Annotated in this window: 44 protein-coding genes, 1 tRNA gene, 1 pseudogene and 2 riboswitches (2 of these 48 running past the window's edge); of the genes and pseudogenes, 27 read left to right on the forward strand and 19 right to left on the reverse strand. The window is 59.9% G+C overall.

Going from position 1 to position 57,671, the window contains the following annotated elements; translation table 11 throughout:
• A protein-coding gene (gene metH, locus AB7M26_RS18825; protein ID WP_123495031.1) for a methionine synthase crosses the window boundary here: on the reverse strand, positions 1 to 1,913 show its 5' portion. It extends 1,798 nt beyond the left edge of the window; 1,913 of the gene's 3,711 nt are visible here — the first part of the coding sequence; it begins with the start codon at positions 1,911 to 1,913; the stop codon falls past the left edge of the window.
• 155 nt (positions 1,914 to 2,068) lie between these two features.
• Between metH and AB7M26_RS18830 the strand changes: the two genes are divergently transcribed.
• Entirely contained in the window at positions 2,069 to 4,354 is a 2,286-nt protein-coding gene (locus AB7M26_RS18830) for a fatty acid cis/trans isomerase (protein ID WP_454238988.1), read from the forward strand.
• 117 nt (positions 4,355 to 4,471) lie between these two features.
• On the forward strand, positions 4,472 to 5,056 hold the full coding sequence (nfuA, locus tag AB7M26_RS18835; RefSeq protein WP_007941757.1) for a Fe-S biogenesis protein NfuA: 585 nt from the start codon (positions 4,472 to 4,474) through the stop codon (positions 5,054 to 5,056).
• Positions 5,057 to 5,224: 168 nt separating this feature from the next.
• On the opposite strand, the gene cobM is transcribed toward nfuA, so the two are convergent.
• The 4 genes from cobM to AB7M26_RS18855 all read right to left on the reverse strand — a co-directional run bounded on the left by cobM (position 5,225) and on the right by AB7M26_RS18855 (position 7,389).
• The gene (gene cobM, locus AB7M26_RS18840; RefSeq protein ID WP_063340164.1) at positions 5,225 to 5,971 is read right to left on the reverse strand and encodes a precorrin-4 C(11)-methyltransferase; all 747 of its coding nucleotides are present in this window, start codon (positions 5,969 to 5,971) and stop codon (positions 5,225 to 5,227) included.
• An 82-nt stretch (positions 5,972 to 6,053) separates the two neighbouring features.
• Positions 6,054 to 6,467: a cobalamin biosynthesis protein gene (locus AB7M26_RS18845; RefSeq protein ID WP_007898224.1), complete on the reverse strand. Its 414-nt coding sequence runs from the start codon at positions 6,465 to 6,467 to the stop codon at positions 6,054 to 6,056.
• Complete coding sequence (locus AB7M26_RS18850) at positions 6,464 to 7,171, reverse strand: CbtA family protein (RefSeq protein ID WP_123495028.1); 708 nt, start codon at positions 7,169 to 7,171, stop codon at positions 6,464 to 6,466. The genes AB7M26_RS18845 and AB7M26_RS18850 overlap by 4 nt, the downstream gene beginning before the upstream one ends.
• An 11-nt stretch (positions 7,172 to 7,182) precedes the next feature.
• A complete protein-coding gene (locus AB7M26_RS18855) occupies positions 7,183 to 7,389 on the reverse strand; it encodes a CbtB domain-containing protein (RefSeq protein WP_063340162.1) in 207 nt (68 codons plus the stop codon).
• 121 nt (positions 7,390 to 7,510) lie between these two features.
• Positions 7,511 to 7,738: riboswitch (cobalamin riboswitch) on the reverse strand.
• Between the two features lie 252 nt (positions 7,739 to 7,990).
• Positions 7,991 to 8,206, forward strand: a riboswitch (cobalamin riboswitch).
• A 101-nt stretch (positions 8,207 to 8,307) separates the two neighbouring features.
• On the opposite strand from AB7M26_RS18855, the gene cobW reads away from it, so the two are divergent.
• The 5 genes from cobW to AB7M26_RS18880 all read left to right on the forward strand — a co-directional run bounded on the left by cobW (position 8,308) and on the right by AB7M26_RS18880 (position 16,885).
• Entirely contained in the window at positions 8,308 to 9,375 is a 1,068-nt protein-coding gene (cobW, locus tag AB7M26_RS18860) for a cobalamin biosynthesis protein CobW (RefSeq protein ID WP_429385738.1), read from the forward strand.
• A 3-nt stretch (positions 9,376 to 9,378) separates the two neighbouring features.
• Positions 9,379 to 13,302 carry a cobaltochelatase subunit CobN gene (cobN, locus tag AB7M26_RS18865; RefSeq protein WP_123495024.1) on the forward strand — a complete coding sequence of 1,308 codons (3,924 nt, stop codon included), beginning with the start codon at positions 9,379 to 9,381 and terminating at the stop codon, positions 13,300 to 13,302.
• Between the two features lie 154 nt (positions 13,303 to 13,456).
• Entirely contained in the window at positions 13,457 to 14,464 is a 1,008-nt protein-coding gene (locus AB7M26_RS18870; protein WP_123495023.1) for an ATP-binding protein, read from the forward strand.
• A 119-nt stretch (positions 14,465 to 14,583) separates the two neighbouring features.
• The gene (locus AB7M26_RS18875; RefSeq protein ID WP_123495022.1) at positions 14,584 to 15,129 is read left to right on the forward strand and encodes a vWA domain-containing protein; all 546 of its coding nucleotides are present in this window, start codon (positions 14,584 to 14,586) and stop codon (positions 15,127 to 15,129) included.
• Between the two features lie 109 nt (positions 15,130 to 15,238).
• A complete protein-coding gene (locus AB7M26_RS18880) occupies positions 15,239 to 16,885 on the forward strand; it encodes a phospholipase D-like domain-containing protein (RefSeq protein WP_429385741.1) in 1,647 nt (548 codons plus the stop codon).
• A 60-nt stretch (positions 16,886 to 16,945) separates the two neighbouring features.
• Here the strand turns inward: AB7M26_RS18880 and AB7M26_RS18885 are convergent, their stop codons facing one another.
• Positions 16,946 to 17,395: a thioredoxin family protein gene (locus AB7M26_RS18885; RefSeq protein WP_123495020.1), complete on the reverse strand. Its 450-nt coding sequence runs from the start codon at positions 17,393 to 17,395 to the stop codon at positions 16,946 to 16,948.
• A 342-nt stretch (positions 17,396 to 17,737) separates the two neighbouring features.
• Here AB7M26_RS18885 and AB7M26_RS18890 point away from each other — a divergent pair, with 342 nt between their 5' ends.
• The 8 genes from AB7M26_RS18890 (at position 17,738) to AB7M26_RS18925 (ending at position 24,473) form a co-directional block, all read left to right on the forward strand.
• On the forward strand, positions 17,738 to 18,586 hold the full coding sequence (locus AB7M26_RS18890) for a transporter substrate-binding domain-containing protein (RefSeq protein ID WP_123495018.1): 849 nt from the start codon (positions 17,738 to 17,740) through the stop codon (positions 18,584 to 18,586).
• Positions 18,587 to 18,638: 52 nt separating this feature from the next.
• Positions 18,639 to 19,301, forward strand: a complete 663-nt coding sequence (locus AB7M26_RS18895; RefSeq protein ID WP_123495017.1) for an amino acid ABC transporter permease — start codon at positions 18,639 to 18,641, stop codon at positions 19,299 to 19,301.
• A gap of 8 nt (positions 19,302 to 19,309) precedes the next feature.
• Positions 19,310 to 19,972 carry an amino acid ABC transporter permease gene (locus tag AB7M26_RS18900; RefSeq protein ID WP_123495016.1) on the forward strand — a complete coding sequence of 221 codons (663 nt, stop codon included), beginning with the start codon at positions 19,310 to 19,312 and terminating at the stop codon, positions 19,970 to 19,972.
• A complete protein-coding gene (locus AB7M26_RS18905) occupies positions 19,969 to 20,760 on the forward strand; it encodes an amino acid ABC transporter ATP-binding protein (protein WP_063340152.1) in 792 nt (263 codons plus the stop codon). Before AB7M26_RS18900 ends, AB7M26_RS18905 begins: the two co-directional genes overlap by 4 nt.
• 24 nt (positions 20,761 to 20,784) lie before the next feature.
• Entirely contained in the window at positions 20,785 to 21,174 is a 390-nt protein-coding gene (locus AB7M26_RS18910; RefSeq protein ID WP_007898265.1) for a RidA family protein, read from the forward strand.
• A 173-nt stretch (positions 21,175 to 21,347) separates the two neighbouring features.
• Positions 21,348 to 22,112: an IclR family transcriptional regulator gene (locus AB7M26_RS18915; protein ID WP_032830034.1), complete on the forward strand. Its 765-nt coding sequence runs from the start codon at positions 21,348 to 21,350 to the stop codon at positions 22,110 to 22,112.
• A gap of 39 nt (positions 22,113 to 22,151) precedes the next feature.
• On the forward strand, positions 22,152 to 23,369 hold the full coding sequence (locus tag AB7M26_RS18920; RefSeq protein WP_123495015.1) for an amino acid deaminase: 1,218 nt from the start codon (positions 22,152 to 22,154) through the stop codon (positions 23,367 to 23,369).
• A gap of 171 nt (positions 23,370 to 23,540) precedes the next feature.
• Positions 23,541 to 24,473, forward strand: coding sequence for a sugar kinase (locus tag AB7M26_RS18925; RefSeq protein ID WP_123495014.1), 933 nt, complete (start codon positions 23,541 to 23,543; stop codon positions 24,471 to 24,473).
• 141 nt (positions 24,474 to 24,614) lie between these two features.
• Here AB7M26_RS18925 and AB7M26_RS18930 read toward each other — a convergent pair whose 3' ends face one another.
• Positions 24,615 to 24,890, reverse strand: coding sequence for a peptidylprolyl isomerase (locus AB7M26_RS18930; RefSeq protein WP_007898282.1), 276 nt, complete (start codon positions 24,888 to 24,890; stop codon positions 24,615 to 24,617).
• Positions 24,891 to 24,956: 66 nt separating this feature from the next.
• Positions 24,957 to 27,494, reverse strand: a complete 2,538-nt coding sequence (locus tag AB7M26_RS18935) for a PAS domain-containing hybrid sensor histidine kinase/response regulator (RefSeq protein WP_123495013.1) — start codon at positions 27,492 to 27,494, stop codon at positions 24,957 to 24,959.
• Between the two features lie 119 nt (positions 27,495 to 27,613).
• Between AB7M26_RS18935 and AB7M26_RS18940 the strand changes: the two genes are divergently transcribed.
• A complete protein-coding gene (locus AB7M26_RS18940) occupies positions 27,614 to 28,723 on the forward strand; it encodes a PilT/PilU family type 4a pilus ATPase (RefSeq protein WP_123495409.1) in 1,110 nt (369 codons plus the stop codon).
• A gap of 124 nt (positions 28,724 to 28,847) precedes the next feature.
• On the opposite strand, the gene AB7M26_RS18945 is transcribed toward AB7M26_RS18940, so the two are convergent.
• The 10 genes from AB7M26_RS18945 to AB7M26_RS18990 all read right to left on the reverse strand — a co-directional run bounded on the left by AB7M26_RS18945 (position 28,848) and on the right by AB7M26_RS18990 (position 41,940).
• Positions 28,848 to 30,803 carry an acetoacetate--CoA ligase gene (locus AB7M26_RS18945; RefSeq protein WP_123495012.1) on the reverse strand — a complete coding sequence of 652 codons (1,956 nt, stop codon included), beginning with the start codon at positions 30,801 to 30,803 and terminating at the stop codon, positions 28,848 to 28,850.
• A gap of 152 nt (positions 30,804 to 30,955) precedes the next feature.
• The gene (locus AB7M26_RS18950) at positions 30,956 to 31,741 is read right to left on the reverse strand and encodes a 3-hydroxybutyrate dehydrogenase (RefSeq protein ID WP_123495011.1); all 786 of its coding nucleotides are present in this window, start codon (positions 31,739 to 31,741) and stop codon (positions 30,956 to 30,958) included.
• Between the two features lie 7 nt (positions 31,742 to 31,748).
• Positions 31,749 to 33,140 (reverse strand): GntP family permease, encoded by a 1,392-nt coding sequence (locus AB7M26_RS18955; RefSeq protein ID WP_123495009.1) that lies wholly within the window; start codon positions 33,138 to 33,140, stop codon positions 31,749 to 31,751.
• Between the two features lie 279 nt (positions 33,141 to 33,419).
• Entirely contained in the window at positions 33,420 to 34,835 is a 1,416-nt protein-coding gene (locus AB7M26_RS18960) for a sigma-54 interaction domain-containing protein (protein WP_123495008.1), read from the reverse strand.
• Between the two features lie 162 nt (positions 34,836 to 34,997).
• Entirely contained in the window at positions 34,998 to 36,578 is a 1,581-nt protein-coding gene (locus AB7M26_RS18965) for an ABC transporter ATP-binding protein (protein ID WP_429385748.1), read from the reverse strand.
• Positions 36,579 to 36,592: 14 nt separating this feature from the next.
• Positions 36,593 to 37,615: an ABC transporter permease gene (locus AB7M26_RS18970; protein WP_123495006.1), complete on the reverse strand. Its 1,023-nt coding sequence runs from the start codon at positions 37,613 to 37,615 to the stop codon at positions 36,593 to 36,595.
• Positions 37,615 to 38,676: a microcin C ABC transporter permease YejB gene (locus AB7M26_RS18975; protein ID WP_123495005.1), complete on the reverse strand. Its 1,062-nt coding sequence runs from the start codon at positions 38,674 to 38,676 to the stop codon at positions 37,615 to 37,617. Before AB7M26_RS18975 ends, AB7M26_RS18970 begins: the two co-directional genes overlap by 1 nt.
• Entirely contained in the window at positions 38,676 to 40,544 is a 1,869-nt protein-coding gene (locus AB7M26_RS18980) for an extracellular solute-binding protein (RefSeq protein WP_123495004.1), read from the reverse strand. Before AB7M26_RS18980 ends, AB7M26_RS18975 begins: the two co-directional genes overlap by 1 nt.
• A 136-nt stretch (positions 40,545 to 40,680) precedes the next feature.
• Positions 40,681 to 40,962 carry a peptidylprolyl isomerase gene (locus AB7M26_RS18985; protein ID WP_007898306.1) on the reverse strand — a complete coding sequence of 94 codons (282 nt, stop codon included), beginning with the start codon at positions 40,960 to 40,962 and terminating at the stop codon, positions 40,681 to 40,683.
• Positions 40,963 to 41,058: 96 nt separating this feature from the next.
• Positions 41,059 to 41,940, reverse strand: a complete 882-nt coding sequence (locus tag AB7M26_RS18990; protein WP_123495003.1) for an esterase/lipase family protein — start codon at positions 41,938 to 41,940, stop codon at positions 41,059 to 41,061.
• 340 nt (positions 41,941 to 42,280) lie between these two features.
• Here AB7M26_RS18990 and AB7M26_RS18995 point away from each other — a divergent pair, with 340 nt between their 5' ends.
• Positions 42,281 to 43,333 (forward strand): hypothetical protein, encoded by a 1,053-nt coding sequence (locus AB7M26_RS18995; protein WP_123495002.1) that lies wholly within the window; start codon positions 42,281 to 42,283, stop codon positions 43,331 to 43,333.
• A 58-nt stretch (positions 43,334 to 43,391) separates the two neighbouring features.
• Here the strand turns inward: AB7M26_RS18995 and AB7M26_RS19000 are convergent, their stop codons facing one another.
• Entirely contained in the window at positions 43,392 to 44,480 is a 1,089-nt protein-coding gene (locus tag AB7M26_RS19000) for a 3-deoxy-7-phosphoheptulonate synthase (RefSeq protein WP_123495000.1), read from the reverse strand.
• 629 nt (positions 44,481 to 45,109) lie between these two features.
• Between AB7M26_RS19000 and AB7M26_RS19005 the strand changes: the two genes are divergently transcribed.
• From AB7M26_RS19005 to AB7M26_RS19050, 10 genes and pseudogenes are all read left to right on the forward strand, one after another.
• Positions 45,110 to 45,868, forward strand: coding sequence for a carbon-nitrogen hydrolase family protein (locus AB7M26_RS19005; RefSeq protein ID WP_123494999.1), 759 nt, complete (start codon positions 45,110 to 45,112; stop codon positions 45,866 to 45,868).
• On the forward strand, positions 45,869 to 46,312 hold the full coding sequence (locus tag AB7M26_RS19010) for a GNAT family N-acetyltransferase (RefSeq protein ID WP_123494998.1): 444 nt from the start codon (positions 45,869 to 45,871) through the stop codon (positions 46,310 to 46,312).
• A 127-nt stretch (positions 46,313 to 46,439) separates the two neighbouring features.
• On the forward strand, positions 46,440 to 47,081 hold the full coding sequence (gene gacA / locus AB7M26_RS19015) for a response regulator transcription factor GacA (protein WP_454238989.1): 642 nt from the start codon (positions 46,440 to 46,442) through the stop codon (positions 47,079 to 47,081).
• Between the two features lie 2 nt (positions 47,082 to 47,083).
• Positions 47,084 to 48,907 carry an excinuclease ABC subunit UvrC gene (gene uvrC, locus AB7M26_RS19020; RefSeq protein ID WP_123494997.1) on the forward strand — a complete coding sequence of 608 codons (1,824 nt, stop codon included), beginning with the start codon at positions 47,084 to 47,086 and terminating at the stop codon, positions 48,905 to 48,907.
• A gap of 33 nt (positions 48,908 to 48,940) precedes the next feature.
• On the forward strand, positions 48,941 to 49,501 hold the full coding sequence (gene pgsA, locus AB7M26_RS19025; protein ID WP_008066866.1) for a CDP-diacylglycerol--glycerol-3-phosphate 3-phosphatidyltransferase: 561 nt from the start codon (positions 48,941 to 48,943) through the stop codon (positions 49,499 to 49,501).
• A gap of 63 nt (positions 49,502 to 49,564) precedes the next feature.
• Positions 49,565 to 49,640 (forward strand) — tRNA-Gly (locus AB7M26_RS19030).
• A gap of 116 nt (positions 49,641 to 49,756) precedes the next feature.
• Positions 49,757 to 50,023, forward strand: a pseudogene (locus AB7M26_RS19035) (Arm DNA-binding domain-containing protein); the annotation flags it as partial.
• A 351-nt stretch (positions 50,024 to 50,374) separates the two neighbouring features.
• The gene (locus tag AB7M26_RS19040; protein WP_429385754.1) at positions 50,375 to 53,650 is read left to right on the forward strand and encodes a non-ribosomal peptide synthetase; all 3,276 of its coding nucleotides are present in this window, start codon (positions 50,375 to 50,377) and stop codon (positions 53,648 to 53,650) included.
• A gap of 45 nt (positions 53,651 to 53,695) precedes the next feature.
• The gene (locus AB7M26_RS19045; RefSeq protein ID WP_123494995.1) at positions 53,696 to 55,360 is read left to right on the forward strand and encodes a cyclic peptide export ABC transporter; all 1,665 of its coding nucleotides are present in this window, start codon (positions 53,696 to 53,698) and stop codon (positions 55,358 to 55,360) included.
• A gap of 101 nt (positions 55,361 to 55,461) precedes the next feature.
• A protein-coding gene (locus AB7M26_RS19050) for a TonB-dependent siderophore receptor (protein ID WP_123494994.1) crosses the window boundary here: on the forward strand, positions 55,462 to 57,671 show its 5' portion. The gene runs 19 nt beyond the window's last position; the window shows 2,210 of its 2,229 coding nt (coding positions 1-2,210); the start codon lies at positions 55,462 to 55,464; its stop codon lies off the right edge, out of view.

Here is a 57,671-nt window from a genome sequence, read left to right on the forward strand (position 1 = left end):
GCGATGGCGAGGAGGGCGTCGGTGCCTTCCGGGGTGCGGTTGAGGATCACGTCTTCGACGGCATCGCGCAGCTCGGCTGGGATCTGGTCGTAGATCTCCAGTTGGCCGGCGTTGACGATACCCATGGTCAGGCCATTACGGATCGCATACAGCAGGAACACCGAGTGAATTGCCTCGCGCACCGGGTTGTTGCCACGGAACGAGAACGACACGTTCGACACGCCGCCGGAAGTCAGGGCGTACGGCAGTTCGTCGCGGATGTAGGCGCAGGCGTTGATGAAGTCCACAGCGTAGTTGTTGTGTTCTTCGATACCGGTGGCCACGGCGAAGATGTTCGGGTCGAAGATGATGTCTTCCGGCGGGAAGCCGACGTCGTTGACCAGAATGTCGTAGGAGCGTTTGCAGATTTCTTTCTTGCGCGCTTCGGTGTCGGCCTGGCCAGCTTCGTCGAAGGCCATCACCACCACCGCGGCGCCGTAGCGTTTGCACAGTTTGGCGTGATGAATGAACTGCTCGACGCCTTCTTTCATGCTGATCGAGTTGACGATGCCCTTGCCCTGGATGCACTTGAGGCCGGCTTCGATCACTTCCCATTTGGAGGAGTCGATCATGATCGGGACGCGGGAGATGTCCGGTTCACCGGCAATCAGATTGAGGAAGGTCACCATGGCCTTCTTCGAATCGAGCATCCCTTCGTCCATGTTGATGTCGATCACCTGGGCGCCGGCTTCGACCTGTTGCAGGGCGACTTCCAGGGCTTCGGTGTAGTTGTCTTCACGGATCAGACGGGCGAACTTGGCGGAACCGGTGATGTTGGTCCGCTCGCCGACGTTGACGAACAACGAGCTGCGATCAATGGTGAACGGTTCCAGGCCCGACAGGCGGCAAGCCTTGGGAATGTCCGGAATCTCGCGCGGCGCATAGCCGGCCACCGCTTTGGCGATGGCTTCAATGTGCCCCGGCGTGGTGCCGCAGCAGCCGCCGACGATGTTCAGGAAGCCGCTTTGGGCGAACTCTTCGATGACTTTGGCGGTTTCTGCCGGCAGTTCGTCGTACTCGCCGAATTCGTTCGGCAGACCGGCGTTCGGGTGCGCGGAAACGTGGGTGTTGGCCTTGTTCGACAGTTCTTCCAGGTACGGGCGCAACTCGCTGGCCCCGAGGGCGCAGTTCAGGCCGACCGAAATCGGTTTGGCGTGGGCCACGGAGTTCCAGAACGCTTCGGTGGTCTGGCCGGACAGTGTGCGGCCGGAGGCATCGGTGATGGTGCCGGAGATCATGATCGGCAACTCGACGCCCAGTTCTTCGAACACGCCTTGCACGGCGAAGATCGCCGCTTTGGCGTTGAGGGTATCGAAGATGGTTTCGATCAGGATCAGGTCGGCGCCGCCTTCGATCAGGCCTTTGGTGGCTTCGGTGTAGTTCTCCACCAGCTCATCGAAGGTCACGTTGCGGTAGCCAGGGTTGTTCACGTCGGGCGACAGCGAGCAGGTGCGGCTGGTCGGGCCGAGCACGCCAGCGACGAAACGCGGCTTGTCCGGGTTCTCGAGAGTTTTCGCATCGGCAATCTTGCGGGCCAGGCGAGCGCCTTCTACGTTCAATTCGTAGGCGAGTTCTTCCATGCCGTAATCGGCCATGGAAATCCGGGTGGCGTTGAAGGTGTTGGTTTCCAGAATGTCGGCGCCGGCGTCCAGATAGGCCTTCTCGATGCCGCCAATCACGTCAGGACGTGTCAGCACCAACAAGTCGTTGTTGCCTTTGACATCGCTCGGCCAGTCGGCGAAGCGTTTGCCACGGTAATCCTGCTCCTCGAGCTTGTAGCTCTGGATCATCGTACCCATGCCGCCATCGAGAATCAGGATGCGCTCTTTGAGGGCGTGCTTGAGAGCTTGAAGGCGAACGCTGCGATCGGACATTTGGACTACTCGGTAAGGCCATGACGAAGGGCCGGAATGATAACAAACCTGTGCGCTTTTGGAGCATGTGCGGGTTTTGCATGAATATCGTTCATGTTGGTGCGCAGGCCAGACCGGTAGAATCGCGGCGTTTTCTCATGATCAGGACCAGGGATATGTCGTATCGCGTCGTCACCAGCCTATTGATGCTGTTTTTAAGCGGGGGCGCCGCTGCGCAAGGTCCGGACATTTCCTACACCCGCGACATTCAACCGACCTTCACTGAAAAGTGCGTGGCCTGCCATGCCTGCTACGACTCCGCCTGTCAGCTCAATCTGGGTAGTGGTGAAGGGGCGGCCCGAGGTGCAACCAAGGCGCCCGTTTATGATGGCGAACGCAGACAGGCCGCAGCGCCGACCCGGCTGTTTTATGACGCCTTTGGCAAACGCGCCTGGCAGCAAAAAGGCTTTTATTCTGTGCTCGACGCCCAAGGCAGCCAGGCGGCGCTGATGGCGCGGATGCTCGAACTGGGCCACAAAACCCCGTTGCAACCCAACGCCAGGTTGCCGGAAGACATCGTCCTGGGCCTGAACCGGGAGAACATGTGCGCCATGCCGGCGGAGTTCGACGGCTATGCCAGCTCTCACCCCAAAGAAGGCATGCCGCTGGCGGTCACCGGCCTGACTGATCAGCAATACCAGACATTGCAACGCTGGTTGGCCTCCGGCGCGCCGATTGATGAACAGGGCCTGGTGCCCAGCGCCAGGGAAGCCTTGCAGGTGGTGCATTGGGAAAACTTGCTCAACGCCCCGGGTGCCCGGGAAAGCCTGGTGGGACGCTGGTTGTTCGAGCACTGGTTTTTGGCGCACCTCTATTTCAAGGACGGCGAGCCGGGGCATTTCTTTCAGTGGGTACGTTCGCGCACACCGACGGGGCAGTCCATTGATTTGATCAACACTCGCCGCCCGAATGACGATCCGGGCACTCAGGTCTATTACCGTTTATGGCCGGTGCAAGGCGTGATCGTGCACAAGACCCACATCACCTATCCGCTCAGCGCGGCGAAGATGGCGCGGATCAAAAGCCTGTTCTACAGCGGCAACTGGCAGGTCAACGCGCTGCCGGGCTATGGGCCGGAACGACGGGCCAATCCGTTCACGACCTTTGAGGCCATCCCGGCTCAGGCGCGTTACCAGTTCATGCTCGATAATGCCGAATACTTTGTGCGCACCTTTATTCGTGGTCCGGTCTGCCGCGGCCAGATCGCCACCGACGTGATTCGCGACAACTTTTGGGCATTGTTCCAGGCCCCGGAGCATGACCTCTATATCACCGACCCGAATTATCGCGGCCAGGCCACGCCGTTGCTGGCGATGCCAGGGCAGAACGATGACGTCGGCAGTGTCCTGAGCCTGTGGCGCGACTACCGTGACAAACGCAACGAGTACGAAGCCTTGCGCCGGGACAGCTACGCCGACCTGCCGGCACCGAGCTGGTCGACCCTGTGGGCCGGCAATGACAACGCGCTGCTGAGCATCTTCCGGCATTTCGACAGCGCCTCGGTGAACAAAGGCCTGATCGGTGACGTTCCGCAAACCATCTGGCTGTTCGATTACCCGTTGCTGGAACGCACGTATTACCAGTTGGCAGTCAACTTCGATGTATTTGGCAACGTATCCCATCAGGCCCAAACCCGGCTGTACTTCGACCTGATTCGCAATGGTGCCGAGCAGAACTTCCTGCGCTTGATGCCGGCCGATTCACGGGACGGCTACCTCGACGATTGGTATCAGAACGGCGGCCAGCTCAAGATGTGGCTGGATTACGAGTACATCGACAACGACAAACCCACGGCACTGACGCTGGACGAGAAGGACCCGAAACGCGATTTCGCCCTGCAATTGCTGGCCCGGTACGGCGAGCTCAATGCCAATCCCGACCCGATCAACCGCTGCGACAATGCCTACTGCTCGCGACCGAACATCGACCCGGCATTGCAGAACGCCGAGCAGGCCCTGAGCCGCCTGACTTCGCGTCCGGCGGCGGGGATGAAGGTCATCGATCACTTGCCGGAAGCCACGATGCTGCGTATCGAGAGCCAAAGCGGCAAGCGCGAGATCTACAGCCTGCTGCGCAACCGGGCCCACAGCAACGTGGCGTTCCTGCTGGGGGAGTCGCGGCGCTATCAGCCGGGGCTCGATACGTTGACGATTTATCCGGGTGTACTCAGCAGCTACCCGAACTTCATGTTCAACATTCCGGCCGGCCAAGTGCCCGCTTTCGTTGATGCGATGGAAACCGCGAAGGACGCTGCCAGTTTCGAGAAAATCGTCGAACGCTGGGGCATTCGCCGCAGCCATCCACAGTTCTGGCAATATTTTCATGACCTGAGCCGCTACATCCACGACACCGACCCGGTGGAAGAGGGCGTGCTGGACATGAACCGCTACGAGAATCTTTGATGCACGAGGTGCCTGCGCTCCCACATTGGATCAGCTGCGCTTTCCCGACAAAAATACTAGGACTTTGTCCGGCGCGATGATTGGCGTAAACTGCGTCCAAGCCTGCGAGGAGTTTCCATGACCGCTATTACCATTACCGACGCCGCCCACGATTATCTGGCTGATCTGCTCTCCAAGCAGAACACCCCGGGTATCGGCATCCGCGTCTTTATCACCCAGCCTGGCACCCAGTACGCCGAAACCTGCATTGCCTACTGCAAGCCGGGCGAAGAAAAACCCGAAGACACCGCGCTGGGGCTCAAAAGCTTCACCGCGTACATCGATCACTTCAGCGAAGCCTTCCTGGACGATGCGGTAGTTGACTACGCCACCGACCGCATGGGCGGCCAACTGACCATCAAGGCGCCAAACGCCAAGGTACCGATGGTCAACGCCGACAGCCCGGTCAACGAGCGCATCAACTATTACCTGCAAACCGAGATCAACCCGGGGCTGGCCAGCCACGGCGGTCAGGTCAGCCTGATCGATGTGGTCGAAGACGGCATCGCCGTGCTGAAGTTCGGCGGCGGTTGCCAAGGCTGCGGCCAGGCAGACGTCACCTTGAAGGAAGGCATCGAGCGCACCTTGCTTGAGCGTATTCCTGAGCTCAAGGGCGTTCGTGACGTGACCGACCATACGCAGAAAGAAAACGCCTACTACTAAGGTGTTCGCTGCGACATAAAAAAACGGTGCTGTGGCGAGGGAGCTTGCTCCCGCTCGACTGCGAAGCAGTCGCAAACCAGCCGATGCATTTTTCCGTGATGAATGCGTTGGTTGATATTGGGACCGCTGCGCGGTCCAGCGGGAGCAAGCTCCCTCGCCACAAGTGCTTCAGGGCCTGTACAAATGCGCATGCCCCGCGCGATACAACGATGATTCACTGAAGTGATCGCTGCCCAACACCCGGCCCACCAGAATCAGCGCCGTCCGGCGAAATCCCTTGGCTTGAACCTTCCCGGCAATATCCGCCAGCGTCCCCACCACCCAATCCTGATCCGGCCAGGTTGCCCGATGAATCACCGCAATCGGGCAATCGGCGCCGTAGTGCGGCAGCAATTCAGCAAGGATTTTCTCCAGATGATTAACCCCCAAGTGGATCGCCATGGTCGCCCCATGCTGCGCCAGACTGCCCAGTTCTTCACCGGCGGGCATCGCGGTCTTGTCGGCGTAGCGGGTCAGAATCACGCTTTGTGACACGTCCGGCAGGGTCAGTTCAGCACCCAAAAGCGCCGCGCAGGCGGCGGTGGCGGTGACGCCGGGAATGATTTCGAAAGGGATGTCGAGTTCACGCAGGTAGCGAATCTGCTCGCCAATCGCCCCGTACAGGCTCGGATCGCCGGAGTGCACCCGGGCTACGTCCTGGCCGTTGGCATGGGCGGTCTTGATCAGCTCGATGATCTGTTCCAGGTGCAATTCGGCGCTGTTGACCACCTGTTCGGCGCGGTGGCCGTCCAGTACAGCGGCGGGCACCAGGGAGCCTGCATAGATGATGACCGGGCAGCTACGAATCAGCCGCTGGCCTTTGACGGTGATCAGTTCCGGGTCGCCGGGGCCTGCGCCAATGAAGTAGACGGTCATCGTCGTTTCCTGTCAGAAAAAGGGTATGGGCACGCTTCAGATGAAGATTGCTCATGATCGAAGGCGGGGATTATCGGGGATTTTACGCGGCGCTGGCCAATGCGAGGGTGGCCTGGGCGTATTTTTGTCGTGGAATCAGCAGCTTTGCCGGTGCTTGAGCCAATTGTTCGGCCAGTGCCAGCGCGGCACTTTCCGCTACGCCGTAACAGCCGGTGCGTTCGAACGCGATGTCCGAGTGGTGGCTGAGTTGCGGTTCATAACCGGCCAATTGTTCGCTGCTGAAATACATCAACGGCAATGCCAGCTGTTCGGCCAGTTCGATCAGGGCGGGTTCTTCGCGCTTCAGGTCAATGCTGGCCAAGGCCTTGATCTCACGGAGCTCGATTTGATGGGCCTGTAACGCTTGATCAAGCAGCGCCCGCAGCGTGCTGACGGGGCAGCCGCGCTGGCAGCCCAGGCCGACCACCAGGGTCGGCGCTGCGCTGACGTCAGTCATGCGGAGTATTGGCCATCGCTTTTGCGGCGGAACAACCAGGCGCTGATCAGGCCCAGGGCCAGCCAGAACGCCATGTTGGTCAGCTGCGAAGCGATTTTGAACTGCGCTTCCAGGGCTTGCGGCGCGAGCATCGAATGGACTTCCGGTTGAGGCGCGCCAATCACATGAGGCACGGCCAGGATCGCCACACCAAGGATCTTCATCAGCCAGTGGCGGCTGAATGCGATCAGCGCGATGCCGACTGCTGTGGACGCGGCGGTGCCAATCCACCAAATCTGCCGTTGCGCCAGATCCGCCGCGGCAGTGCCCGGCAGCTCAGGTGGCAGGCCGAGGGTGGGCGCCAGCACGAACGTCGCGTAACCGGCCAGACCCCAGAGCAGGCCCTGAGAGGTACGGCGTGGAGCGCGCAAGGTGTAGAGGCCCGCGAGCATCAGGGCGAAACCCACCGCCACCACCAGATTGCCGCCGGTGGTCGACAGCACGCGCTGCCAGCCGTCTTCCGGCTCCCAGGCTTCGGCATCGTGGGTGTGAGCGGTGACAGCTCCCGCGGCGTGCTCGTGGATTTCAACCGCGGCCGGCTCGGATTTTTCGTAGGTCTCGGCCTGCAGAATCAGCGGAGCCACCCAGAAGCTTTGCAGCAGGGTCAGCAGCAGGGCGGCCAGCAGCCCGGTGAAACCTGCGGTTTGCGCAATACGCTTGATCATGTCAGCAGGTCTCAATGGCACGGGAATGCGGCGCTGTGACGGGTATCGTGCGCGGCGTTGTGTACCGCTTCGATGTGCGAGAAACCGGCGAAATACACAAGGCTGGCGCCAAGAATCGACGCACAAAAAGCGGCGGTCAGGCGTTGGCTCAGGGTAGTGGTGGTGCTGATCGTGCTCTTTTTATCGGTGTTGCTGGCGGTGCTGCTGATGATCGACATGGCGCTTCCCTCTGGTCTGTCAGCGGGTGAATAGAGCGCATGAAAACCTCCGTACGCCGGGGCAGGCAGAGATTTCGAACAGCGCCCGCCCACCGCGGGTTTGTTATTCAGTGAACGTAAAAGTCACTTTGTGTTGCGGGCCGGTCTCCGGGCTCGCGAGGGGCAGGGCTTGTGCCCAAACCTGCAAGCATCACCTTCCCATGCCGTATGACGGGCACAGTGGATTTGACGCTTCACTCGCTTACCGTTGCGGGGGCAGCACCGGACTGACATGGCTTTAGAGTAAAGCACATGATTCACCGGTTTCCCGTTTCACCCTGTGAAGGGCACCCGTAACAAGGCGTGTAGGAGAGCATGGGCGGGGGTTGGGCGTCAATTGGCAAGGGTTCTCAACTGACACCAAATACCTGTGGCGAGGGAGCTTGCTCCCGCTCGGCTGCGAAGCAGTCGTAAAACCATGCACTGCATATCTACAGGCAGACCGCATGTATCTGATTGTGACCGCTTCGCGCTCGAACGGGAGCAAGCTCCCTCGCCACAGGCAAACCCCCACAGGTGATCACATTCTCCTATAGGACATTGACCCGCCCCCACACGATGCGTAGCCTTGCGCTTTCGAGGTTCTTCGGCGTCTGCCGAAGCTAAGAAGGGAACGCGGTCGATGCCGCGGCTGCCCCCGCAACTGTGAACGGTGATGTTCGCTGCCACGCCACTGCAAGCCCTGATCCATCAGGTTCGCGGGAAGGCGCAGCGAATGCCAGGCTGACTCGCCCGGCACACCGTCAGCCAGGAGACCTGCCTCGATACAGATTCTCACTACAACCGGGCGGGGTGATCCGGTGGCGGAACTCTTGCGCGCGTGCATCCGCCGCTGCGATTGTCGTCCCGTATGCCCGCCACCTTGCCAAAGGGCATCCGATGAAAACACTGGCCAAACTCCCTGTCACCATCGTTACCGGCTTCCTCGGCTCGGGCAAAACCACCTTGCTGCGCCACATGCTCGACAACGCCCAGGGCCGTCGCATCGCGGTGATCGTCAACGAGTTCGGCGAGCTGGGCATCGACGGCGAAATCCTTAAGCAGTGCTCGATCGGTTGTACCGAAGAAGAAGCCAACGGCCGCGTCTACGAACTGGCCAACGGCTGCCTGTGCTGCACGGTTCAGGAAGAATTCTTCCCGGTGATGCGCGAACTGGTCGCTCGTCGCGGCGACCTCGACCACATTCTGATCGAAACTTCGGGTCTGGCCCTGCCAAAACCTTTGGTTCAAGCCTTCCAGTGGCCAGAAATCCGCAGCGCCTGCACCGTTGACGCGGTGATCACCGTGGTCGACAGCCCGGCCGTCGCTGCTGGCACCTTCGCTGCGTTCCCGGATCAAGTGGATGCCCAGCGCAAACTCGACCCGAACCTGGACCACGAATCGCCGCTGCATGAGCTGTTCGCCGACCAACTGGCCAGCGCCGATCTGGTGATCCTCAACAAGGCCGACCTGATCAGCGCCGCAGACCTGGCCCGCGTGCGCCTGGAAGTCGCCGAAGAACTGCCGCCAGCGGTGAAAGTCATCGAGGCCAGCAGCGGTCGTCTGCCACTGGACGTGCTGATCGGCCTCGGTGCCGGCTCCGAAGAACACATCGACAGCCGCCACAGCCATCACGATCATCACCATGAAGGCGAAGACGATCACGATCATGACCATGACGCGTTCGATTCCATCTCCATCGAGCTGCCACAAGCCGACGAAAGCCTGCTGATGGACGCGCTGACGCAACTGGTGGTCCAGCACGGCATCCTGCGGGTCAAAGGTTTCGCGGCGGTACCGAACAAGTCGATGCGCCTGCTGATCCAGGGTGTGGGCACGCGTTTCGACAAGCACTTCGACCGTCAGTGGGGCGCTGAAGAAGCGCGCACCACCCGTCTGGTGTTGATCGGTCAGGATCTGGACGCCACTGCACTCGAAGCGCAATTGCGCGCTGCGCTCAGCGTTTAAACCATGCACCTGCTCAGGACTCAGCCCGGCGGTTTCGTGTCGGATGACAACATTGCCGACCTTGGACAAACCCCCGCCGAGCTGGTGATCCTGTGCAGCGGCGATTCCAGCCTGGCATTGCTAGCCGAAGCGGCGCAGCAGTTGCCCGACGATTACCCGAGCCTGCGCCTGGCCAATCCGATGCAGGTGCAGAATCACGCCTCGGTCGATCTCTACGTCGACGAAGTGCTGCGCCACGCCAAGGTGATTCTGATCTCGCTGCACGGCGGCATCGCCTATTGGCGTTACGGCATTGAGCGGCTTGTGGAATTGTCCGAGCGCGGTGTGCAGCTGATTCTGGTGCCGGGGGACGATCGCCCGGACCCGGAACTCAGTGACCTGAGCACCGTAACCGCGCAAGACCGCGACCGGCTCTGGCACTTCCTGCGTCAGGGCGGCATGGCCAACGCACTCGACCTGTTTCGCTGCCTCGCCAATCGCTGGCTGGATCGCGACTACTCATGGTCCGAGCCGCAAACCCTGCCACGCACGGCGATTTACCATCCGCACAAAAGCCCCGCTGAGCTGAGCGATTGGCAAGCCGACTGGCAAGCTGGTCAGCCGGTGGCGGCGGTGCTGTTTTACCGCTCGCATTTGCAGGCGGCGAACACCGGTTTCATCGATATTTTCTGCCAGCGTCTGCAGGCAGCGGGGTTGAACCCGTTACCGATTGCACTGGCCAGTTTGAAAGAGCCCGGCTGCCTGACGGTGGTTGAGGACATGCTGGATGAAGTCGAGGCGGGGGTGATTCTCAACACCACCGGTTTCGCCCAGTCCAGCCCCGAAGCGCCGCACCTGCGGCCGTTTCGCCGCAACATTCCAGTGATTCAAGCGATCTGCGCCCAGGACAATGAACCCGGTTGGCGCGCCAGCGAACAAGGCCTCGGTCCCCGCGACCTGGCGATGCACATCGCACTGCCGGAGCTGGACGGGCGGATCATCAGCCGGCCGATCAGTTTCAAGGACCTGGCCTGGCGCAGCGAGCGCAGTCAGTCAGACGTGGTCTGCTACCGGCCGCAACCTGAGCGCATGGATTTTGTCGCCGAACTGGCCCGGCGCTGGATCGATCTGGCGCGGGTGCCCAACGGCGAAAAACGCATCGCCCTGATCCTCGCCAACTACCCGACTCGCGATGGGCGTATCGGCAACGGCGTCGGCCTCGATACTCCGGCTGCGGCGTTGAACATCCTCCGAGCGCTGCACGCTGAAGGTTATCCGCTGCCGGCTGAATTGCCAGGCACCGGCACCGCGCTGATCCAGCAATTGCTCGGCGGCGTCAGCAACGACCTCGACACCCTCGATCAGCGTCCCTGTCATCAAAGCCTCGCGCTGGACGACTACAACCTGATGTTCAACGCGCTGCCCGAGGCCAATCGTCAGGCGGTGCTGGAGCGTTGGGGCTCGGCCGAAAACGATCCGATGTTCCGTGGCGGGCGAATGATGATTGCTGGTCTGCGCTTCGGCCTGACCTTTGTTGGCATTCAACCGGCCCGGGGTTATCAGGTTGACCCGAGCGCGGTCTATCACGACCCCGACCTGGTGCCGCCTCACGGTTATCTGGCGTTCTACTTCTGGTTGCGCAACACCTACGGCGCTCACGGCGTGATCCATGTGGGCAAGCACGGCAACCTCGAATGGCTGCCGGGCAAAGGCGTCGGGCTGTCGGAAAACTGCTGGCCGGACGCCTTGCTCGGGCCGCTGCCGAACATCTATCCGTTTATCGTCAATGACCCGGGCGAGGGCGCCCAGGCCAAACGCCGTACGCAGGCTGTGATCATCGATCACCTGATGCCGCCGCTGACCCGCGCCGAAACCTACGGTCCGCTGCGCAATCTCGAATTGTTGGCCGACGAATATTACGAAGCGCAATTGCTCGATCCGCGCCGCGCCCGGGAACTGCAGCGCGACATTCTGCAATTGGTGCGCGACACGCACATCGACCGTGAACTGCAACTGGACGAGAAACTCGACAGCGATGCCGATGCGGCGATCTGGTTACCGCGCCTGGACACGTACCTGTGCGACTTGAAGGAGTCGCAGATCCGCGATGGTCTGCACGTGTTTGGCGAGTCGCCAGTGGGGCGGTTGCGCATCGACACCTTATTGGCCTTGCTGCGGATTCCGCGCGGCGATGGCCGTGGGGCGCAATCGAGTTTGTTGCGGGCGCTGGCCAAGGCGTTTGCGTTGGGCTTCGATCCGCTGGATTGCGTTTTGGCCGAGCCCTGGAGCGGCCCTCGACCGGAGGCATTGCTGTCGGTCAGCGATGAACTGTGGCGTACGGCGGGGGATACCCGTGAACGTCTGGAGTTGTTCGCCGCGCAGGTGATTGAACAGACTTTGAGTCCCGAGGCCGAGCTACTGAACCATCCTCAAGCCATGCCCGGCCCCGGTGGGAGCGAGCCACTGTGGCGAGGGAGCTTGCTCCCGTTGGGTCGCGAAGCGGCCCCAAAAAATGGGACTGCTGCGCAGTCCAACGGGAGCAAGCTCCCTCGCCACAAAGGCCCGTTCCCACAGGAGGGTGATTGGTCGGAAGTGAGTGCGATCATCAACAGCCTGCGCGAAGTCGTTGCCCCGCGTCTGGACGCCTGCGGCCCAGCGGAAATGCGCGGCCTGCTGGATGCCCTCAGTGGTCGATTCGTCCCGGCCGGGCCTAGCGGCGCGCCGAGTCGCGGCCGTCTGGACGTGCTGCCTACCGGGCGCAATTTCTATTCGGTGGATGTGCGCAACCTGCCGACCACCACCGCGTGGCGCATCGGTTTCCAGTCCGCGAACCTGATTCTTGAGCGGCACTTGCAGGACCACGGCGATCACCTGCGTCAGCTCGGTCTGTCGGTTTGGGGCACCGCGACCATGCGCACCGGCGGCGATGACATCGCCCAGGCCATGGCGCTGATGGGCGTGCGTCCGGTCTGGGCGACTGGCAGCCAGCGGGTCGACGATTTCGAGATTCTGCCGTTGAGTTTGCTGGACCGTCCACGGGTGGACGTGACCTTGCGCGTCTCCGGATTTTTCCGCGATGCCTTTGCCAACCTGATCCGGCTGTTCGACGCCGCCGTGCAAGCGGTCGCCGCACTGGATGAGCCGGACGATCTCAACCCGTTGGCGGCCAAGGTCCGCGCCGAGCGGCAAGCGTTGCTGGAGTCCGGTCTGGATGAAGACGCTGCGCGGCGGCAAGCCGGCTGGCGCATCTTCGGGGCCAAACCGGGTGCTTACGGAGCAGGCGTGCAGGGCGCCATCGACGGTCGTTTGTGGCAAAGCCGTGAAGATTTGGCCCAGGTTTACCTGAACTGGGGCGGCTACGCTTACGGCGGCTCTGACGAAGGCACCGTCGCCCGCGAACAGTTCGCCCAGCGTTTGAGCCAGGTGCAGGCGGTGCTGCAAAACCAGGACAACCGTGAACACGACTTGCTCGATTCCAACGACTATTACCAGTTCCAGGGAGGCATGCTGGCAGCCGTCGAAAGCCTCAGCGGTGAAGCGGCGGCCAGTTACCATGGCGACCACAGTCAGCCGGATTTGCCGAAGATCCGCACGTTGAAGGAAGAGCTTAACCGGGTGATTCGTTCCCGGGCAGCCAATCCGAAATGGATCGACGGGGTCAAGCGTCATGGCTATAAAGGCGCGTTCGAACTGGCGGCGACGGTCGATAACCTGTTTGCGTTCGACGCCACCACGCAGCTGATCGACGACCACCAATATGCGTTGCTGGCGGACGCCTATTTGCTCGATCCGGCAACCCGGGACTTTGTCCGCGAACACAATCCCCATGCCTTGCGTGACATGACCGAACGCATGCTCGAAGCGCAGCAGCGGGGGCTGTGGAAAGAACCGGGCGAGTACCGCGAGGCGCTGGAGAATTTGTTGCTGGATATAGAAGAAGACGGCTAAATCTGTGGCATCGCTAACCTGTGGGAGCGTGGCTTGCCCGCGAAGAGGCCCTCACAATCAACATTGATTTCGACTGAGCGGACGCCTTCGCGGGCAAGCCACGCTCCCACAGGTCCAAGGTGTGCCTGCCACCGACCATGACTGAGATTTGAAAATGACCGACACCCCCCATTTCCCGCTCTCCGCCGTGGTCGGCGCCGATGACTTGAAGCTCGCGCTATACCTGACCGCCATCGACCCTAAAATCGGTGGCGTGCTGATCGAGGGTCCGCGCGGCATGGCCAAATCGACCCTGGCCCGAGGCTTGGCGGACCTGTTGGCCAGCGGTCAATTCGTCACCTTGCCTCTGGGCGCCACCGAAGAACGATTGGTGGGCACCCTCGATCTCGACGCGGCCTTGAGCGAAGGTCGCGCACAGTTTTCCCCCGGCGTACTGGCCAAGGCCGACGGCGGCGTGTTGTATGTCGATGAAGTCAATCTGCTGCCCGATCACCTCGTGGACCTGCTGCTCGATGTGGCCGCCAGCGGCACCAACCTGATCGAGCGCGACGGGATTTCCCATCGGCATTCGGCGAAGTTTGTGCTGATCGGCACCATGAACCCGGAAGAGGGCGAGCTGCGTCCGCAATTGCTCGACCGCTTTGGTTTGAATGTCGCCCTCAGTGGCCACACCGCACCCGTCGAGCGCGGTCAGATCATCCGTCGTCGACTGGATTTCGACAGCGACCCGCAAGGGTTCTGCGCCGAGTGGGAAAGCCAGCAACACGCACTGCGCGAGCGCTGCCAAAAGGCGCGCTCGGCACTGGCGAACATTCCCCTCGACGATGCCGCGCTGGCGCAGATAACCGAGCGCTGCTTTGCTGCCGGCGTCGATGGCCTGCGGGCCGATCTGGTCTGGCTACGTGCAGCTCGGGCTCATGCCGCCTGGCGCGGAGCGAATGCCATTGGCGAAGAAGATATCGACGCGGTCGCCGAGTTTGCCTTGCGCCATCGTCGTCGCGAACACTCGCCACCAGCGCCGCACCAATCACCCGCAGCGCAGCCACCTTCCAATCAGAACGCCAACCCGAGCGAAGGTCAGGGCCAGTGGGGCGAAATGCCCGCCCAGGCGCTGCCGGTCGGCGCTCGACGTGAAGTGCCGAGCTGGCCAAAAAAGCCCTAGGCATTCGCCCTCGATCGGACGCGGGGGCGAATGCCAGACCCCGCGCAGGACGGCTGGATCACGGTAAACAGGGCAAACGTCACGCGGCCCTGAGCGGATCGATCAATTGGCCCGGCACCTTGCTCAACGGCCGACCGCGTCAACGCGACGATGTGCTGTTTCACCTGCGCACCCGCAGCCCTCATGAATTATGGCTGGTGATCGTCGATGCCTCGGCCTCGACCCGACGTCATCAAGCGTTGAGCGATGCCAAAGGCTTGCTGGCGCAACTGTTCGACGATGCCTATCGGCAGCGCGCGCGGCTGGCGTTGCTGACCGCCAGCGGTCATATGCCGAAGTGGCAAGTGCAAGGGTTGAAAGCCTCCGCTGGCTTGCGCGACTGGCTCGACGGGCTCGGGGCCGGCGGCGGTACGCCGATGCTGGCGGCGTTGGGCGAGGCAGGGCGCTGGTTGGCGGCTCGGCAAAAACGTTTTCCCGCTGAACAGCAAAGGCTGTTGCTGGTGACGGATGGACGGGTGAAGGAATGGTCAGCGTTGCCGGCGCTGGAGTGTCCAGGGCTGCTGATCGACATCGAGCGCGGGCCGATTCATCTTGGTCGGGCAAAGGTGTTGGCGACGCAGTTGCAGGTTGATTATCGACATATCGATGAGCTGATTTCAGGTTGAGTTTGGTGTTGATAGTGCTCGCGAAGGCATCACCTCGGAATCGGATAATTGCGGTTAGTCCGCATCGCTACCCTATGCTCTGTAAGCAAGACAATCACAGGAGTGACCCATGCGCGTTCTAGCCCGCAACGATCAGGACGATTTCCGCGTCAAAGCCTACGCTGGCACCAACGGCGTGTTGCTGGCGATCGACCTGGCCGAACCCCGCCGCAAAGGCCTGCTGGGTTTCGCCATCGAAAAACAGCAAGGCAGCAAACCCTGGCTGTTCTTATTCAACAGCCTGACCTTCCCCGGCAAGGCTCATACGTTCCCCCAGTTTCACGCCACCCCCAGCGATACCGCGCCATTGCAGAAATTTCGCTGGGCCGATTACGCGGTCAATCCGGGCGTGACGATTCATTATCGGGTTCACTTGGCCTACGGCACCGCCGATGCGCCGCAGCTGGGTGAGTTTCTGGAAGTGACGCTCACCACCGACAATGGCCTTCCAGCGGGCCAGAGCGTCATCTTCAACCGGGCGGTGGCCGCGAGTCAGGCCTTTCAGCGCAAATTCGCCGACCTCGATGCGCTGCTCAGCGCCAACAAGAAACTCCCCATCGAAGAATGGCCCGACGCTCCGCGGCAATGGTTGGAAAACGGTCTGCTCACACGCTTGCTGGGGTTCATCGAACGGGCCGAGGATGGCCGGTGGGCGCTGGACATCGCGATCTATGAGTACCAGCTGAAGGTGATCGTCGATGCGGTGAACGCTGCGTTTGAGCGCGGCGTAAAGGTTCGGGTCCTGTACCACGCCCAACCGGACGAAGACACCACGGCGATGAACGAAGCCAGCCTGGAAAAAATCCCGGCGGCGAACAAGCGCGGGCGAGTCACGCATAACATATTCCACAACAAGTTCATGGTCCTGAGCCGGCTCGACGCAGCGGGGCAGCATCAGCCCGAAGCGGTGCTCTGTGGCAGCACCAACTTCACTCCCAACGGTGTTTATCGTCAGGCCAACGTGGTGCATGTGCTGGACGACGCCCGGATCGGCGCCAGTTATCTGCAAACCTTCGAGCAGGTCTGGGCCGACCCGACGGATGTCGGCGCCACACGGGAATGGCTCACGGAAAACAATCCGATGCAGCCGGAGCAGGCACTGTTCGCCGGCTTCTCACCGCGCTCGGGCCAGGGCGACTTGCGTGAGTTCGTCGACATCATCAACGCCGCCAAAAAAGACCTGCTGTTTGTCACCGCGTTCGCCTTGCCGGACGAAGTGCTCAACGCCTTGCTCGGCCTGCCCCACGACGACATCTTGCGTTACGGCCTGCAAAACACCGTTAGCAGCATCACCGGTTTCCACGCGGATCGCACCGCTCAATTTGCCGCCACCGCGCTGCTCAATACCGGCCTGGAAGGCTGGCTCAAGGAAAACATGAAAGGCCAGAAGGGCAGACTGCTGGTGCACACCAAAGCCATCGTCGTCGACTTCACCAGCGACGCACCGACGATCATCAGCGGCAGCCACAACCTGAGTGAGGCGGCCAGTAACGGCAATGACGAGAACTACCTGATCATCCGTGGCGACACCGACCTGGCCGATCGTTACGGGCTGGAACTGCTGCGCTTTTACGAGCATTACCGGTTCCGCTACTTCGCAAAAAAACTGGCGCTCAAGCAGGTCCGACCGTTGGCGCCGGATGACAGCTGGACCGATGACTATTACCGTGAGGGTGATCTGCGCATGTTGTCGCGGTTGCGTTTTGCCGGACGATAAACAGTCTGGCGGGCTTCCTGTGGGAGCGAGCCTGCTCGCGATAGCGGTCTGTCAGACGACTCAAACATGACCCAGCCAGCGCACATTCAACAGCTCTCGTGCCCGAGGCGCGGTGCATAAAGTGCTGAGGGTTTTCTGCAACCACGGCAAGTCGTGGCGGGGTTTGCGGGCAACCTGTTTGGGCCTGAGCTTGCCGATGTGCTTTTTGAAATTTTCTTCCAGGGTTTCCCGGGTTCCGATTCCCTTGAGCTTCTTCAGCAGCTTCCCCTCCTTGTAGAACAACACCGTGGGCGTGCCGGTGACTTCCGGATGCCTGGGGGACTCGCTCGTACTCAGCATGTAGACCTGCGCGTGATCCTTATACTGCTCGGCAATCGTGCGGAAAACCGGCTCGGCCATTTCGCAGGCGTAACAGTTTTTATTGCCGAAATACAGAATGACCGGGCGCCAGGTTTTCAGGGCTTTGCGATAGGCTGGAGCCAGCGTTGATGGGGGAGTCATCGAACTCATTGAAATCTCCTTTTCAAAGACTATCGAAGGCCTGTTGACGTTAAAGGAGGCAAGCAGGTGGGTCTACTGTCAGAAATTACAGGTAGGGCTCTGCTTCATTTTGAATCGCTATGGCTTCAGATGTGGTGCAAGTACTCGAGCGTTGTGTCCCACGGTAGCGTTCTCTTATTTGTGCGTTTCGTAACACCTTCCTCGCGCTCACGCGCATCCATCTGATTCAAAACACTTTCCAGACTCCCCGAGATTCCGCCCACAACCTGTGGCACACTTTCTGCTGTCTATTCCGTTGTTACATACCTACTTCCGGTATAGCGGAATAAACATCACCCTGGAGTGCTTGCCATGCATCGCCGACCTTCGTTGTTTAAAGCGTGTGTTTTTCTGTTCGCGGCTTCGGCCGCTGTCATGGGTGTCGCCCAAGCGGCAGACAGCAAGCTCGACAGCGTGCTGGCCCGTGGGAAATTGATCGTGGGCACGGGCAGTACTAATGCGCCGTGGCACTTCCAGGGCGCGGATGGCAAGTTGCAGGGATTCGATATTGATATCGCGCGGATGGTGGCCAAAGGGTTGTTCAACGACCCGAGCAAGGTCGAGTTCGTGGTGCAGTCGTCCGATGCGCGGATTCCCAATCTGCTGACCGACAAGGTCGACATGAGTTGCCAGTTCATCACCGTGACCGCCAGCCGTGCACAGCAAGTGGCGTTCACCCTGCCGTACTACCGCGAAGGCGTCGGCCTGTTGCTGCCGGCCAACAGCAAGTACAAGGAAATCGACGACCTGAAGGCCGCCGGCGATGGCGTTATCGTGGCGGTGCTGCAGAACGTGTACGCCGAGGAACTGGTGCATCAGGCGTTGCCCAAGGCCAAGGTCGATCAATACGACAGCGTGGATTTGATGTATCAGGCCGTGAACTCCGGCCGTGCCGATGCCGCGGCCACCGATCAGTCGTCGGTGAAATACCTGATGGTGCAGAACCCTGGTCGCTATCGCAGTCCGGCTTATGCCTGGAGCCCGCAAACCTACTCCTGTGCAGTCAAGCGCGGCGATCAGGACTGGTTGAACTTCGTCAACACCGTCCTGCATGAAGGCATGACCGGTGTTGAGTTCCCGACGTATGCGGCGTCGTTCAAGCAGTGGTTCGGTGTCGACCTCCCTACACCTGCAATCGGTTTCCCCGCTGAATTCAAATGATCCCGTGAGAGCGGGGCGGTTTTAAATCGCCCCGCTCAAGGTACTGCTGACCATGAACTATCAGTTGAATTTTGCCGCCGTCTGGCGCGACTTCGACACCTTGTTGGCGGGGCTCGGTCTGGGCCTTGAGTTGGCGCTGGTGTCGATCGCCATCGGCTGCGTGATCGGCCTGCTGATGGCGTTTGCATTGCTGTCAAAGCACCGCCCGTTGCGGGTGCTGGCGTCGGTGTATGTGACGGTGATCCGTAATACGCCGATCCTGGTGTTGATCCTGTTGATCTACTTCGCGTTGCCGAGCCTGGGGATTCGTCTGGACAAGATCCCCTCGTTCATCATCACCCTGTCGCTGTATGCCGGGGCGTACCTGACCGAAGTGTTCCGCGGCGGGTTGTTGAGCATTCCCAAGGGGCTACGTGAAGCCGGCCTGGCCATCGGGCTCGGTGAGTGGCAGGTCAAGGCGTACATCACCGTGCCGGTGATGCTGCGCAATGTGCTGCCGGCCCTGTCGAACAACTTCATTTCGCTGTTCAAGGACACCTCGCTGGCGGCGGCGATTGCCGTGCCGGAGCTGACCTATTACGCGCGCAAGATCAATGTCGAGAGCTACCGGGTGATCGAAACCTGGCTGGTGACCACAGCGCTCTATGTTGCGGCCTGTTACCTCATTGCCATGATGCTGCGTTACCTCGAGCAGCGTCTGGCGATTCGCCGATAGGAGCCCCCATGTACGAATCTCCCAGTTGGATGCATGAGTTATGGGTGGCGCGGGAAGTCCTGTGGCAAGGCTTTCTGACCAGTGTGCAGTGCTCGGCGCTGGCGATTTTACTGGGCACGCTGGTCGGCATCGTTGCCGGTCTGGTGCTCACCTACGGCACGTTCTGGATGCGCGCGCCGTTCCGGTTTTACGTCGACATCATTCGCGGCACGCCGGTGTTTGTATTGGTGTTGGCCTGCTTTTACATGGCGCCGGCATTGGGCTGGCAAATCAGCGCATTCGGCGCCGGCACCTTGGGGCTGACGCTGTTTTGCGGCTCCCACGTTGCCGAGATTGTGCGCGGTGCATTGCAAGCGCTGCCCAGTGGCCAGATGGAAGCGAGCAAGGCCATCGGCCTGACGTTTTACCAGGCGCTGGGCTACGTGTTGTTGCCCCAGGCGTTGCGGCAGATCTTGCCGACCTGGGTCAACTCGTCCACCGAGATCGTCAAGGCCTCGACGCTGTTGTCGGTGATCGGCGTCGCCGAATTGCTGCTCAGCACCCAACAGATCATCGCCCGGACGTTCATGACCCTGGAGTTTTACTTGTTCGCCGGTTTGCTGTTTTTCGTCATCAACTACGCCATCGAATTACTCGGCCGGCACATTGAAAAGCGGGTGGCTTTGCCATGACACAAGCTCAAGTTTCGACACAGAATCAAGCGCTGCTGGACATCCGCGGCCTGCACAAACAATACGGCCAGCTCGAAGTGCTCAAGGGCGTCGACCTGACGATGCAGCGTGGCAACGTGGTCACGCTGATCGGCTCCAGCGGCTCGGGCAAGACCACGCTGCTGCGCTGCGTGAACATGCTCGAAGAGTTCCAGGGCGGGCAGATTCTGCTCGATGGCGAATCCATCGGCTATCACGAGGTCAACGGCAAGCGCGTGCGTCATCCGGAAAAAGTCATCGCCCGCCATCGCGCCATGACCGGCATGGCGTTCCAGCAATTCAACCTGTTCCCGCACCTCACCGCGTTGCAGAACGTTACCCTCGGTTTGCTCAAGGTCAAAAAGCTGCACAAGGATGAAGCCGTGGCGCTGGCAGAAAAATGGCTGGAGCGGGTTGGCCTGCTGGAACGTCGCGATCATTACCCCGGTCAGTTGTCTGGCGGCCAGCAACAGCGCGTGGCGATTGCCCGGGCGATTGCGATGAACCCGAGCCTGATGCTGTTCGATGAAGTCACCTCGGCCCTCGACCCGGAACTGGTGGGCGAAGTGCTGAACGTGATCAAGGGCTTGGCCGAGGACGGCATGACCATGCTGCTGGTGACCCACGAAATGCGCTTTGCCTTCGAGGTCTCGGACAAGATCGTGTTCATGAATCAAGGGCGGATCGAAGAGCAGGGGCCGCCCAAGGAACTGTTCGAACGCCCACAGTCGCCGCGTCTGGCGGAATTTCTCAAGAACACGCGCTTTTAACTTTTTCAATCAGGAGAAACACTCATGAGCATTACTCGTTACGGCACCGGCAGCACCGCCGGTGGCGGCCAGCCCCGTCCTTTCGCCCGCGCCGTCGAAGCCGATGGCTGGCTGCACGTGTCTGGCCAGGTGCCGGCGCTGGATGGCGAAATCATCGTGGGCGGGATTGTCGAGCAGACTCACCAGACCATGAAAAACCTGATCGCGATTCTGGAGGAGGCTGGTTACGGGCTCGAAGACGTAGTCCGTACGGGCGTGTGGCTGGAAGACCCGCGGGATTTCTGGAGTTTCAACAAAGTTTTTTCCGAGTACTTCAAAAGCGAACACGCCCCGGCGAGGGCCTGCGTGCAGGCGAACATGATGGTCGATTGCAAGGTCGAGATTGATTGCATCGCGTACAAGAAAAAGGCCTGAACCGAGTCGCGCCCATCGCGGGCAAGCCACGCTCCCACAGGGATTGAAGGTGTGTCTGCAATCTGTGGCAGCACATAGAACCCTGTGGGAGCTGGCTTGCCCGCGAAGGCGGCCTTACAGTCGCCACCGGACTCTGGGTAAACTCCCGGCACTCTGAATGGGAACCGAATGAAATGACCGAAGACACCATCAAGCGCCGGGCTCGCGGTCTGGACCGGGCGTTCGATATTCTCGATTTCCTCAAGGAAATCGGCCAGCCCCTGCGCCCGAATGAAATCGCCAGCGGCATCGGCAGCCCGAAATCGACGGTCTACGAACTGGTCGCCTCCTTGTTGGAGCGGCGTATTCTCGAACCTGTGGGCAAGGACGGTCACGTTTACCTCGGTCGTCAGCTGTACTTCCTCGGGCAGGCGCATTTGCGCCATTTCGACCTGACCCGCGAGGCCGATCTTGCCTTGCAAGAGATCGTCAGCCAGACCCGTGAAACCGCGCAGATGTGCCTGCTCAACGGGCGCAAATACACCGTGGCGTTGATGAAAGAGGGCGAGCGGCATTTTCGCATTTCCTCGGACATCGGCGAGAACGCGCCGATCCCCTGGACCGCTTCCGGGCGCCTGCTGCTGGCGCATCTGAGCGATCAGCAGATTGTCGACTTGATCGACCCGGACGACTTCATCCTGCCCGACGGCGAACGTTTGCCGCTGGAGCGGTTTCTCGAGGAAATTCGCCAGGCCGGTATCGATGGGTTCTTTTCCTTCGATAGCGTCGCTGACACCTTTACCCATTGCTTCGCCGCCCCGGTCAAAGACCCGAACGGCGTGGCCATCGCAACCCTGTGCATCGTCGCCCCAAGGGCCGATGCGAAGAACAATTACAACGACTATCGTCGGGTGCTGATCGACAGCGCCAACAGCCTCGCCCGGCGTATCAACGAATAACAGCGGCTGCCTGCGGCCGCGAGTGTGAGGAGATCGACCATGTATTCCGCCAAAAATACTGCCGCCGTGGAAAAGGGCTTTGCCCATACAGGCGCCAATCTTGTGCGCGACGTCAGCCTGCCTGCGCTGGTGCTGCACCGCGACGCGCTGGAGCACAACATTCGCTGGATGCAGGACTTCGTCAGCAACAGCGGCGCGGAACTGGCGCCCCACGGCAAAACCAGCATGACCCCGGCGCTGTTTCGCCGCCAACTGGACGCCGGTGCCTGGGGCATCACTCTGGCCAGCGCCACGCAAACCCGCGCGGCTTACGCCCATGGCGTGCATCGGGTGCTGATGGCCAACCAATTGGTCGGCACGCCGAACATGGCGCTGATCGCCGATCTGTTGGCAGACCCGACCTTCGATTTCTATTGCATGGTCGATCATCCGGATAACGTCGCGGACCTCGGTGCGTATTTCGCCTCGCGCGGGGTGCGCTTGAACGTGATGATCGAGTACGGCGTGGTCGGCGGGCGTTGCGGTTGCCGCACCGAAGCCGAAGTGCTGGCGCTGGCCAAGGCGATTGCGGCGCAACCGGCATTGGCGCTGACCGGCATCGAGGGGTACGAAGGAGTGATTCACGGCGATCACGCGGTGAGCGGCATCCGTGCGTTCGCTGATTCTTTGGTGCGCCTGGCGGTGCAATTGCAGGACAGCGGCGCGTTCGCCATTGCCAAGCCGATCATCACGGCGTCGGGTTCGGCCTGGTACGACTTGATCGCTGAATCCTTCGAAGCGCAGAACGCCGGCGGGCGCTTCCTCAGTGTGCTGCGGCCCGGCAGCTACGTGGCCCATGACCATGGCATCTACAAAGAAGCGCAATGCTGCGTGCTCGACCGTCGCAGCGACCTGCACGAAGGTTTGCGCCCGGCGCTGGAAGTCTGGGCGCATGTGCAGTCGTTGCCTGAACCGGGTTTTGCGGTGATCGCCCTGGGCAAGCGCGACGTCGCTTATGACGCCGGTTTACCAGTGCCATTGCTGCGTTACAAGGCCGGTGTAGTGCCGGCAATCGGCGAGGATGTGAGTGCCTGCAAGGTGACAGCGGTGATGGACCAGCATGCATTCATGACCGTTGCGCCAGGGGTTGAGTTGCGGGTGGGCGATATCATTTCGTTCGGTACTTCGCACCCGTGCCTGACGTTCGACAAATGGCGCATCGGGTGTCTGGTGGATGAGCAGTTGAATGTCATCGAAACCATGGAAACCTGTTTCTAAGGTTTAGACCGAGGCGGGGCTATCGCGGGCAAGCCCGCTCCCACAGGTTTTTGGTGTGGTTGCAATTTGTGGCAATTCACAAATCTCTGTGGGAGCGGCGGTGCGGCGATCCGACTTGCCCGCGATGACGGCCTACCAAACAACATCGCAGTACCAGAGACCCCCTCAACGATGAACAGCATCAGCCCCCTCGGCCCCAACACCCCGCGCATCGCCCTGATCGGCGAATGCATGATCGAATTGCAGCAGCGCGCCGACGGTACGCTGCAACAAAGCTTCGGCGGCGATACCCTGAACACCGCGGTCTACCTGGCCCGTGAGCTGGGCGATGGCGGCACGGTGGATTACGTCACCGCCCTGGGCGATGACAGTTTCAGCGATGCGATGTGCCAGAGCTGGGCCAGTGAAAACATCGGGCTGGACATGGTCCAGCGTTTGCCCGGTCGCCTGCCTGGCCTGTATTGCATCCAGACCGATGCGGCCGGCGAGCGGCGTTTTCTCTACTGGCGCAACGAAGCGGCAGTGCGCGATTGCTTTACCACACCGGCGGCCGCGCCGATCCTGGCGGCGCTGCCGGATTACGACGTGTTGTATTTCAGCGGCATCACCCTGGCGGTGCTCGGTGTGCAAGGGCGGGAAAAACTTCTGGAAACCCTGATCGAAGCCCGGCAACGGGATGCGCGGATTGTGTTCGACAACAATTATCGACCACGCTTGTGGGCGTCGATCGAAGAGGCCCGGGCGGCTTATCGCAGTGTTCTGCCCTATATCGACCTGGCGTTGCTGACGGTTGAGGACGAGCAGGCGCTGTTCCACTTTTCCGATTGCGCGGCGGTGTTTGCCGCGTACGAGCAGATGGGTACGCCCGAGGTGGTGCTCAAGCGCGGCGCGCAGGCGTGTCTGATTCGCTGTGACGGTGAGTCGTTCGAAGTGCCGGCGCAGAAGGTCGAGCGGGTAGTTGACACTACGGCGGCGGGGGATTCGTTCAGTGCGGCTTATTTGGCGTGTCGGCTCAAGGGTGGCAGCCCGGTCGAGGCTGCCGAGGCGGGGCATCGGTTGGCGAGTCGGGTGATTCAGGTGCCGGGGGCGCTGATCCCGAGATAAGCGGTGGATGGCCGTTTGCTGCGCAACCGGATCGCGGGCAAGCCCGCTCCCACAGGTTTTTTGGTGTGGCTGCAATCTGTGGCAATTCACAATCCCTGTGGGAGCGGGCTTGCCCGCGATGAGGCCCTAAAGCCAAGCCCCTCAATCCCGGTAAAACACCTGCACCAGGTGATAACCAAACTTGCTCTTGATCGGCCCGTGCACCACACGCAGTGGTTTTTTGAAGATCACCGCATCGATCACGCCGACCATCTGCCCGGGCCGTACTTCGCCCAGGTCACCGCCGCGTTTGCCGGACGGGCACGTGGAGTATTTCTTGGCCAGCACATCGAAGGCTTCGCCCTTGGCGATGCGTTGTTTGAGCTGCTCGGCTTCTTCCGAGGTTTTCACCAGAATATGGCGGGCTTGGGCTTTCATTGGCAGTACCTTGCAACGGTGGTGGCTATGTTGGTGCCAGCGTGGGGCGCGCGATTATGCCTTAACTCAGTCCGCTTGGCCGATCATCGTGCGAATCTTGTTGGCCAACAGGTCAATGGAAAAAGGTTTGGCCACCATGTCCATCCCTTCCTCCAGAAAACCCTGGCGTTCGGCGGCTTTCTCCGCATAACCGGTCATGAACAGCACCTTCAGATCCGGGCGATGCTGACGCGCGATTTCCGCCAGTTGCCGACCGTTCATGCCCGGCAGCCCGACATCGGTCACCAGCAGATCGACCCGCAGGTCGGATTCCAGCAAGGGCAGGGCGGCCTTCGCGTCTTCGGCTTCATGAGCGTGATAACCCAGTTCATTGAGCAGGTCGAGCACCAGCATACGCACCGCCGGATCGTCTTCCACCAACACTACCGTTTCACCGGCCACCGCTGCCGGAGTTTCGCCGGTGAGCGGCTCCAGAGTGTGCTCCGGCACCGCGACGTGCAGGCGTGGCAAATACAGGCGAACGCAGGTGCCCTGGCCCGGCAGGCTGTGAAGGCTGACGTGCCCGCCCGACTGCTGGGCGAAACCATAGATCATCGACAGCCCAAGGCCGGTGCCCTGACCGATGGGTTTGGTGGTGAAGAACGGATCGAAGGCCTTGGCCAACACTGACGGGGTCATGCCGGCGCCGTTGTCGCTGACGGCAATCATCAGGTAATCCCCGGCCGTGACCGGTTCCAGGGGGGTGATGTCGCTACCGTCGAGGTGAACGTTGGCGGTTTCGATCAGCAACTCGCCACCTTCGGGCATCGCATCCCGGGCATTGATCACGAGGTTGAGCAAGGCGTTTTCCAGTTGGCTGACGTCAGTGCTGACGGGCCAGACTTCATCGGCCAGCTTTATTTTGAGCTCGATAGGGTCGCCCTTGGTGCGGCGGAACAAATCTTCCAGAGAATGCACCAGCTGATTGGCATTCAGCGGCTTGCGATCCAGTGACTGACGCCGGGAGAACGCCAGCAGGCGATGGGTCAGGGCAGCCGCGCGGTGAGCCGAGGACACCGCGGCTTCGGTAAAACGACCGATCTCCGCGGCGCGCCCGTCGGCGATGTAGCGCTGCATCAAATCGAGGCTGCCGATGATCCCGGTGAGCATGTTGTTGAAGTCATGGGCGATGCCACCAGTGAGCTGTCCGACCGCTTCCATTTTCTGCGCATGCCGCAAGGCATCTTCAGCGCGCTCGCGTTCGAACATCTCGTTCTGCAGCCGCTGGTTGGCTTCGGCCAATTGCTGAGTGCGGGCGCTGACGCGTTCTTCAAGGGTTTCGTTGAGGTTGCGCAGAGCTTCTTCGGTCTGTTTGCGCTCGGTCTCGTCGATCACGAAGATGTAGAAACCGTTGACCGCGCCGTCCGCGCCATGACGTGGCAGGTAGTTCATCAGGGCCTGGCGGGTGCTGCCATCGCGGTGCGCGGCGCTGATGCTGAAACTGCAGGCCTTGCCTTTCAGCGCATCGGCAATGTATTCGGCGCGCAGGGCATAGGCTTCGTCCCCCAGCACTTCACGGACGGTGCGGCCGTAAAGCTCCTGGGGCGTCAGACCGTACCACTCCAGGTAGGCGGCATTGTTGAGGCGAAAACGCTCCTCGCTGTCGACGTAACTGATCAGGATCGGCATGGCGTTGATGATCAGTTGCAGCTCGGTCTGGCTCTGGCGCAAGGCCTGTTCGATGTGTTTGCGTTCGGTCAGGTCGAGTGCCGCGCCAAGGAAACGAATCGGCCGACCATGATGATCCTTGTAGCAGCGGCCTCGGGCAAACACCCAGCGCAATTGGCCGTCGGGCTGCAGCAAGCGATATTCCTCGGCGTACTCGCTGCCATGGGTGATGCAGTGCTTGATGCTGCGGGCAATCATCGCCCGGTCTTCCGGGTGCACGCCGTGGAGGTATTCGCTGATGGGCAACTGGCTGGCCATGGTCGGATCGACGCCATGCAATTGAGCGAAGTGGGCATCGGCGATGAAACGGTCTTCGCCGATGTCCCAGTCCCAGGTGCCGACGGCATCGGTGGCGGCCAGCGCCAGTTGCAGGCGCTGCTCGGTTTCGTGCTGGGCCTTGAGGCTGGCGGCGGAGCGCTGTTCGAGTTCCAGGGCGATGCGGCGGCGTTCGTTGGTTTCGATGGCCGTGACCAGAATCCCGGCGACCTCAGCGCTTTCATTGCGAATGGGGCTGTAGGTCAAATCCAGCCAGAAGTCGGAATCTCGTCCGTCGCGCTGCAAGGTAAAGCGCTGTTCGCTGTAGGTCCGCACCTGACCCTGTAGGACGGCGCTGTAAATCGGGTCGGTGAAGTCTTTCAGTTCTGGCCAGATCAGGTGCGTCGGTTGTCCGAAAGCGTGAGGGTGTTTGCTGCCGGCGAGGAGGGCGAAGCCGTCGTTGTAGATCTGGGTAAGCTGCGGGCCCCACAGCAACAGCATCGGCATCGGCGAGTGAATCACAATGTCCACGGCGGTGCGCAGGCTCTGCGGCCAGTGATCAGCGGCGCCCAGCGGGTTGTTTGTCCAGTCCAGTCGGGCAATCAAGGCCTGGGCGTCGCTGGCGGTCGGTGGTGCGTTCATTACAATGTCCTGCGCGTCAGTCGGTGTGGCGGCGTCTACTATCCTTGCATGGCGGTAGACGCTGGATGATCCGTTTTGGGTCATTTTTTCAATTGAATGCTTCGCGGGTGTTTTTTGCCATGGAAATCGATGCACTGTTGCAAATTCTGGCCAGCCGCAATGGCTCCGATCTTTACTTGTCCACGGGCGCGCCACCCAGTGCGAAATTTGACGGTGTGCTCAAAGCCCTGGCTGAGCAACCGTTCAAGCCCGGAGAAATCGCAGCCATTGCCGCGTCCATCATGGACGCCGAACAGCGCCTGGAGTTCGATCGCGAACTGGAAATGAACCTGGCGCTTTCCCTGGCCGGGGTCGGGCGCTTTCGGCTCAATATCTTCAAGCAGCGCAATGATGTGTCGATCGTGGCGCGCAATATCAAACTCGACATTCCACGCTTCGAAGACCTCAAGCTGCCACCGGTGCTGCTCGAAACCGTGATGCTCAAACAGGGGCTGATATTGTTCGTCGGTTCGACCGGTTCCGGCAAGTCGACCTCGCTGGCGGCGCTGATCGATTACCGCAACCGTCACAGCAGCGGCCATATCATCACCATCGAAGACCCGGTCGAGTTTATCCATCGGCACAAGAAGTCGATCATTAACCAGCGTGAGGTCGGCGTCGATACCCGCAGTTTTCATGCGGCGTTGAAAAACACCCTGCGCCAGGCGCCGGACGTGGTGCTGATCGGCGAGATCCGCGATCGCGAGACTATGGAGCACGCGTTGGCGTTTGCCGATACCGGTCATCTGGTCATTTCCACTTTGCATGCCCACAACGCCAATCAGGCACTGGACCGCGTAATCAACTTCTTTCCGGAAGAGCGCCGGGCGCAACTGCTCCATGACCTGGGCAATAACCTCAAGGCCTTTGTTTCCCAGCGTTTGGTGCGTACCCGGGATGGGCAGCGCCGGGCGGCGGTGGAAGTGATGCTGGGAACGCCAACCATCGGCGACCTGATCCGGCGCAATGAGCTTGGCGAGCTCAAGGGGATTATGGAGAAGTCGTCAGAAGCGGGAATGCAGACCTTTGATAGTGCGCTGTTCGGGCTGTTTGCCGAGGGCGCGATTGATGAGGCAGAGGCGTTGAAACATGCAGATTCGGTGAACAACTTGCGTCTGCGCCTGAAAATGCACGCCGAGGCCACGCCTGGGCCCCATGCACCGCCGGGGGAATGGGGATTGGTGGACTAGCGCCGGCAACGACGATCAAAATGTGGGAGCGGGCTTGCTCGCGAAAGCGGTCTATCAGCCAACATCAATGTTGAATGTGAAATCGTCTTCGCGAGCAAGCCCGCTCCCACAATGAATCTACGTTTCAGTCGCTCAATTCAGGGCGGTCGCGAAACTGCTCCAATGCCTCGGGATTGGCCAGTGCATCGGTGTTCTTCACCTTCTGGCCATGCACCACATTCCTTACCGCCAGTTCGACCACTTTGCCGCTGATGGTCCGCGGAATGTCCGTCACCGCAACTATCTTCGCCGGCACATGCCGTGGTGTGGTGTTGGCGCGGATGACCTGGCGAATCTGTTGTTGCAGCGCTTCGTCCAGCTCGACACCATCACGCAACTTCACGAACAGCACCACCCGCACGTCATCCTGCCATTGCTGGCCGATGGCGACGCTGTCCAGCACCTGCGGGACTTTCTCTACCTGACGATAGATTTCCGCCGTGCCGATGCGCACGCCGCCGGGGTTGAGTACCGCGTCGGAACGCCCGTGGATCAACAGACCACCGTGGGGCAGTTGCTCGGCGTAATCGCCCTGGGCCCAGACGCCCGGGAACAGGCTGAAATAGGACTTTCGCAGCTTCTCCCCATCAGGGTCATGCCACAAACTGATGGGCATGGCCGGAAAATGTCGGGTGCACACCAGTTCGCCTTTTTCACCGATCACTGGCGTACCGGCGTCGTTCCAGACTTCCACCGCCATGCCCAGTCCCTTGCACTGCATTTCGCCACGGCGCACCGGCAGGACCGGGTTGCCAATCACAAAGCACGAAATGATGTCAGTGCCGCCGGACATAGAGGACAGGCACAGGTCGGACTTGAACGCGCGGTAGACGTAGTCGAAGCTTTGCGGGGACAGCGCGGAACCGGTGGACAGTACGGTTTTCAGGCTGCTCAGGTCATGACTGTCGCAGGGCTTCACGCCATTGCTTTCCAGTGCGGTGAGGAACTTGGGGCTGGTGCCGAAGACGTTGATGCGTTCGTCGTCGATCAGGTCGATCAAACGCTCCGGGCCTGGATGAAATGGCGAGCCGTCGTACAACACCACGGCGCTGTCGACTGCCAGCGCCGAGACCAGCCAGTTCCACATCATCCAGCCGCACGTGGTGTAGTAGAACAAACGGTCGCCGGGGCCAAGATCGGTATGCAGCCCATGTTCCTTGACGTGTTGCAGCAGTACGCCGCCGGTGCTGTGAACAATGCATTTAGGCACGCCGGTGGTGCCGCTGGAATAGAGGATGTACAGCGGATGAGCGAAGGGCACGGGAATGAATTGCGGCTCGCCGCCCGGGTCGTAGAAATCGTCCCAGAGCGTCACGTTGGCCTGGCTGTGGAAGTCTTCGATGCGCGCCTGGGGTCGTGCATAAGGCACAACGATCAACTGCTGCAAGGACGGCAGTTGCCCGAGGATTTCGTTGACCTTGGCGGTCTGGTCAATCTCTTTGCCGGCGTAACGGTAACCGGCGCAGGTAATCAGCACTTTCGGCTCGATCTGGCCGAAGCGGTCGATCACCCCATGAGTACCGAAATCTGGCGAGGAACAAGACCAGATCGCACCCAGACTGGTGGTGGCGAGCATGGCCACCAATGTTTGCCAGGTGTTTGGCATGCACGCGGCCACGCGGTCGCCGAGGCCGACACCGGCGGCTTTCAGGCCGTTTTGAAAACCGGCGACATGGCTCGCCAGTTCGGCCCAGGTCAGTTGTTCCCGTTGGCCGTTTTCGCCGATGGCCACCACCGCCACGGCATCGTCGCGACGGCGCAGCAAGTGCTCGGCGAAGTTTAGCGTGGCGCCGGGGAACCACTGGGCGCTGGGCATCTGTGCGCCCTCAATCAGCACCGCGTCTGGCTGATCGTGAAAACGGATGTCGAAGAAATCGACGATGGCCTGCCAGAAAGCTTCGCGTTGATCGATGCTCCACTGGTGCAGGGCAGGGTAGTCGGCGATCTCACGGGCATGTCGCTGATTGACGAAGCGCCGGAAGGCCTCCATGCGGGATTTGCCGATGCGCTCGGTGCCGGGTTGCCAGAGGATGTCGGACATGGCTTGGCCTCTTCTTATTTATGCATAACACGCAGGCTTTTGTGGCGAGGGAGCTTGCTCCCGCTGGACAGCGCAGCTGTCCCAACACCTAATTACGACTGCTTCGCAGCCGAACGGGAGCAAGCTCCCTCGCCACAGGGGTTACCGGTGGGTTACTGCGCCAACCACCCACCATCAATATTCCACGCCGCGCCACGCACCTGGCTACCGGCTTCGCTGCATAAAAACAGCACCAACTCGCCCAGCTGCGGCGGCGTCACGAATTCCAGCGACGGCTGCTTCTCGGCCAGCAAATCATGTTGCGCCTGCTGCGGGTCGATCCCGGTCGCGGCGCGATCATCGATCTGCTTCTGCACCAGCGGCGTCAGTACCCAACCCGGGCAGATGGCGTTGCAGGTGACGTTCGTCGTAGCGGTTTCCAGACCGACCACTTTGGTCAAGCCAATCACGCCATGCTTGGCCGCGACATACGCCGCCTTGCCCACCGAACCGACCTGGCCATGCACCGAAGCGATATTGATGATCCGTCCCCAGCCCTTGGCGCGCATGCCCGGCAGGCTCAAACGGGTACTGTGAAACACCGACGACAGATTGATCGCAATGATCGAGTCCCAGCGCTCCACCGGAAAATCTTCCACCGCCGCCACGTGCTGGATGCCCGCGTTGTTGACCAGGATATCCACGCCGCCGAACTCACGCTCGGCGTACTCGATCATGTCGGCGATCTGCGCCGGGTCGCTGACGTCGGCGGGGTGATGGCCGACCTTGCCGCCGCTTTTATTATTGAGCTGTTCCACCTCGGCAATCACCCTGGACGCATCGCCGAAACCGTTGAGGATCAGGTTGGCGCCAGCCTTGGCCAGGCTCAGGGCGATTCCCAGACCGATGCCGCTGGTGGAACCGGTGACCAGTGCGGTCTTGCCCGAAAGAGTTGTCATGAATACCTCACACAATGCCAGTGGCGTAGAAAGAACCGATCACCACAAAAACAGCGAGTGTCTTGATCAGCGTAATACAGAAAATGTCTTTGTAGGCCTCGCGGTGGGTCAAACCGGTGACCGCCAGCAACGTAATCACCGCGCCGTTGTGCGGCAGGGTGTCCATGCCGCCACTGGCCATCGCGGCGACCCGGTGCAGCACTTCCAGCGGAATATTGGCGGCGTGGGCAGCACTGATGAATGTCTCGGACATTGCCGCCAGGGCAATGCTCATGCCACCCGACGCCGAACCGGTGATACCGGCCAGCAGGGTCACGGTAATCGCTTCGTTGACCAGCGGGTTGGGAATGCTTTTGAGCCAGCCGGACAGCACCAGAAAACCCGGTAGCGACGCGATCACTGCACCGAAACCGTATTCCGACGCGGTGTTCATCGCCGCCAGCAGCGCGCCGCTGACCGCACTTTTACTGCCTTCGGCCAACTTGCCGCGAATCGTCTGAAAGGCGAACACCAGCACCATGACGATGCCCACCAGCAAGGCTGCCTGGACCGCCCAGATCGCGGTCAGTTTGGCGATGTCGGTGGTGACAGGGGCTGCCATGCCTGGCAGCACGACGCTGTGCGTCTTGCCGTACCACAGCGGAATCCAGCGAGTGAACAGCAGGTTCATCAGGCCCACCATCAACAGTGGCGACAGCGCGATCCAGGGGTTGGGCAGCTTGATGTCCGGTGCGGTTTCCGGCTCGTTGCGCAGCTCTGAACCATACCCTTCACCACTGCGCTGGGCCTTGTTGCGCTGGCTTTGAAGGAACAGCATGCCGGCGCAGAACACGAAAATCGTGCCGATCACACCCAGCCACGGCGCGGCCCAGGCGGTGGTGTTGAAGAAGGTGCTGGGGATGATGTTCTGGATCTGCGGGGTGCCGGGCAGGGCATCCATGGTGAACGAGAATGCGCCGAGGGCGATGGTCGCCGGGATCAGGCGCTTGGGGATATTGCTCTGGCGGAACATCTCGGCGGCAAACGGGTAGACCGCAAACACCACCACAAACAGCGACACGCCGCCGTAAGTGAGCAAGGCGCAGACCAGCACGATCACCAGCATCGCCTGGCGAGTGCCGAGCAAGCGAATGGCCGCTGCGACGATGGAGCGGGAGAAGCCCGACAACTCGATCAGCTTGCCGAACACGGCACCGAGCAGGAACACCGGGAAATACAGTTTGACGAAGCCGACCATTTTTTCCATGAACACCCCGGTGAAGACGGGGGCAACGGCGGAAGGGTCGGTGAGCAGGACGGCGCCGAGGGCGGCGATAGGAGCAAAGAGGATAACGCTGTAGCCACGGTAAGCAGCCACCATCAGCAGCGTGAGGGCTGCCAAGGCAATGATCACACTCATGGTGTGTCTCCTGAATTGTTATTTTTGTAGGGTGAAGCTTTGTGCGAAGGGCTATAGCGAGTTTCGTGCCAGATATATAAGTTGATGAAATATAAAGGATTTATATTTTTTCTGAATGTTGTGGAGGATGTTTGTCTCTGTTTGGAGACGATTGAGCGTCTTAAAAGATCGCAGCCTTCGGCAGCTCCTACAGGGAAACGCAGAAATCACCGTAGAAGCTGCCGAAGGCTGCGATCTTTTGATCTTGAAATCGATCTACAAATAGAGATGCGTGTCTCTTTATGGAGACTCGGCAATCCCCAAGGCCACCATCTTCTTGTACAACGTCGACCGCCCCAGCCCCAAACGCGCCGCCGCTTCGATAACCTTCCCGCCGCATTGCGCGAGGGCGGACTCAATCAACTGCCGATCAAACCGTTCGCGAGCTTCACTGAAAGTCTCATGGGCAACCGGCTCGATGGCCAAGGGCACCACACGCTGCACCGGGACAACACTGCCAATCGCCGCGCGGATATCCGCCACGTTCAGCATCAAATCATCACTGAGCAACGCCGCGCGTTCCAGAACATTGCGCAGTTCGCGGATGTTCCCTGGCCAAGCGTGTTGACCCAACAAATTCAAGGCTTCGGGGTTCAGTTCGTGCTGACTGCGCAGCTCTTCGAGAATCGCTTCGCTGAGGGCCGGCAGGTCGTCGAGGCGATCACGCAAGGGCGGAACCTGAATCGGCAGCACATTGAGGCGGTAATATAAATCGGCGCGAAACTCGCCGCGTTTGATCGCCGCTTCCAGGTCGGTGGAGGTGGCCGCGATCACCCGCACATCGCTTTGAATAACTTCGTTGGAACCCACCGGCTCGAATTCCTTTTCCTGCAACACCCGCAGCAACTTGCTTTGCAGCGGCAGCGGCATGTCGCCGATCTCATCGAGAAACAGCGTGCCGCCCTGAGCGATCTGCAACTTGCCGGTGCGGCCCTTGCGATCGGCGCCGGTGAACGCGCCGGGGGCGGTCCCAAAGAACTCGGCTTCCAGCAGCGACTCGGGGATCGCCGCGCTGTTGATGCTGACGAACGCTTTGTGCGCCCGAGGCGAGGCGCCGTGAATCGCCTGGGCCAGCAACTCTTTGCCGGTACCGGTTTCGCCCAGCAGCAACACCGGAGACTCGGCACTGGCGCTGCGCCGGGCGCGACGTTTGACTTCCAGGCTGGCGGCGCTGGTGCCGATGAAGTGGGCGAAGTTGTACTTGGTCTGCCGTGCCCGCAGCAGCGAGCGGGTGGAGGCGAGTTCTTCCTGCATGCTCAGGTAGCGCTTGAGCATCGGCGACAGGCTGCGCAATTCATCGAACAGGGCAAAGCCGATAGCGCCAATCACTGCGCCGGCATCGTCGTGAATCGGCAGACGCATCACCACCAGCGGTTCCTTGGGGGTGTCTTGCATGTCCAGCAGGATGGGTCGTCCGGTGCGCACCACCTCACGCAACAGGCTGCCGGGGATCACGCTTTCACAGGCCCGGCCGATCGCACCTGCGGCCGATTCGAGACCGAAACGCCGGGCATAACGCTCGTTCATCCAGACGATGTTCGCGTCGCGGTCGACAATCACCGTGCCTTCGCTCGATTGCTCGATGATTTCGAACAGCGAGCGGATCGCCAGGGTACGAACGCGCTGGTAGTCCTTGAGGCTTTCGGTGGTGTTCATGGGAGGCTGATCCTGATTAAGTATTGCCTGTGCTGGCCCAATCGCGGGCAAGCCCGCTCCCACAGGATTTGGGGTTGCCGCTGAATTTGGGCACGACTTAAAACCTGTGGGAGCCGGGCTTGCCCGCGATGGCCGCGACGCGGTTCATCGGTGTACACGGGATTATGCCCACCCCGGACGCGCCGCCGCCAACAGCTCTTTGGTATACGGATGCTGCGGCGAGTCGAACACCGTGTGACTGGCGCCGCTTTCCACCACTTTGCCGTCCTTGATCACGATCATGTCGTGGGCCAGGGCGCGTATCACCGCCAGGTCGTGACTGATGAACAGGTAGGTCAGGCCGTATTTTTCCTGAAGCTGACGGAGCAGGGCGACCACTTGTTTTTGCACCGTGCGATCCAGCGCCGAGGTCGGTTCGTCGAGTAGGATCAGCGCCGGTTTCAGCACCAGTGCGCGGGCAATGGCGATGCGTTGGCGTTGGCCACCCGAGAATTCGTGCGGGTAGCGATGACGGCTTTGCGGGTCGAGGCCGACTTCTTCCAGCGCCCGGATCACCTGGGCTTCGCATTCGTCCGGGGTGGATTGGCTATGAACCTCAAGGCCTTCACTGATGATCTGCGCCACGGACATTCGCGGGCTGAGACTGCCGAAGGGGTCCTGGAACACCACCTGCATCTTCTTGCGCCACGATCGCAGCTGCTTTTGCGTCAAGCCATCCAGGGCCTCGCCCTGAAAGCGAATGCTGCCTTGCGAATCGAGCAAGCGCAGGATCGCCTGACCGAGGGTGGACTTGCCCGAACCGGACTCACCGACGATGCCCAGCGTCTTGCCACGCTGAACATTCAGACTGATGTCGTCCACCGCTCGCAGATAGGTTTTACGCTGGAACAGGCCGCCACCGATGACGAACCGGACCTGTAAATTATCCACTTCCAGCACGTTTTCACGCTCGTCCCGGGGCAGCGCTTCACCTTCCGGCTCGGCGTTCAGCAACATGCAGCTGTAAGGGTGTCTCGGCTCGGTGAACAGCGTTTCGCAAGGTGCCTGCTCGACGATTTCCCCGGCGTGCATCACGCAAACCCGCTGGGCCATGCTGCGCACCAGATTGAGGTCGTGGCTGATCAACAGCAGCGACATGCCGAGCCGCTGTTGCAGGGATTTGAGCAGCAGCAGGATCTTGCGTTGTACCGTCACATCCAGCGCGGTGGTCGGCTCGTCGGCGATCAGCAATTCCGGCTCGCAAGCCAGGGCCATGGCGATCATCACCCGTTGCCGTTGGCCGCCCGACAGTTGATGGGGATAAGCCTTGAGCCGTTCTTCGGGTTTCTGGATGCCTACCAGTTGCAGCAACTCAAGAATCCGCGCTTGTGCCGCTTTGCCGCCCAGCCCTTTATGCAGCAGCAAGGTTTCGCCGATCTGCTTTTCAACGCTGTGCAGCGGATTGAGGGAGGTCATCGGCTCCTGAAAGATCATCGCGATCCGGTTGCCGCGCAGCTCGCGCAAGGTCTTGATGTCGGTGCCGATCAATTCCTGGCCACGATAGCGAATGCTGCCGGTGGTTGTCGTGCCGCTTTCGGGCAGCAGTTGCAGGATCGAGTGGGCAGTCACTGACTTGCCGCAGCCCGACTCGCCGACCAGTGCCAGGCACTCGCCGGGACGGATGTCCAGGCACAGGTTGCGTACCACGGTCTGGCCGCTGAAGGCGACGTTGAGGTCACGGATTTCGATCAGGTTGTCACTCATATCAACAGTCCGCTTCAAGACCGAGGATCAAAGGCATCGCGTAATGCCTCCCCGATAAACACCAATAAAGAAAGAATCAGCGCCAGGGTGAAAAACGCCGTCAACCCCAGCCACGGCGCTTGCAGGTTCTGCTTGCCTTGACCAATCAACTCACCCAGCGATGCACTGCCGGCCGGCATGCCGAAGCCGAGAAAATCCAGCGCCGTGAGGGTGGAAATCGCCCCGGTCAAAATGAACGGCAAATAACTCAGGGTGGCATTCATCGCGTTGGGCAGAATGTGCCGCACGATCACCTTGCGGTCGGTCAGGCCCAGCGCACGGGCGGCTTTGACGTATTCCAGGTTGCGCCCGCGCAGGAATTCGGCGCGCACCACGTCCACCAGGGCCAGCCAGGAAAACAGCGCCATGATCCCCAGCAGCCACCAGAAATTCGGCTCGACGAAGCCCGACAGAATGATCAGCAGGTACAGCACCGGCAGCCCCGACCAGACTTCCTGCAAGCGCTGACCGATCAGGTCGACCCAACCGCCGTAGTAGCCTTGCAGCGCACCGGCGGCGATGCCGATCAACGCACTGATGAAGGTCAGCGCCAGCGCGAACAGAATCGACACCCGCGCCCCGAAAATCACCCGGGCCAGCACGTCCCGGGCCTGATCGTCAGTGCCCAGCCAGTTGACCTTTGACGGCGGGCTCGGCGCCGGTTGATTGAGGTCGTAATTGGGCGTGTCGTCGCTGAACGGGATCGGAGGAAACAGCATCCAGCCGCCGTCCTTATGAATCAGCTTCTGCACGTAATCGCTGCGGTAATCGGCCTGGAACGGCAGTTGCCCACCAAACTCCTGTTCGGTGTGGCGTTTGAATGCCGGGAAGTACAGCGAGCCCTGATAACTGACCACCAGCGGTTGGTCGTTGGCGATCAGCTCGCCGCCCAGGGTCAGCAGGAACAGGCCGATAAACAACCACAGCGACCACCAGCCTCGGCGGTTTTTCTTGAAGCGCTCGAAACGGCGACGGCCCAGCGGCGAGAGCTTGAACATCAGGCGTTCCTCGCGGCGAAGTCGATGCGTGGGTCGACCAGGGTGTAGCAGAGGTCGCCGATGAGTTTTATCAGCAGGCCGAACAAGGTGAAGATGAACAGCGAACCGAATACCACCGGATAGTCCCGTGAAACCGCGGCTTCGTAACTCATGCGACCCAGGCCATCGAGGGAGAAAATCACTTCGATCAGCAATGAGCCGGCAAAAAATACGCTGATGAAGGCCTGCGGAATTCCTGACACCACCAGCAGCATGGCGTTGCGAAACACATGACCGTAAAGCACCCGGCGTTCGCTCAAGCCCTTGGCTCGGGCGGTGACCACGTATTGGCGAGTGATTTCATTGAGGAAGGAGTTCTTGGTGAGGATGGTCAGGGTGGCGAAACCGCCAACCACCAGCGCTGTCACTGGTAGCACCAGGTGCCAGAAGTAATCGGTGATTTTGCCCAGGGTCGACAGCGACTCGAAATTGTCCGAGACCAGCCCGCGCACCGGGAACCAGTTCAATGAGGTGCCGCCGGCGAAGACCACAATCAGGAACATCGCGAACAGGAACGCCGGCATGGCATAACCGATGATGATCGCGGTGCTGCTCCAGATATCGAAATGGCTGCCATGATGCACGGCCTTGCGGATGCCCAGGGGAATCGACACCAGATAAGTGATCAACGTGGCCCAGAGCCCGAGAGAAATGGTCACCGGCATTTTTTCCAGGATCAGGTCGGTAACGGTGGCGCCGCGGAAGAAGCTCTTGCCGAAGTCGAGGCGGGCGTAGCTCCCGAGCATCAGCCACAGACGCTCCGGGGCCGGTTTGTCGAAGCCATATTGCTTTTCAATCTCCTTGATCAGCTGCGGGTCGAGCCCTCGACTGGCCCGTGAACTGCCATGCATGGTTTCGCTGGAACCGCCACCGACACTCGCACCGCCAATGCCCTGCAATTGCGCGATGGCCTGTTCCACCGGGCCACCGGGCGCGGCCTGGACGATGACGAAATTGACCAGAAGAATGATCACCAGTGTCGGAATGATCAGTAGCAGGCGCCGTAGTATGTAAGCCCACATCAGTGCGGTCCTCCGGGCTTGCCGCGTTTGATGAGCTCGGCGGTCATTTGTTGATTGGTCAGCGGGGTGGAGCTCACTTCCCACCAACTCTCGATGGCTGCGTCATTGCTCGCCTGTACAGAGGGAATGCCGAAGCGGTTCCACCACACGGTCGAGCTGCCCGGCGGGTAATAATTGGGAATCCAATAGAAGTTCCATTGCAGGACGCGGTCCAGGGCATGGGCGTAGCGCAGCATGTCAGCCTGGGTGGTGGCGCGAACCAGGCCGTTGACCAGCGTATCGACCGCCGGGTTCTTCAGCACCATGTAGTTGTTGGAACCGGGATCGTTGGCCGCCGCCGAACCAAAGTAGTTGTACAACTCGTTGCCTGGCGAGGTGGTGACCGGGTAGCCGGTGACGATCATGTCGTAATCCCGGGACATCAGGCGGTTGACGTACTGGGACGCGTCGATGCGGCGAATATTCATGTCGATGCCGATTTGTTTCAGGGTGCGCTTGTAAGGCAGCAGCAATCGGTCCATGCCGTTCTGGCTGACCAGGAAGGTGAAGCTCAGCGGTTGGCCTTGGGCGTTGACCAGTTGATCACCTTCGGGTTTCCACCCGGCTTGTTCGAGCAAACCCAGGGCTTGCAACTGTTTGTCGCGAATCACGCCGCTGCCGTCGGTTTTCGGCGCTTCGAAGACCTGGGTGAAGACTTCGTCGGGGATCTGCCCGCGCAGCGGTTCCAGAATCGCCCGTTCACCTGCGTCGGGCAGTTCTCGGGCAGCGAGGTCGGTGTTGGAAAAGTAGCTCTGCTGGCGGATGTACATCTCGCGCATCATCTGCCGGTTGCTCCACTCGAAATCCCAGAGCATGGCCAGGGCCTGACGCACGCGACGGTCCTGAAACATCGGGTTTTGCAGATTGAACACAAAGCCCTGAGCCGATTGCGGTGCCTCTTTGGCCAGGTGGGCCTTTTGCAGGCGACCGTCGCTCAGGGCCGGGCTTTCGTAGCCGATGGAGTAGGCGGTAGCGGAGAATTCGCGGTTGTAGTCGTAGGCGCCACCTCGCAGAACCTGGCGGGCGACATCGGTATCGCCGAAATACTCGATGCTGAAATGATCGAAGTTGTAGAGGCCACGGCTGACCGGTAAATCCTTGCCCCACCAGTCGGCGTTACGCTCGAAGGTGATGCTGCGCCCGGAGTCGACCTTGTTCACGCGATACGGCCCGCTACCCAGCGGCGGCTCGTAACCACCGCCACTGGCAAAGTTGCGGGTTTTCCACCAGTGCTCGGGAAACACCGGCAAGGTCGCGATGTCCAGGGGCAGGGTACGGTTTTCGTTGCTCTTGAAGTCGAACCGAATGGTGAGTGGTGACTCTACTTCGACGCCTTTGACGTCGGCGAACTGCGTGCGATAGCGCAGGCTGCCCTGGGTCATCAGCAGGTCGAAGGTATAGCGCACGTCTTCGGCGGTGATCGGCTTGCCGTCGGCAAAACGGGCCTTCGGATTCAGGTAGAAACGCAGCGACAGTCCGTCGTCGGAACGCTCCATCTGTTGGGCGATCAGGCCGTAAACGGTATAGGGCTCATCCAGCGAACGCTGGGCCAGGGGCGAGTAGATCAAGCCGTCGATCTGCGTGACACCCGTGCCCTTGTCGATGTACGGCAGCATATGGTCGAAATGACCGATTTCCATCGCTGAGCGACGCATCGTGCCGCCCTTGGGCGCGCGCGGGTTGGTGTAGGCGAAATGGCTGAAGCCCGCGGGATACTTCGCCGGTTCACCGTACACGGTCAACGCATGTTGCGGTGCAGCATTCACACCAGCGGCACTTAATAGCAGCGCCACGGCAGTGAACAACAAAGTGGGGAAAGCCAGTCGCATTGTCAGCCTTAGAGCCGGGTGGTGGATAACCACAATTTGTACGCTAGCGGCGCGTCCCTCGCCAGCCGTATCACGTAACGAAAACACAACGGCCCACCAAAAGGCGGGCCGTTGTGTAGCAAACTCAAAGCGCTGATCAGTCCTGACGACTGGTCACTTCCAGCAGGTGGTAACCGAACTGGGTCTTGACCGGGCCTTGTACCACGTTGATCGGCGCGCTGAAGACCACGGTGTCGAATTCCTTGACCATCTGGCCCGGGCCGAACGAACCCAGGTCACCGCCTTGACGGCTGGAAGGGCAAGAGGAGTTGGCTTTGGCGACTTCGGCGAAATCGGCGCCAGCCTCGATCTGGGCCTTGAGTTCGTTGCACTTTTCTTCGCTGGAAACCAGGATGTGACGGGCAGTGGCTTTGGCCATGGGACAATACTCCATTCAATGTTCAATAAAATGCGGAGCCTACCGGATTCAGTGGGCTATTTCTTCCTCAAAGTTCCGTCTGTTTCATGCAGCGTTTTAAAGGCCGGCATTTCGCAAGCGTTCGGCATGTTGCACATACAGGGCAATCGGGTCGATACCCCGGCGGACCTGACCGGTTGTCTGGCCGAGGCTATCCAGATGATCCAGCGAATAATCCGAACGGATCACTTTGCCCAGATGGGAACTGAATCGACCGACCATGCCGTCATTCTGCTCGGCTTCGGTGGTGAAATAGTGGGAGAAGGCCCGCAGAAACCCGTGCAGCGGATTGAGTGCATGGAGTCCCTCATCAAGGATGTCCCCCTGCCAAATGCCGCTCCAGGAATAGTAGCGCACGCCATTGACCTGATCGCGCCCCTTGCCGCCCCAGGTTTTTGGCAACCCTTGCGGGTACTTGTCGTTAAAGGCGCCAACGCCTTCGGTGGTCAGTGCATTGAGCGCGGCAATGGCGTTTTGTGGCAGATGCCGGTTGCCACTGAGCAATGACAGGAAATCGGCGAACAGCGTGGCCACCGCTCCGGCAACGTGTTCCGGCAGGCGTCCGGGGATCAGCGCCTTACGCAGGAAGTCGGCCAGTTCCGAGCCATGATTCGGCCCGCTGACCGATGTCACCGAGGCGACCACCTCGGGTGCCAGCGCTCCTGCATACCGTGCCGCAAGCGCCCCCTGACTGTGACCGATCAGATTGACTTTGCTTGCACCGGTTCCCAGCAGTACCCGATCGATCTGCGCCAACAGTTGCTCGCCGCGGGTTTCGTTGCTGTGGGTAGCCGACAGATGCGGGATGAAGACCCTGGCGCCGGCGCTTCTGAGGGCCAGTTTGACGTCATGGAACAATTCCAGGTTGCCGATGCGATCGAAGCCGAAGAGCCCGTGGACCAGCAGGATCGGATAGTGAGTGGTTGCATTCCGTAGCATGTAGATTCCTTTTTCGCAGTAGGTCAGGTGTGTGTTCAAGGGGGGCACTCTAAAGCACACCAGCTGCTCGGCGATGTATGAAAAAGCCGCTATAACCCGATGAAAACGGAATAGAAATAGTACGAAAGTTCGGATGAACATGAGGTCTTGGTCGGAATATCTGGACATCTTTTTAACGATGGTTGAACGCTTTCTCGCAATGACCTACTTGTGAAACGTCATTTTTCCGTGCAAGCCGACGCCTTTGCCCTGCATCACGAATCAGCACCGTGGGGTTCAATAGGCTTCGTTCGATGCCGACTTTCAAGGCGGCATTTATTCCAAGGACTGGAGCGTATGAATGACTATTTATGAAGCGGCAAACCTGAATGTTGTAGAGCAATACATGGCGGCACCACGGCTGGACCAGGCGGAGAACGCCGTGTTGGATCCATCCGAAAGAAAGGCCATTGTCACTGTTGCGCCTTATCAGGCCATGGCCTGCGGAGACAAGCTGGTCTTGTCCTGGTCAGGTATCGATGCAGAGGGTGTGGCGTATCGGTATGAAGTGTCGCGGTTCGTCAGCGAAGCCCAGGTGGACAGGGTGATTGTCTTTGCTGTGTCGGACGTACACATCGCCGCACTGGACGGCGGGTCGCTCGAGGTTTACTACACGTTGTACAGTGCGCTCCATTGTGAGCCTTTGGAGTCCGGGCGTTTACAGTTGAGTGTCGGTGATGTCCGGTCGGATCTGCTGCCTGTGATTGTGAACGATGCGGTGGGTGGCACACTTGATCCCGACAGGGTCGCCGAGGGCGCCCGCGTTACGATCAGGCCGTATCCCCGGATGGCGGCTGGAGATCGGGTCTTGCTGTCCTGGGCCGGCGGTACGCCACAATCAAGCTTCAATGACACATTGAAAATCGAATCCTTTGCAGTGGGTGGCGAACTGTCGTTCTGGGTAAGTCCCGAGTCGATTGCTCCCAACCTTGGTGCAACCATTACGATCAGCTATTGCGTCGAGAAAGAAGGCCAAGAGCCTCGCTTCTCGGAGCCTGCACAGTTGTTGATCGGCCCTCTGGAGCGAGGACCGCTATTGCCGCCCTCTGTGCTGGAGGCCGATGAGGGTTGGCTGGATCTGCAAGATGCGATCGATGGTGTCACCGTCGTGATCGACAATGCCCAGGCAGAAGAGGGTGAGCTGGTTTATCTGAAATGTGACGGGGAGCATTTCAATCATCGCGATGATCGTGAGATCTCAAGGGAAATGGCCGGTCAACCGCTGGTATTTATCGTTCCCTACAGGTTTTGGCGCGAGCATCGGGATTTGACGGTCCGGGTAGCCTATTCGGTCGAACGTCTCGACGATGTGAGCCAACAGTCCGAAGTCACGTTGGTACAAGTGCAGTCGTAACCGGTTTAAGGCAACCGCCTTCCAGTTTTCGCTTGGAGAACTGGAAGGCGGGCACTGGTCACTTCGGCTGTTGGGTACAGCGCTGCGCACGAAGTTGCTCGGCTGCCTGCTGCAACAACCGTTCTGTCCCGGTCCAGCCAAGGCAGCCATCCGTTACTGACACCCCGTAACGCAGCGACGGGCTCAGCGCTTGGCAACCTTCGAACAGATGGCTTTCGATCATCATGCCAATCAACGATCGATCACCCTGCAGGCGCTGTTCAAGCACGTCGTTGAACACCGCTGGCTGACGCAATGGGTCTTTACCGCTGTTGGCGTGGCTGCAATCCACCATGATCCGCGCCGGAATCTTGAGCCGGGTCAAATCGCTGTGCACTTGAGCGATGCTGTCACGGTCGTAGTTCGGCCCGCGATGGCCGCCACGCAATACCAGATGGGTATCGGCGTTGCCTGGCGTCTGGATAATCGCAGGGTGTCCTTGGCTATCGACACCGAAATGGCGATGCGGATGGGCGGCCGAGCGCATGGCATCGCTGGCGACAGCCACACCGCCATCGGTGCCATTCTTGAATCCAACCGGCATGCTCAGGCCGCTGGCCATCTCCCGGTGGATCTGTGATTCGGTGGTACGGGCGCCAATCGCGACCCAGCTCAGCAGGTCGTCAAAGTAGCCAGCGGCCATCGGTTGCAGCAGTTCGGTGGCAACGGGTAAGCCCAGCTGGAGCATTTCGCGCATTAATTCGCGGGACAGCGTCAAACCGCCGGCCATGTCGTCGCTGCCATCCAGATGCGGGTCGTAGGCCAGGCCTTTCCATCCCACCGTGGTGCGAGGTTTTTCGACGTAGGCGCGCATCACCAGCAGCATCTCATCGCTGACTTCGGCAGCCAGGCGGGCAAGGTGGGTAGCGTATTCGAGGGCGGAACGGGGATCGTGAATCGAGCACGGACCGACGATGACCAGCAGACGGGAGTCTTCACCGTTGAGGATCGCGCGAACCGCTTGACGGTGGGCGGCGACTTGCCGGGTCAGGACGTTGCTGAGGGGTAATTGTAGTTTGAGCTGCAATGAGCTGGGCAGACGCAAGGTCAGCGCTTCATTGGCAGGGTTCAAAGTGGACAGCGGCAGAGCAGAGACGGACGAGTTCATATTCGGGCTTCCTGGGCTGGCGGCGGGTTCGTTCCCGCGCGCTCGGCCCTACTGGGGTGTTCGACAATTGGCCGGATTGGCTGCGTGTGTGTGCTTGCCACCTGTGGGTGACCGATCGGAGGCGGCAGGCTGTCCCGAGCGGAGGCTGGTAAATCGCCAGGCGGTAAAACTGTCGTAACGGTAATAAGTGGCGTAGTTCATGTCGTGAATCCTCAAATTGTCTGGTGTGACGCTAAAAATGTTCAGGGCTGAAAAAACAAAACCCCCGGTCGGGAGGCCGACCGGGGGTTGAGAATTCTCTGGTGGCGACCCGTTTAAAGTGGGCGCCGTGTGGGTATCAGGCGCGCCAGTGGCTAAACCAATACCCAAAATAAAAGCTGACCGAAGCACAAACGTCATTCGCCCGGGCAGCCGCAACCGAGCGCGGGGCGCTGGTGGTACGAAGCTGTGAGAGGGCGTTGAGCATGGTCTGTCTCCGATGAATGCACCGAGCTTACTAGAGGCCGGTACGCGGATTCAATCAGAAAATGCTATCGATGATCATGGGGCTTTTCTATCGCTTGAGTACGTCGGGGGGTGTGACACACTTTGCGCTGCGCCCAACAACCACAACGTCACAAGGACGAACCATGACGACACTGACTATTGCCGCCGCTCAATCGATTTCTATCGCCGGTGATCTTGCCGCCAATATAGCTAGGCATCGGCGCTTCATGCAGGTTGCTGCAGAGCAAGGCGTGCAATTGCTGGTGTTTCCGGAACTGTCGCTGACCGGGTACGAACGCGGCTTGGCGGCGGAGCTGGCCATAGCGCCAGACGCCGGGGTGCTGCAACCGCTGCGCGATTTCGCGCGGGAAGTCGGTGTGACCAGTGTCGTTGGGATGCCGATTCGTTTGTCGGGCGATTCGCCGGTATTGATCGGAGCTCTGGTATTGGGCGCCGATGGTTCGCTCGGGGTTTACAGCAAGCAGCATCTGCACCCGGGCGAGGAGGTGGCGTTTGCTCCGGGAACGGGCGGTTCGACATTAAAGATCGGTACCGACACCGTCGCGCTGGCGGTCTGCGCCGATTTTTCTCACGCCAGTCACGCGGCAGCCGCGGCACGGCAGGGTGCTGATCTATATGCCGCGGGCGTGTTGATCACAGAAAACGGTTACGCTCCGGATACCGCACTATTGCAAGGCTATGCTTGCACTCACTCGATGGCGGTTCTGATGGCCAATCATGGTGGCGCAACGGGTGGCTGGGAGTCGGCAGGGCGCAGTGCAATCTGGGCGGCGGATGGAACGTTGATTGTGGTGGCGCCGGGTACGGGGAACCTTATGGTCATTGGTCGCCGCAACGCTGACGGCTGGAAGGGGCAAATCGTGGCTGTGACGGAGGCTTGAATGGGGTTCGAATTGCGTCCGGCAACGTCTCGGGACCTGGACTTTGCCCGTGACCTGACTTGTCGAAATATGCTTCGCTACTACATTCAACATGAGCTGTTGTGGCTGGACGAGGCCTTCGATGTCGCCTGGGAGGGGCGGGAAAACTGGCTGATTGTGCGGGAGGACACGGTGATGGGTTACGTCAGCCTGAGCCGTGACGCCAGAGCCTTGTATATCCGCGAATTGCATGTGTCAGCAGCGTACCAGGGGCAGGGTGCCGGTTCCTGGGCGATCGATCAGGTATTGGCAATGGCATGCAAGGAGCGACGTCCGGCATTGCGTCTGACCGTCTTTGAAAATAATCCGGCAAAAAAGCTTTACGAAAGAAAAGGCCTGAAGGTGGTCGGCAAAGACCAGTGTTTCCTGAGAATGCAGCGTGATATCAATGGACTGCATCGCTGAAACACACTGGCGGCAAGCCTCGCAAGAAGATTTGACACTTTTTATATGCTGCTTTCCGCTAGGTCTGCCAGTTGCTTTTTGCTAAGGTGTCCGACAACCCAATAAGACCAATTCGCGAGGTGTCTGCTTGATTAGGGTGCTAGTAGTCGATGACCATGATCTCGTTCGTACAGGCATTACACGAATGCTGGCTGACATCGATGGCCTGCAAGTAGTCGGTCAGGCCGAGTCAGGGGAGGAATCCCTGCTCAAAGCGCGTGAGTTGAAACCCGATGTGGTGCTGATGGACGTCAAGATGCCCGGGATCGGCTGTCTCGAAGCCACGCGCAAATTACTGCGCAGTCATCCGGACATCAAAGTCGTCGCGGTCACCGTGTGCGAAGAAGATCCGTTTCCTACCCGGCTGTTACAGGCAGGTGCCGCAGGTTACCTGACCAAGGGCGCCGGATTGCCGGAAATGGTTCAGGCCATCCGCCTGGTGTTTGCCGGGCAACGCTATATCAGCCCGCAAATTGCCCAGCAACTGGCGATCAAGTCGTTCCAGCCAACCAATGATTCGCCCTTCGATGCCTTGTCGGAGCGGGAAATCCAGATTGCGTTGATGATTGTCGGCTGTCAGAAGGTGCAGATCATTTCCGACAAACTGTGCCTGTCGCCCAAAACAGTGAATACCTACCGTTACCGTATTTTCGAGAAGCTTTCGATCAGCAGCGATGTCGAATTGACGCTGCTGGCGGTTCGTCACGGCATGGTTGATGCCAGCCTCTGAAAATGACTGAAATCTTCGATCCAAGTGCTTTTCTGTCGACAGTCAGTGGTCGGCCGGGCGTCTATCGCATGTTCGACAGCGATGCGCGCCTGCTCTATGTAGGCAAAGCGAAAAATCTCAAGAAGCGTTTGGCGAGTTACTTTCGCAAAGCCGGTCTTGCCCCCAAGACTGCTGCGCTGGTAGGCCGTATTGCCCAAGTCGAAACCACCATCACGGCCAACGAAACCGAGGCCTTGCTGCTTGAGCAGACGCTCATCAAGGAATGGCGTCCGCCGTACAACATCTTGCTGCGCGACGACAAATCCTACCCTTATGTCTTTCTCTCGGATGGCCAGTTCCCACGTTTGAGTATTCATCGCGGAGCGAAAAAGGCCAAGGGCAAATATTTCGGCCCTTATCCCAGCGCGGGTGCGATTCGCGAAAGCCTGAGCCTGCTGCAAAAGGCGTTTTTCGTTCGTCAGTGTGAAGACAGCTTTTACAAGAACCGCGCTCGACCTTGTCTGCAATACCAGATCAAACGCTGCAAGGCGCCCTGTGTGGGGCTGGTGGAGCCCGAGGTGTATGCCGAAGATGTACGCCACTCGGTGATGTTTCTTGAAGGGCGCAGCAACGCTCTGGCGGACGAGTTGTCTGCGGCCATGGAAGAGGCGGCGGTCAACCTCGAATTCGAGCGCGCCGCCGAGCTGCGTGACCAGATCTCATTGCTGCGTCGGGTCCAGGACCAGCAGAGCATGGAAGGCGGGACAGGCGATGTCGATGTGATTGCGGCGTTCGTCAACCCAGGTGGCGCCTGCGTACACTTGATCAGCGTGCGCGGTGGTCGGGTGTTGGGGAGCAAGAACTTCTTTCCGCAGGTGGGTATTGAGGAAGACGTTTCTGAAGTCATGGCAGCGTTTCTTGGCCAATACTTCATCAGCAGTCCAGAACGGGACTTGCCGAGCGAGCTGATCGTCAACGTGGTTCACGAAGATTTTCCGACCCTGATCGCAGCCATCGAAGAGCTGCGCGGTCGTGAATTGACCATCAGCCATCGAGTACGTGGTACCCGGGCGCGCTGGCAGCAATTGGCGGTCACTAATGCCGAGCAAGCGCTGGGCGCACGTTTGGCTAACCGGCAACACGTTGCGGCCCGTTTCGATGCGCTGGCTGAAGTGCTGAGCCTGGACGAGCCGCCGCAACGTCTTGAGTGTTACGACATCAGCCATTCCAGCGGCGAGGCCACTGTGGCGTCCTGCGTGGTGTTCGGCCCGGAAGGCCCGATCAAGTCCGACTACCGCCGCTACAACATCGAAGGCGTTACCCCGGGCGATGACTATGCCGCGATGCACCAGGCCTTGACCCGGCGCTTCAGTAAATTGAAGGACGGCGAGGGCAAGTTGCCGGACATCCTGCTGGTCGACGGCGGCAAAGGCCAGCTGTCCATGGCGCGTGACGTGCTTAACGAACTGGCTGTGCCAGACCTGATTCTCTTGGGTGTGGCCAAGGGCGCGACGCGCAAGGCCGGTTTTGAAACCCTGTACCTCAACGACGCGGCCCATGAATTCACCTTGCGCGGCGATTCCCCAGCGCTGCATCTGATCCAGCAGATACGCGACGAAGCGCACCGTTTTGCCATTACAGGGCATCGCGCACGTCGTGGCAAAACTCGCCGCACGTCTACACTTGAGGGCGTTGCAGGTGTCGGACCGACACGTCGGCGCGATTTGTTAAAACATTTTGGTGGATTGCAGGAGCTGTCTCGTGCCAGCATCGAAGAGATCGCCAAAGCACCCGGAATCAGCAAAAAGCTCGCAGAGTTGATTTATGCAAATCTGCACAGCGAGTAGAATGCCCAACTCACCTCGTAGCCAGTTGTGCCGATGAATATCCCTAATCTGATTACCGTTCTACGCGTCCTGCTCATCCCGATCTTCATTTTGCTGTTTTACTTGCCTTACCACTGGAGCTATCTGGCGTCTGCCTCGGTCTTCGCCTTTGCCGCCGCGACCGACTGGCTCGACGGGTATCTTGCCCGTCGTCTGGAACAAAGCACACCGTTCGGGGCCTTCCTCGATCCTGTTGCAGACAAGCTGATGGTCGCCGTTGCACTGGTTCTGCTGGTGCAAGAGCATGGCAACCTGTGGCTCACGCTGCCGGCCGCCGTTATCATCGGTCGCGAAATTGTCGTCTCGGCACTGCGCGAGTGGATGGCCGAACTCGGTGCCCGCGCCCATGTAGCGGTGTCGAACCTGGGCAAATGGAAAACCGCCGCACAGATGCTGGCGCTGGTGATCCTGCTGGCCAATCCTTCGGACTTCAGCTTCTGGGTCCTGATGGGTTATGCCTTGTTGCTGGTGTCCGCTGGCCTGACGTTGTGGTCCATGGTCCAATACTTGCGGGCTGCCTGGCCGCATCTGAAGACGGACGTGGAAAAGAAATAAACTTTTTTTGAATCAAGGGGTTGACGGGGGATGTGGATTCTATAGAATGCGCCTCACCAAGACGCGGGAATAGCTCAGTTGGTAGAGCACGACCTTGCCAAGGTCGGGGTCGCGAGTTCGAGTCTCGTTTCCCGCTCCAAGATTAAAAAAAACGCCACTCAATGAGTGGCGTTTTTTTGTGCGTGAGATTTACGTTCGGCGTTGAAAAGAGAGGCTTCGGCCCCGACTCTCACCGATACCTGAGTCCGAAACGCCAAACCCCGTGCCAAGGACTACACCCTCCCTGACTACAACGGCCTCGTCCTTTTCGTGAATACGAAAGGTGCAAAGTGCTGGCACTTCCGCTTTTCCTGGGCAGATAAGCAACCCCGTATTTCTCTCGGTACCTACCCTGAAATTAGCTTAGGAGATGCTCGTGCTCTGCGTGATGTTGCGCGGGCATTGGTCGCTAGGGGCATCGATCCGCGTGTCCATCGGCAGCAGGAGCGTAATGCCAGGCGCCTGGCCACGGAAAACACCTAAGAAGCAGTTGTTCAGCATTGAAAGTGGTACGCAAAGTTGAACATCGTGTTTCTGGAATTGTGCTGAAGTAGGGCGCCATCTGTCATCTGCCCGAAGAGCTGTTTCCCTCTCTCATAATAGGCAAGCGAAAAGCCATTCCCGAGCGTAGTTATGCGGAAGAGCCCGGAAACGACCGGGAGCCTATCGGGACCTATTTACAAGCTTTGACTGAAGATTTGTCACCAGGGTTTAGTGATCTGAGCTGCAAATGAGCATGAAATCCGTCCGTTGCAATTGACATTAATTATCATTGGCACCTAGTATTCATTCCCCTTTGTGCCGGTCGGACCGTATAAGGATATAGAAGCGCCGATGAAAGACTTTGATGATGCTTTGCTTGCCTTGCTCCAGGATGACGAATTACAGCTGCCAGACAGCCTCCAAAGGCAGTCAGGTGGTGGGCCGCAAGTCCTTTCCTTCGCTCAGCAGCGTCTCTGGTTCCTGCAACGCCTGGAACCGAATGCCACGGCTTACAACCTGTCCCGTGCTTTTCTGTTCGCGGGTACCTTGAATATCTCTGCGTTGCGTCTGGCATTCGAGGCGCTGATCAAGCGACATGGGGTATTGCGCACACGATTTATCGAAGTCGATGGCGAGCCTCGGCAAGAGCTGCTGGATGATGTGGTGTTCGTCATGCAAGAGCGTGAGGTGCCTGGAGTCGATCGCGCCTCACGGCATGAGCATCTGGCGTCGTTGCTGGCGATTGAGGATCAGTCGGCGTTTATTCTTTCCCAGGCGCCCCTGCTCGAGGTCAAGCTGATTCGCTACGACGAATTCAGCCACGCTCTTCTCTTGAAAATGCATCACATCGTGACTGATGCCTGGTCCAATCCGATACTCGTGCGCGACCTAGCAACGGCGTACAGCCAAGCCATCCGAGGTGAAGCCCCGACGCTGCCCCCATTGCCCGTGCAATATGTGGACTACGCGGTTTGGCAGCGTCGTCGCTTGCACACTGACGTGGTGCAGGCTGATCTTGAGTACTGGAAAAACTATCTCGGCGCGTCGGTACCGGTGTTGGAATTGCCCACCGATTTTCCGCGCCCCGCGCAGCAAAGTCAGCGCGGACAACGGCTTCGGTTCGCACTGGACGATGTACAGTCCGCCCGGATCCACGCGTTCTGTCGCGATTATGCATCGACCCCTTTTGTCATCCTCCTGGCGGCCTGGCAGCTGCTGTTGGCGCGCTATAGCGGCCAACAGACATTTGCCGTGGGCGTTCCCCACGGCGGGCGCAGCCGTGAAGAGCTGGAAGAGTTGCTGGGCTTTTTCGTAAATACGCTGGTTTATCGCGTTCAGCTGGACCCGCAACTGACGGGCCGTGCGCTTTGCCGTCGTTTGCGCGGTGAGTCGCTGTCTGCACTGCAGCACGCCGAACTGCCGTTTGAGTTGCTGCTCGAGCATCTCGCGATCGAGCGTGACGTCAGCCGCACACCGGTGTTCCAGGCGATGTTCAACTTGAGTACGGGGGCGGCAGTCAACCTTGCGTTACCCGGGCTTGAGGTCGAACGTGTATTGCCGACGCAAGACAGTGCCAAATTCGATCTCACCTTGGACGTAGCGGTTCGACCAGACGGTGTGTATTGCGAGCTGGAATACAACCTGGACCTGTTCTCGCCTGCCACCGCCGAGCGTCTCGCCGGACTTTATCGTCACCTCCTGAATGGTTTGTTGACCCAACCAGATGTGCCGGTCTGGCATCTGCCGATGCTTGATGAGGTTCAGCGCTTGCAGCAGCTGGATACCTGGAACCGGACTGAGCGAACCCTGTTACCGAATCAGGACATGCTGGGCTTGTTCGAGCGTCAGGTCAGTGCCGATCCTGATCGCTGCGCGTTGATCAGCGGCGAGCAACAGTTGAGCTACGCAGTGCTCAACGCCCGTGCCAATCGACTGGCCCATTGGCTCAGAGCTGCCGGTGTTGTCGGGGATCAACGGGTAGGCGTTTGCCTGGATCGCGAGGCTGATTTGCTCGTGACATTGCTTGCCATTCAGAAAAGCGGCGGCGCCTATCTGCCAATCGACCCCGGACAACCAGCGGCACGCAATGCCGATATCATCGAGCAAGCCCGACCGGGCCTGGTGCTGACCCGTGAGGCTCTGCGGGGTGTCGTCGGTTCCTCCGCGCGGGTGGTCACCCTCGAAACGCTGGCCGATGCCTTACCCGCGCTGCCCGATACCAACCTGGCGCTGGCCACTCATCCACGTCAACTGGCCTATACCCTTTACACCTCTGGCTCTACGGGACGACCCAAGGGCGTCGACATTGAACGCCAGGCGTTTATCAATTTTCTGCTGGGCATCCAGGAACATGTGCAACTGAGCGACGCCGATCGGCTCTTGGCGGTGACCACCCTGGGCTTTGATATCGCCGGGCTGGAGCTGTTCCTGCCGCTGATTCAGGGCGCGACGGTGGTGTTGGCCAGTCGTGAAGCCAGCCTGGACCCACGGGCATTGATCGACTTGCTCGAGCGTCACGCCATCAGTGTCATGCAGGCGACACCTGCCACCTGGCAAATGCTGGTCGATCACGATTCACTCGCCTGGAAAGGGCTTCGAGTGCTCTGCGGTGGCGAAGCACTGGGGTCAGAACTGGCCGAACGCCTGCTGGCGCGCCAGGTCAGGCTGCTGAATGTCTATGGTCCCACGGAAACCACAGTATGGTCGGCGGTGCATGCGGTAGAACAGGTGGACAGTGCTGTCATCCCCATCGGCCAGCCCTTGGCCAACAATCGCCTGTATGTCCTGGATGAGTTCCTCGAGCCCCAGCCGGTTGGCGTTGCAGGTGATCTATACATCGGCGGCAGTGGTGTCGCCCGAGGGTATGCCGATCGGCCTGAATTGACCGCCGCGTCATTTATCCCCAATCCATTTGTGCAGCCTCATGCGCCGGGTGTCCAGGCAGGCAGTCGGCTGTACAGGACCGGTGATCGTGCGCGTTATCGCAGTGACGGTTGCCTGGAGTTCCTGGGGCGCAGCGATTTTCAGGTCAAGCTGCGCGGCTTTCGCATCGAGCCAGGTGAGATCGAGGCGGCATTGTCCGCGTTGCCTGGCGTGGCTCAGGCGGTGGTGGTGTTGCGACGCGGCACCGGCGATCAGGACGTTCTGGTGGCGTATCTGTGCGGTGATATCACCGAGGTGGACAGCGCTGCCGTTGGGCAGCGACTGCGTGAACGGCTACCGGCCTACATGGTCCCGGGGGCGTTTGTCGTTCTGGCGAAGCTGCCACTCAATGCCAACGGCAAGGTCGATCGCAAGGCGCTGCCGGAGCCTCTCTGGAGTGCAGGGGAGGCGGGCGAGGAGCCCGTAGGGCAGTGGCAGACAAGCCTCGCCGAAATCTGGAAAGAAGTGCTCGGGGTCTGGCCCATTGCATCCGATGCCGATCTGTTCCGATTGGGCGCCCAATCGCTGCAACTGGTCAGGATTCAGGCACGGATCAGGCACCAGTTTGGTTGTGAGGTCGCACTGGCGCAGTTGTTCGCTCACCCGGTGCTCAGTGATATGGCCGAGTTGATCGAGCAAGCCTGCGGTACACCTGAGGTTGATGAACTGACCGCTATTGAAAATCTGTTGCTGGCCTTCGAATAACCCATTCGATCCGCCGCACGCGTGTGCAGCCTGCGAGGAATTTGCATGACCCTGTTCTTATCTCTGCTCAAGCGTCACCGTACGTTGTTGAGTCTGGGCCTGCTGGCCAGCCTGGTCAGCGCCGCTGCCGGCATTGGACTGCTCAATGAGATCAATCGCCTGATTTCAGGCGCCGCCATCATGAATACGCTGCTGGCCGCGAAGTTTCTTGGCTTGCTGGTGCTGCTGTTTGCCTGCGGTTTCGGTTCTCAGGCCTTGTTGACCGCGCTGGGCCATCGAGTGGTTTACGAGTTGCGCTTGCAAATGGTCAAGCGCTTGCTGGACACCTCCATCGAACAACTGGAGAAAATCGGCGAAGCCAGTTTGTATGCGACCTTGAGCAAGGACATCGAAAGTATCGGGCAGGCCTTCAACCGCCTGCCATTCGTGTTCTACAACACCGTCCTGATGCTCGGCGGCTGCCTGTACATGGCCTGGCTGTCCTGGCAGCTGTTGTTGATTTGCGTCGTCGGCTTGAGCCTGGGAACCTGGTTGGCCCATGGCTGGTTCACCAAGATGCGCCAGTTGATGAAGCGCGTACGGGAAACCGACGACCGCTTGTACGCCGCCTATCAGGGCGCGATCGAGGGGCGCTTCGAACTGGCACTCAATGCCCGGCGCAAGGAGCGTTTCTATGCACTGGATCTGCAGCCTGCCGCGGAATATGCACGGCGCAATGAAGTGCACGCCGATCGTTACTGGACCTTGAGCCTGAACTGGACGGTGACCCTGATCCTTGCACTGGCCGGTGGATTATTTGCTGCCGGAGCCTGGTTAGGTCTGAGCAATGGCATCATCGCCGCGTTTGTCCTGGTGCTGATGTTTTTGCGCATGCCACTGAATGACCTGATCGGCAGCCTGCCGACCCTGGTGGCGGGCAATGTCTCGCTGGCCAAGATCGAGACCCTGGCCTTTGCCGATTACCGTACCGAGTTCTCGACCCGGACCGGTCAGCCGGATGTCCGGCAGCCAATGCTCGAGCTGCAGGGGCTGGGCTATGACTACCCCCATGCTGGCGACGAGTACGGATTCCGTCTGGGACCCGTGGACCTGATTGTCGCGAAGGGCGAGATCCTGTTCATCGTCGGGGGCAACGGCAGCGGCAAGTCGACCCTGGCCAAATTGTTGACCGGGCTGTATGAGCCCAGCACCGGGACCCTGCGGCTGCAAGGCGTGGAAATCACCCCTGAGTTGCGGGACTGGTACCGCGCACATTTCTCCACGGTGTTTTCCAGCTTCTATCTGTTCGAGCGCCTGGTCGGTCCAAACGGTGACTTCGACATGAACCTGGCCCAGGCATGGCTTGAGCGTTTACGTATGGAACGCAAGGTCACGATCGACAAACAAGGTGGCCTTTCCACCACTCGCTTGTCCCAAGGACAGCGCAAGCGACTGGCGCTGCTGGTGGCGTTGGTGGAGGAGCGGCCGATCCTTTTGCTTGATGAGTGGGCCGCTGACCAGGATCCCGGTTTCCGTGGGTTTTTCTATCAAGAGCTGCTGCCTGAACTGAAGGCTCAGGGGAAAACCATCATCGCGATCAGTCATGACGATCGTTACTTCTCCATCGCTGATCGGGTCCTCAAATGTGATGGCGGTCAGCTGTATCCGTTCGATCATGCCGGGGCAGATGTCGGACAGCTTTCCGGGCAGGAGCATTGCATTCCTGTTTGAACGGCTGTCTCTGCATTGTTTCTTGGCGAGCAGTGGTTTTGCACCACAACAATCAAAAAAAATGATGGCCCCAGCAGGGGCCGCACATAGGAGCGAGCGGCATGCAACAACGGGGTAAAGGTCGGCCAACGGCCAAGATGGGGAATCTGCTGTTGGTGCCAATAGTGAGCGGGGGCATGTTGCTCACGCCGTCGGCATGGGCAGAAGAGAACGAAGCCAGGCAGGCGCCAACCGAAACAACGAGCACCATGACGCTGCCCGAGCAGTCGATTGTGGGTATGCAGACCGAAGCGCCCACCGTGTCGGTGGGGACCAAAGTACCGTTGCGTCTTCGCGAAGTGCCGCAGACCATCAACGTGATCGGCCAGGAACGCATCCAGAAGCAGAACCTGTATACCCTCGAGGATGCCCTGGGCAAGGTCGGCGGTGTCACCGTGCAGCGTATCGACGCCAGCCGCTTGAGTTTTTTCTCCCGTGGCTTCGAGATCACCTCGTTGCAGCTGGACGGCACGCCGACCACCATGGACAACCGGATTTTCCTTTCGCCCGATCTGGCGATGTATGACCGCGTCGAAGTGCTCAAGGGACCGTCCGGCAGCCTGACTGGCGCCGGCGGCCCTGGCGGCAGTATCAACCTGGTGCGCAAACGCCCATTGACCGAGGCGGCGGTATCCGCTGAAATCAGTGCCGGATCCTGGGACGACTATCGGGGCATGGTCGACGTCACCGGCCCGTTGACCGACAGCGGCAACGTGCGTGGACGCCTTGTGCTCAGCGATCGCAAGCAAGGTTTCTACTACGACGGTGGCGGTAAACGCGAGTCGAACCAGATCTATGGCGTCGTGGACATTGACCTGACGCCAGACACCGTCTGGACCATCGGTGCAAGCAATCAGAACACCGATATCCAAGGCGCCCAGCGCTCCCTGCCTGCCTATCGCTACACCAATGCCGCCGGTGAAGCCGCCATGTCGCTGCCGGATGTTTCGCGCAAGAATTTCTACGGCGCGGACTGGAACCGCGATTACTTCTGGAGCACCGCGGTGTTCACCGAAGTCGAACACCAGTTGGGTGATGGCTGGAAAACCAAACTGGCCTTGCGTCACGCCGACAACAACTACGACCTGACCCAGGCTTATGCCCGCAATGGCGGAGGGATCGACCCTGCCGACAACCTAGTGTCGATGAACTCGATCATGTTCGATTATCGGGAAAAGCAGGACGAGGCGGACCTGTACCTCGATGGGCCGTTCAACTTCCTCGGTCGTGAACACAAACTGCTGGTAGGCGCCAACTATTCGCGCTCCGAGTTTGCTTCGAACGGTGGTTACTTCTCCGACTTCCTGGGCGATGTCGACCTCAACGATCCGCAGGTGGATTTTCCATTTCCCGCGTTCCCTGATTCGGACAAACTGCCGACCAGCGTGGCCAACACCCGCTCCAAAGCGGTCTATGGCAACGTGCGCCTGAGCCTTGCGGACCCATTGACGCTGGTGCTTGGCGGGCGGGTGACCTGGCTCGATATGCACCGCAGCCAGCATCAACCCACTGCAGGTTCGCCGTCGGAAAAGGTCGGTGATAGCGTTTCGCAAAAGTTCACGCCGTTTTATGGCTTGATCTATGAACTCAATGACACCTACTCGCTGTACGGCAACTACGCCGGGGTGTTCCAGCCGCAGCCCATCAGCAACCTGGACATCAACAACAACATCATCAAGCCGCGTGAAGGCGAGCAGTACGAGCTGGGCATCAAGGGTGAATTCCTCGACGGTGCTTTGAACGCGTCGCTGGCGGCGTTCCAGATCGAAGAAAAGAACCGTGCCGTTCCGGATATGAACGACCCGAACTCCCGGGCCATGGTCGCCAGCGGCAAGGCCAGAACCCGTGGTTTCGAAGCTGAATTGAGTGGGCAGTTGACGCCGGACTGGTTCCTGACCGCCAACTTCACCCACACCTACAAACGCTATGACAGCCCCAACGAACAGCTGCAGACTTACCTGCCGAAAAACATGTTGCGCGTCTGGACGCTCTACAAGTTGCCTGGCGAGCTGGAAAAATGGAGCGTGCAGGGCGGCGTCAGTGTCGTCAGCGAAACCTTCAACAAACTGGATGTGCCTTCGCTCGACATGAACGGCACCAAACTGCGTCAGGGTGGTTATGCCTTGTACGATGCCGGTATCGGGTATCAGATCACGCCGAACCTGTCGGCTGACCTGCTTGGTACCAACCTGGCCGACAAGAAGTATTTCCAGCGTATCAACACCTTCCAGGACGGGAACATCTACGGTGACCCTCGGGCTGTGTCCATGAC

It is taken from the genome of Pseudomonas sp. F-14 TE3482, from assembly GCF_053629455.1.

Coding starts and splice junctions, on each gene's coding strand:
- AB7M26_RS18970 (WP_123495006.1), bottom strand. CDS start 37,615: ATGTTCAAGCTCTCGCCGCTGGGCCGTCGCCGTTTCGAGCGCTTCAAG.
- pgsA (WP_008066866.1), top strand. CDS start 48,941: ATGAATATCCCTAATCTGATTACCGTTCTACGCGTCCTGCTCATCCCG.
- AB7M26_RS18940 (WP_123495409.1), top strand. CDS start 27,614: ATGGAAATCGATGCACTGTTGCAAATTCTGGCCAGCCGCAATGGCTCC.
- AB7M26_RS18885 (WP_123495020.1), bottom strand. CDS start 17,395: ATGAGTTCGATGACTCCCCCATCAACGCTGGCTCCAGCCTATCGCAAA.
- AB7M26_RS18910 (WP_007898265.1), top strand. CDS start 20,785: ATGAGCATTACTCGTTACGGCACCGGCAGCACCGCCGGTGGCGGCCAG.
- uvrC (WP_123494997.1), top strand. CDS start 47,084: ATGACTGAAATCTTCGATCCAAGTGCTTTTCTGTCGACAGTCAGTGGT.
- AB7M26_RS18925 (WP_123495014.1), top strand. CDS start 23,541: ATGAACAGCATCAGCCCCCTCGGCCCCAACACCCCGCGCATCGCCCTG.
- AB7M26_RS18960 (WP_123495008.1), bottom strand. CDS start 34,835: ATGAACACCACCGAAAGCCTCAAGGACTACCAGCGCGTTCGTACCCTG.
- AB7M26_RS18975 (WP_123495005.1), bottom strand. CDS start 38,676: ATGTGGGCTTACATACTACGGCGCCTGCTACTGATCATTCCGACACTG.
- AB7M26_RS18905 (WP_063340152.1), top strand. CDS start 19,969: ATGACACAAGCTCAAGTTTCGACACAGAATCAAGCGCTGCTGGACATC.
- AB7M26_RS18935 (WP_123495013.1), bottom strand. CDS start 27,494: ATGAACGCACCACCGACCGCCAGCGACGCCCAGGCCTTGATTGCCCGA.
- nfuA (WP_007941757.1), top strand. CDS start 4,472: ATGACCGCTATTACCATTACCGACGCCGCCCACGATTATCTGGCTGAT.
- AB7M26_RS19005 (WP_123494999.1), top strand. CDS start 45,110: ATGACGACACTGACTATTGCCGCCGCTCAATCGATTTCTATCGCCGGT.
- AB7M26_RS19040 (WP_429385754.1), top strand. CDS start 50,375: ATGAAAGACTTTGATGATGCTTTGCTTGCCTTGCTCCAGGATGACGAA.
- AB7M26_RS18915 (WP_032830034.1), top strand. CDS start 21,348: ATGACCGAAGACACCATCAAGCGCCGGGCTCGCGGTCTGGACCGGGCG.
- AB7M26_RS18855 (WP_063340162.1), bottom strand. CDS start 7,389: ATGTCGATCATCAGCAGCACCGCCAGCAACACCGATAAAAAGAGCACG.
- AB7M26_RS19045 (WP_123494995.1), top strand. CDS start 53,696: ATGACCCTGTTCTTATCTCTGCTCAAGCGTCACCGTACGTTGTTGAGT.
- AB7M26_RS18945 (WP_123495012.1), bottom strand. CDS start 30,803: ATGTCCGACATCCTCTGGCAACCCGGCACCGAGCGCATCGGCAAATCC.
- cobW (WP_429385738.1), top strand. CDS start 8,308: ATGAAAACACTGGCCAAACTCCCTGTCACCATCGTTACCGGCTTCCTC.
- AB7M26_RS18850 (WP_123495028.1), bottom strand. CDS start 7,171: ATGATCAAGCGTATTGCGCAAACCGCAGGTTTCACCGGGCTGCTGGCC.
- AB7M26_RS18870 (WP_123495023.1), top strand. CDS start 13,457: ATGACCGACACCCCCCATTTCCCGCTCTCCGCCGTGGTCGGCGCCGAT.
- AB7M26_RS18955 (WP_123495009.1), bottom strand. CDS start 33,140: ATGAGTGTGATCATTGCCTTGGCAGCCCTCACGCTGCTGATGGTGGCT.
- AB7M26_RS18890 (WP_123495018.1), top strand. CDS start 17,738: ATGCATCGCCGACCTTCGTTGTTTAAAGCGTGTGTTTTTCTGTTCGCG.
- AB7M26_RS19000 (WP_123495000.1), bottom strand. CDS start 44,480: ATGAACTCGTCCGTCTCTGCTCTGCCGCTGTCCACTTTGAACCCTGCC.
- AB7M26_RS18845 (WP_007898224.1), bottom strand. CDS start 6,467: ATGACTGACGTCAGCGCAGCGCCGACCCTGGTGGTCGGCCTGGGCTGC.
- AB7M26_RS18930 (WP_007898282.1), bottom strand. CDS start 24,890: ATGAAAGCCCAAGCCCGCCATATTCTGGTGAAAACCTCGGAAGAAGCC.
- AB7M26_RS18950 (WP_123495011.1), bottom strand. CDS start 31,741: ATGACAACTCTTTCGGGCAAGACCGCACTGGTCACCGGTTCCACCAGC.
- AB7M26_RS18990 (WP_123495003.1), bottom strand. CDS start 41,940: ATGCTACGGAATGCAACCACTCACTATCCGATCCTGCTGGTCCACGGG.
- AB7M26_RS18900 (WP_123495016.1), top strand. CDS start 19,310: ATGTACGAATCTCCCAGTTGGATGCATGAGTTATGGGTGGCGCGGGAA.
- AB7M26_RS18920 (WP_123495015.1), top strand. CDS start 22,152: ATGTATTCCGCCAAAAATACTGCCGCCGTGGAAAAGGGCTTTGCCCAT.
- cobM (WP_063340164.1), bottom strand. CDS start 5,971: ATGACCGTCTACTTCATTGGCGCAGGCCCCGGCGACCCGGAACTGATC.
- AB7M26_RS18965 (WP_429385748.1), bottom strand. CDS start 36,578: ATGAGTGACAACCTGATCGAAATCCGTGACCTCAACGTCGCCTTCAGC.
- AB7M26_RS19010 (WP_123494998.1), top strand. CDS start 45,869: ATGGGGTTCGAATTGCGTCCGGCAACGTCTCGGGACCTGGACTTTGCC.
- AB7M26_RS18995 (WP_123495002.1), top strand. CDS start 42,281: ATGACTATTTATGAAGCGGCAAACCTGAATGTTGTAGAGCAATACATG.
- AB7M26_RS18985 (WP_007898306.1), bottom strand. CDS start 40,962: ATGGCCAAAGCCACTGCCCGTCACATCCTGGTTTCCAGCGAAGAAAAG.
- AB7M26_RS18895 (WP_123495017.1), top strand. CDS start 18,639: ATGAACTATCAGTTGAATTTTGCCGCCGTCTGGCGCGACTTCGACACC.
- AB7M26_RS18830 (WP_454238988.1), top strand. CDS start 2,069: ATGTCGTATCGCGTCGTCACCAGCCTATTGATGCTGTTTTTAAGCGGG.
- cobN (WP_123495024.1), top strand. CDS start 9,379: ATGCACCTGCTCAGGACTCAGCCCGGCGGTTTCGTGTCGGATGACAAC.
- AB7M26_RS18880 (WP_429385741.1), top strand. CDS start 15,239: ATGCGCGTTCTAGCCCGCAACGATCAGGACGATTTCCGCGTCAAAGCC.
- AB7M26_RS18980 (WP_123495004.1), bottom strand. CDS start 40,544: ATGCGACTGGCTTTCCCCACTTTGTTGTTCACTGCCGTGGCGCTGCTA.